This is a genomic window from Stenotrophomonas sp. GW821-FHT01H02A, from assembly GCF_059422145.1.
In genome coordinates this window covers 113,787-171,088 of record NZ_JBWKWI010000002.1, presented here as the reverse complement: position 1 = coordinate 171,088, position 57,302 = coordinate 113,787, and the positions used below count along the sequence as shown (strand labels likewise).

The 57,302-nt window shown below is 66.6% G+C and carries 49 protein-coding genes (1 of these 49 only partly in view); 33 read left to right on the top strand and 16 right to left on the bottom strand.

What is annotated here, in order from left to right:
* Positions 1-67: 67 nt before the first annotated feature.
* The 7 genes from AC07WC_RS04150 (at position 68) to AC07WC_RS04120 (ending at position 7,487) form a co-directional block, all read left to right on the top strand.
* Positions 68-1,396 carry a dicarboxylate/amino acid:cation symporter gene (locus AC07WC_RS04150; RefSeq protein WP_088433255.1) on the top strand — a complete coding sequence of 443 codons (1,329 nt, stop codon included), beginning with the start codon at positions 68-70 and terminating at the stop codon, positions 1,394-1,396.
* Positions 1,397-1,816: 420 nt separating this feature from the next.
* On the top strand, positions 1,817-2,347 hold the full coding sequence (locus tag AC07WC_RS04145; protein ID WP_495208882.1) for a FapA family amyloid fibril periplasmic chaperone: 531 nt from the start codon (positions 1,817-1,819) through the stop codon (positions 2,345-2,347).
* Complete coding sequence (locus AC07WC_RS04140) at positions 2,344-2,982, top strand: FapB/FapC family functional amyloid domain-containing protein (RefSeq protein ID WP_495208881.1); 639 nt, start codon at positions 2,344-2,346, stop codon at positions 2,980-2,982. The genes AC07WC_RS04145 and AC07WC_RS04140 overlap by 4 nt, the downstream gene beginning before the upstream one ends.
* Positions 2,983-3,026: 44 nt before the next feature.
* Positions 3,027-4,505 carry a FapB/FapC family functional amyloid domain-containing protein gene (locus AC07WC_RS04135; RefSeq protein ID WP_495208880.1) on the top strand — a complete coding sequence of 493 codons (1,479 nt, stop codon included), beginning with the start codon at positions 3,027-3,029 and terminating at the stop codon, positions 4,503-4,505.
* Between the two features lie 156 nt (positions 4,506-4,661).
* Positions 4,662-5,348, top strand: a complete 687-nt coding sequence (locus AC07WC_RS04130; RefSeq protein ID WP_253247680.1) for a C39 family peptidase — start codon at positions 4,662-4,664, stop codon at positions 5,346-5,348.
* Between the two features lie 9 nt (positions 5,349-5,357).
* Positions 5,358-6,122: a hypothetical protein gene (locus AC07WC_RS04125; protein ID WP_495208879.1), complete on the top strand. Its 765-nt coding sequence runs from the start codon at positions 5,358-5,360 to the stop codon at positions 6,120-6,122.
* A 48-nt stretch (positions 6,123-6,170) separates the two neighbouring features.
* Positions 6,171-7,487: a hypothetical protein gene (locus AC07WC_RS04120; RefSeq protein WP_495208878.1), complete on the top strand. Its 1,317-nt coding sequence runs from the start codon at positions 6,171-6,173 to the stop codon at positions 7,485-7,487.
* A gap of 27 nt (positions 7,488-7,514) precedes the next feature.
* On the opposite strand, the gene AC07WC_RS04115 is transcribed toward AC07WC_RS04120, so the two are convergent.
* The 3 genes from AC07WC_RS04115 to AC07WC_RS04105 form a co-directional block, all read right to left on the bottom strand.
* Positions 7,515-8,852 carry a sigma-54 interaction domain-containing protein gene (locus AC07WC_RS04115; RefSeq protein ID WP_495208877.1) on the bottom strand — a complete coding sequence of 446 codons (1,338 nt, stop codon included), beginning with the start codon at positions 8,850-8,852 and terminating at the stop codon, positions 7,515-7,517.
* Positions 8,853-9,098: 246 nt separating this feature from the next.
* Entirely contained in the window at positions 9,099-9,878 is a 780-nt protein-coding gene (locus tag AC07WC_RS04110; RefSeq protein WP_495208876.1) for a C40 family peptidase, read from the bottom strand.
* A gap of 131 nt (positions 9,879-10,009) precedes the next feature.
* The gene (locus AC07WC_RS04105) at positions 10,010-10,549 is read right to left on the bottom strand and encodes a C40 family peptidase (RefSeq protein WP_495208875.1); all 540 of its coding nucleotides are present in this window, start codon (positions 10,547-10,549) and stop codon (positions 10,010-10,012) included.
* 111 nt (positions 10,550-10,660) lie between these two features.
* Here AC07WC_RS04105 and AC07WC_RS04100 point away from each other — a divergent pair, with 111 nt between their 5' ends.
* The 7 genes from AC07WC_RS04100 (at position 10,661) to AC07WC_RS04070 (ending at position 17,378) form a co-directional block, all read left to right on the top strand.
* Complete coding sequence (locus AC07WC_RS04100) at positions 10,661-11,140, top strand: FKBP-type peptidyl-prolyl cis-trans isomerase (RefSeq protein ID WP_495208874.1); 480 nt, start codon at positions 10,661-10,663, stop codon at positions 11,138-11,140.
* A gap of 83 nt (positions 11,141-11,223) precedes the next feature.
* Positions 11,224-12,471: a DUF418 domain-containing protein gene (locus AC07WC_RS04095; protein WP_495208873.1), complete on the top strand. Its 1,248-nt coding sequence runs from the start codon at positions 11,224-11,226 to the stop codon at positions 12,469-12,471.
* A gap of 4 nt (positions 12,472-12,475) precedes the next feature.
* Positions 12,476-13,723: an NAD(P)/FAD-dependent oxidoreductase gene (locus AC07WC_RS04090; RefSeq protein WP_495208872.1), complete on the top strand. Its 1,248-nt coding sequence runs from the start codon at positions 12,476-12,478 to the stop codon at positions 13,721-13,723.
* A complete protein-coding gene (gorA, locus tag AC07WC_RS04085) occupies positions 13,720-15,075 on the top strand; it encodes a glutathione-disulfide reductase (RefSeq protein WP_495208871.1) in 1,356 nt (451 codons plus the stop codon). Before AC07WC_RS04090 ends, gorA begins: the two co-directional genes overlap by 4 nt.
* 259 nt (positions 15,076-15,334) lie before the next feature.
* Complete coding sequence (locus tag AC07WC_RS04080) at positions 15,335-16,255, top strand: DMT family transporter (protein ID WP_495208870.1); 921 nt, start codon at positions 15,335-15,337, stop codon at positions 16,253-16,255.
* Between the two features lie 11 nt (positions 16,256-16,266).
* Positions 16,267-16,614, top strand: coding sequence for an MGMT family protein (locus AC07WC_RS04075; protein ID WP_495209106.1), 348 nt, complete (start codon positions 16,267-16,269; stop codon positions 16,612-16,614).
* 89 nt (positions 16,615-16,703) lie between these two features.
* Positions 16,704-17,378, top strand: a complete 675-nt coding sequence (locus tag AC07WC_RS04070) for a rhomboid family intramembrane serine protease (protein WP_088433267.1) — start codon at positions 16,704-16,706, stop codon at positions 17,376-17,378.
* A gap of 91 nt (positions 17,379-17,469) precedes the next feature.
* Here AC07WC_RS04070 and AC07WC_RS04065 read toward each other — a convergent pair whose 3' ends face one another.
* The 5 genes from AC07WC_RS04065 to AC07WC_RS04045 form a co-directional block, all read right to left on the bottom strand.
* Complete coding sequence (locus AC07WC_RS04065) at positions 17,470-19,482, bottom strand: M13 family metallopeptidase (protein ID WP_495208869.1); 2,013 nt, start codon at positions 19,480-19,482, stop codon at positions 17,470-17,472.
* Positions 19,483-19,626: 144 nt separating this feature from the next.
* On the bottom strand, positions 19,627-21,735 hold the full coding sequence (locus AC07WC_RS04060) for a M13 family metallopeptidase (protein WP_495209105.1): 2,109 nt from the start codon (positions 21,733-21,735) through the stop codon (positions 19,627-19,629).
* A gap of 218 nt (positions 21,736-21,953) precedes the next feature.
* On the bottom strand, positions 21,954-24,767 hold the full coding sequence (locus tag AC07WC_RS04055) for a TonB-dependent receptor plug domain-containing protein (RefSeq protein WP_495208868.1): 2,814 nt from the start codon (positions 24,765-24,767) through the stop codon (positions 21,954-21,956).
* Positions 24,768-25,179: 412 nt separating this feature from the next.
* Entirely contained in the window at positions 25,180-27,987 is a 2,808-nt protein-coding gene (locus AC07WC_RS04050; RefSeq protein WP_495208867.1) for a TonB-dependent receptor domain-containing protein, read from the bottom strand.
* 369 nt (positions 27,988-28,356) lie between these two features.
* On the bottom strand, positions 28,357-31,341 hold the full coding sequence (locus AC07WC_RS04045; RefSeq protein WP_495208866.1) for a TonB-dependent receptor plug domain-containing protein: 2,985 nt from the start codon (positions 31,339-31,341) through the stop codon (positions 28,357-28,359).
* Positions 31,342-31,684: 343 nt separating this feature from the next.
* On the opposite strand from AC07WC_RS04045, the gene apbC reads away from it, so the two are divergent.
* Positions 31,685-32,539, top strand: a complete 855-nt coding sequence (apbC, locus tag AC07WC_RS04040) for an iron-sulfur cluster carrier protein ApbC (protein ID WP_495208865.1) — start codon at positions 31,685-31,687, stop codon at positions 32,537-32,539.
* A gap of 187 nt (positions 32,540-32,726) precedes the next feature.
* Entirely contained in the window at positions 32,727-33,299 is a 573-nt protein-coding gene (gene dcd, locus AC07WC_RS04035) for a dCTP deaminase (RefSeq protein WP_019182646.1), read from the top strand.
* 212 nt (positions 33,300-33,511) lie between these two features.
* Here the strand turns inward: dcd and AC07WC_RS04030 are convergent, their stop codons facing one another.
* The 3 genes from AC07WC_RS04030 to AC07WC_RS04020 are packed head-to-tail and all read right to left on the bottom strand — an operon-like array spanning position 33,512 to position 34,791.
* A complete protein-coding gene (locus AC07WC_RS04030; protein WP_019182647.1) occupies positions 33,512-33,679 on the bottom strand; it encodes a LiaI-LiaF-like domain-containing protein in 168 nt (55 codons plus the stop codon).
* 15 nt (positions 33,680-33,694) lie between these two features.
* On the bottom strand, positions 33,695-34,117 hold the full coding sequence (locus AC07WC_RS04025; RefSeq protein WP_495208864.1) for an HIT domain-containing protein: 423 nt from the start codon (positions 34,115-34,117) through the stop codon (positions 33,695-33,697).
* Entirely contained in the window at positions 34,114-34,791 is a 678-nt protein-coding gene (locus tag AC07WC_RS04020) for a dienelactone hydrolase family protein (RefSeq protein WP_495208863.1), read from the bottom strand. The genes AC07WC_RS04025 and AC07WC_RS04020 overlap by 4 nt, the downstream gene beginning before the upstream one ends.
* Positions 34,792-34,995: 204 nt before the next feature.
* Between AC07WC_RS04020 and rimO the strand changes: the two genes are divergently transcribed.
* Both rimO and AC07WC_RS04010 read left to right on the top strand, forming a co-directional pair.
* Positions 34,996-36,360 carry a 30S ribosomal protein S12 methylthiotransferase RimO gene (gene rimO / locus AC07WC_RS04015; protein WP_495208862.1) on the top strand — a complete coding sequence of 455 codons (1,365 nt, stop codon included), beginning with the start codon at positions 34,996-34,998 and terminating at the stop codon, positions 36,358-36,360.
* Entirely contained in the window at positions 36,360-37,190 is an 831-nt protein-coding gene (locus AC07WC_RS04010; protein ID WP_495209104.1) for a DUF3025 domain-containing protein, read from the top strand. The genes rimO and AC07WC_RS04010 overlap by 1 nt, the downstream gene beginning before the upstream one ends.
* 29 nt (positions 37,191-37,219) lie before the next feature.
* Here the strand turns inward: AC07WC_RS04010 and greB are convergent, their stop codons facing one another.
* Positions 37,220-37,723, bottom strand: a complete 504-nt coding sequence (greB, locus tag AC07WC_RS04005; protein WP_019182651.1) for a transcription elongation factor GreB — start codon at positions 37,721-37,723, stop codon at positions 37,220-37,222.
* Positions 37,724-37,778: 55 nt separating this feature from the next.
* The gene (locus AC07WC_RS04000; RefSeq protein WP_495208861.1) at positions 37,779-39,284 is read right to left on the bottom strand and encodes a helicase HerA-like domain-containing protein; all 1,506 of its coding nucleotides are present in this window, start codon (positions 39,282-39,284) and stop codon (positions 37,779-37,781) included.
* A 121-nt stretch (positions 39,285-39,405) separates the two neighbouring features.
* Between AC07WC_RS04000 and AC07WC_RS03995 the strand changes: the two genes are divergently transcribed.
* A complete protein-coding gene (locus AC07WC_RS03995) occupies positions 39,406-41,010 on the top strand; it encodes a transglycosylase SLT domain-containing protein (RefSeq protein ID WP_495208860.1) in 1,605 nt (534 codons plus the stop codon).
* A 114-nt stretch (positions 41,011-41,124) separates the two neighbouring features.
* On the top strand, positions 41,125-41,466 hold the full coding sequence (locus AC07WC_RS03990; protein ID WP_495208859.1) for a ribonuclease E inhibitor RraB: 342 nt from the start codon (positions 41,125-41,127) through the stop codon (positions 41,464-41,466).
* 96 nt (positions 41,467-41,562) lie between these two features.
* On the opposite strand, the gene asd is transcribed toward AC07WC_RS03990, so the two are convergent.
* Positions 41,563-42,405 carry an archaetidylserine decarboxylase gene (gene asd, locus AC07WC_RS03985; RefSeq protein ID WP_495208858.1) on the bottom strand — a complete coding sequence of 281 codons (843 nt, stop codon included), beginning with the start codon at positions 42,403-42,405 and terminating at the stop codon, positions 41,563-41,565.
* Positions 42,402-43,052 carry an SCO family protein gene (locus AC07WC_RS03980; RefSeq protein ID WP_495208857.1) on the bottom strand — a complete coding sequence of 217 codons (651 nt, stop codon included), beginning with the start codon at positions 43,050-43,052 and terminating at the stop codon, positions 42,402-42,404. The genes asd and AC07WC_RS03980 overlap by 4 nt, the downstream gene beginning before the upstream one ends.
* 673 nt (positions 43,053-43,725) lie before the next feature.
* Here AC07WC_RS03980 and prmB point away from each other — a divergent pair.
* The 8 genes from prmB (at position 43,726) to AC07WC_RS03940 (ending at position 51,985) form a co-directional block, all read left to right on the top strand.
* A complete protein-coding gene (gene prmB, locus AC07WC_RS03975; RefSeq protein WP_495208856.1) occupies positions 43,726-44,655 on the top strand; it encodes a 50S ribosomal protein L3 N(5)-glutamine methyltransferase in 930 nt (309 codons plus the stop codon).
* Positions 44,652-45,755 carry a chorismate synthase gene (aroC, locus tag AC07WC_RS03970; RefSeq protein WP_495208855.1) on the top strand — a complete coding sequence of 368 codons (1,104 nt, stop codon included), beginning with the start codon at positions 44,652-44,654 and terminating at the stop codon, positions 45,753-45,755. Before prmB ends, aroC begins: the two co-directional genes overlap by 4 nt.
* Complete coding sequence (locus AC07WC_RS03965; protein ID WP_495208854.1) at positions 45,748-46,803, top strand: 2-hydroxyacid dehydrogenase; 1,056 nt, start codon at positions 45,748-45,750, stop codon at positions 46,801-46,803. Before aroC ends, AC07WC_RS03965 begins: the two co-directional genes overlap by 8 nt.
* 164 nt (positions 46,804-46,967) lie before the next feature.
* On the top strand, positions 46,968-47,993 hold the full coding sequence (locus AC07WC_RS03960) for an aspartate-semialdehyde dehydrogenase (protein WP_495208853.1): 1,026 nt from the start codon (positions 46,968-46,970) through the stop codon (positions 47,991-47,993).
* Positions 47,994-48,081: 88 nt separating this feature from the next.
* Complete coding sequence (locus AC07WC_RS03955; RefSeq protein WP_495209103.1) at positions 48,082-50,130, top strand: motility hub landmark protein FimV; 2,049 nt, start codon at positions 48,082-48,084, stop codon at positions 50,128-50,130.
* On the top strand, positions 50,127-50,510 hold the full coding sequence (locus tag AC07WC_RS03950) for a VOC family protein (protein WP_495208852.1): 384 nt from the start codon (positions 50,127-50,129) through the stop codon (positions 50,508-50,510). Before AC07WC_RS03955 ends, AC07WC_RS03950 begins: the two co-directional genes overlap by 4 nt.
* A 48-nt stretch (positions 50,511-50,558) precedes the next feature.
* Positions 50,559-51,332 (top strand): tRNA pseudouridine(38-40) synthase TruA, encoded by a 774-nt coding sequence (gene truA / locus AC07WC_RS03945; RefSeq protein WP_046273243.1) that lies wholly within the window; start codon positions 50,559-50,561, stop codon positions 51,330-51,332.
* Entirely contained in the window at positions 51,329-51,985 is a 657-nt protein-coding gene (locus AC07WC_RS03940) for a phosphoribosylanthranilate isomerase (RefSeq protein ID WP_495208851.1), read from the top strand. The genes truA and AC07WC_RS03940 overlap by 4 nt, the downstream gene beginning before the upstream one ends.
* A 73-nt stretch (positions 51,986-52,058) precedes the next feature.
* On the opposite strand, the gene AC07WC_RS03935 is transcribed toward AC07WC_RS03940, so the two are convergent.
* Positions 52,059-52,949 (bottom strand): LysR family transcriptional regulator, encoded by an 891-nt coding sequence (locus tag AC07WC_RS03935; protein WP_495208850.1) that lies wholly within the window; start codon positions 52,947-52,949, stop codon positions 52,059-52,061.
* A 95-nt stretch (positions 52,950-53,044) separates the two neighbouring features.
* Here AC07WC_RS03935 and trpB point away from each other — a divergent pair, with 95 nt between their 5' ends.
* The 5 genes from trpB to glmM all read left to right on the top strand — a co-directional run.
* Complete coding sequence (trpB, locus tag AC07WC_RS03930; protein ID WP_495208849.1) at positions 53,045-54,271, top strand: tryptophan synthase subunit beta; 1,227 nt, start codon at positions 53,045-53,047, stop codon at positions 54,269-54,271.
* The gene (locus tag AC07WC_RS03925; RefSeq protein WP_495208848.1) at positions 54,268-54,966 is read left to right on the top strand and encodes a hypothetical protein; all 699 of its coding nucleotides are present in this window, start codon (positions 54,268-54,270) and stop codon (positions 54,964-54,966) included. The genes trpB and AC07WC_RS03925 overlap by 4 nt, the downstream gene beginning before the upstream one ends.
* A 1-nt stretch (position 54,967) precedes the next feature.
* Entirely contained in the window at positions 54,968-55,780 is an 813-nt protein-coding gene (trpA, locus tag AC07WC_RS03920) for a tryptophan synthase subunit alpha (RefSeq protein WP_495208847.1), read from the top strand.
* A 138-nt stretch (positions 55,781-55,918) separates the two neighbouring features.
* Entirely contained in the window at positions 55,919-56,803 is an 885-nt protein-coding gene (accD, locus tag AC07WC_RS03915) for an acetyl-CoA carboxylase, carboxyltransferase subunit beta (RefSeq protein ID WP_019182669.1), read from the top strand.
* On the top strand, positions 56,803-57,302 hold the 5' end (the start) of the coding sequence (gene glmM / locus AC07WC_RS03910) for a phosphoglucosamine mutase (protein ID WP_495208846.1). The gene runs 853 nt beyond the window's last position; only the first 500 of its 1,353 coding nucleotides appear in the window; the start codon lies at positions 56,803-56,805; the stop codon falls past the right edge of the window. The genes accD and glmM overlap by 1 nt, the downstream gene beginning before the upstream one ends.

Here is a 57,302-nt window from a genome sequence, read left to right as displayed (position 1 = left end):
GCACGCCTCGTTCCCGGACGCGGCTTGGGCTAAGGTGCCTAGCTGTCACATTACCTCTGGAATGCTCATGAAGCTGGTCTCTGCCTGGCTGCGGATCCCCTTCTGGCAACGGGTCCTCGGCGGCTTCGTGCTGGGCGCGCTGGCCGGCTGGCTGCTCGGCCCGGCGGCCGAAACCTGGTTCGGCCCACTCGGCGATCTCTACGTCACCCTGATCAAGATGATCGCGGTGCCGCTGGTGTTCTTCGCCGTGATCAACGCCATCTCGTCGCTGCACGGGCAGAAGTCCGTCGCGGCCCTCGGCGGGCGCACCTTCCTGTGGTTCATCATCACCGCCGCGCTGGCGGTCTGCGTGGGCCTGGCCGTGGGCACGGTCATGCAGCCGGGCAGCGGCGCACTCAGCCTGAGCATGGACCACAGCTACACCCCGCGCGAAGTGCCCAGCGTGATCAAGGTGCTGATGGATGTCGTGCCCTCCAACGTGTTCTATGCGTTGACCGGCATCGGCACCCGCGTCAACGCCGCCGGTGAAACCGTGCTGGCCGCCGGTCGTGGCTCGATCCTGCCGGTGATCTTCTTCGCCGGCCTGCTCGGCTTTGCCATGGTCAAGCTCGGCGACAAGGTCAGCGAAGCGCGCAAGCTGACCGGGCAGATGAGCGACATCATGATCCAGGTGACCCGCTTCGTGCTGGAGATCACCCCGCTCGGCACCTTCGGCCTGATCGCCGGCCTGGTCGGCAGCTACGGCTTCGAAAAACTGCTGCCGCTCGGCAACTTCGTGCTGGCCCTGTACATCGCCTGTGCCCTGCACATCGTGGTGGTCTACGGCAGCCTCCTGCTCATGCACGGCCTGAACCCGCTCAAGTTCTTCCGCGGCGCCGCCCCCGGCATGCAGGTCGCCTTCGTCAGCTCCTCCAGTTTCGCCGCCATGCCCGCCGCGATGCGCTCGATCACCCACAACCTCGGCGTCAACAAGGACTACGCCTCCTTTGCCGTCCCGCTGGGCGCCAGCATCAAGATGGACGGCTGCGGCGCGATCTATCCCGCCCTGTGCGCCGTTTTCATCGCCCAATACACCGGCGTGCCGCTCACCCCCGAGCAGTACATCGTGGTCCTGATCGCCTCGGTCCTGGGCAGCTTCGGCACCGCCGGCGTCCCCGGCACCGCGGTGGTCATGGCCACCGTCGTCCTCAGCGCGGCCAACCTTCCGCTGGAAACCATCGGCTATCTCTACGCCATCGACCGCATCCTGGACATGATGCGCACCATGACCAACGTCACCGGACAGATGCTGGTCCCGGTCATCGTCGCCAAGGAAACCGGCCTGCTCGACCGCGCGGTCTACGACAACCCATCCACCAACCTGGGGGTGGATGAAGGCGAAGAACGAACGTCCTGATGCAGGCACCACTGCACCACCCAAAGACCGGCGAGAGCCGGTCTTTTTTGCTTGTGTGCAACTGCTTTCGCATCTTCGCTTCTTCCTGCCGCACAGGCAGGTGTCTGGCGGGCTTGGCACGCCAGCCCTCACGACAAAGCGACGGGCTGAAGCTGTACAAGCAAACCCGCGGCACGCCTGAACCCGCACCGTAAACCCCTGTATCACCCCGTGTAACACCCGTGATACACCCGCACCGCGCCTGCCTGTCAGCACCACGTGATCACCGCATCACCGTATTCATGGGCCCGCGCACCAACGTTCCTGTAACAGCAATGTTGCGCGCCATTAACCCGACCCGCACAAAACCCTCGGAAACACGGGCGTCGGGAACTTGGCACGAATGCTGCTCCAACCCTCCGCATGTCACCGGAGGTCGCCATGGACAGCGTTGCCGCACACCGCACTCGACACACCACACTCTGGCTGCTCGCCGCCGCACTGGTGGCGCCGGCGGCCGCCAACGCCTCCGGCGCCCGCCAGGGCGTCAAAGCCCAGCCGGGCGAAATCGTCCTTCTGCGTGACGTCTCCGCACGCCCGGCCTATCGTCCCGCACCCCCGGGCATGGCGCTCATCGCCGATCCGTCCCCCCGCCGCGAAGTCGGCCAGGCCCTCGGTACCTCCACTGGCATGGACGAACTCAGCGACGACGACTACGCCTCGCTGGGCTCCAACACCGGTGCCGGCATTCCGCGCAGCGCCACCACCATCGAACGCGTCACCGGCCACACCGTCAACGGCACGCTCGGCAAAGTCACCGACAGCGGCATGCTCTCCGGCGGCCAGTTCAGCAACACCATCGGTGGTCCCATGGGCGCGGTCGGCAACGCTACCCGCGGCATCGGCGACCAGGTCCGCGGCGCGCTCGCCCAGTTCCCGCTCGGCCAGCCTGCTGGTGGGCCGGGCAAATGAACACCGTCCTGCGCACTGCAGTGCTGGCCAGCGTGCTGCTCACCCCGTTGGCCGCGTACGCGCAGCAGGGCAACGACTACGCCGCGATGCTCTCGTATCTCAACCAGAGCCGCATCGACGGCCGCACGCTGGCCGGCGCCGACGGCGCCATCACTGTCAACATGGCGGCCGGTGATCTCAACCAGCAAGCCAACCTGATCGGTATCGCCAACGGCCGCAATGCCCACATCAACGTGGACGCACGCCAGCAGCAGTCCAAGAACCTCAGCATCAGCGATACCGCCATGGACGCCAGCGCCACGCTCGGCGGCCAGGCACTGAACGGCGCCAGTGGCGTCGCATCGATCAACCAGGCCAGCGGCAATGGCAACGCGACGCTCAATGTCGTCACCGCCACGCTGGCGCAACAGGGCATACGCGAAACGAACGACGAGGCCCTGGCCGCGTCGGGCGCGCTCGCGTCAGCAGGGGGGCAGGCGGCCGTCAACAGCGGTCGGTCGGCCGGAACTCGCAGGGTGGCGGTCGAAGCCTCCGCGCTGCAGGGATTCGACGGCGTCCTGCAACTCAATCAGATCGCGGGATCCGGCAACGCCACCGCTAACCAACTGAGCATTTCGTTGCAGTCCACCCCGTGAGTAGTCACATCCACCCGATTGTCTGTGATGAGAGAGAGGGCACCATGAACACCACCATGAAACGGACCGTACTGGCCATCGCCGTCGCCGCTGCATCCGCCTCCGCGGGCGCCAACGGCTGGGGCAACGACCGCGACAACCAGAACCAGAACGCGAACATCAACCACCTGCACAACGTGGTTGAAACGCGTACCAACACCAACACCGATACCAATACCGAAACCAACACGACCACCAACACCGATACCGATTCGCGCACCTGGAACCGGACCTGGAACAATACCCGCAACAACAACAGCACCAGCAACACCACCATCAACGACAACGTGACGAGCAACACCAACGTCACCAGCAACCGCAACGTGACCAGCAACCGCAACGTCACCGAGAACGTCAACAAGACCAGCAACATCCAGGCCGACGAACGCCAGGAAAAGAACAACCACGGCGTCGACGTCAACATCGAAAAGGACCTGCGCCTGAGCTCGGACATCCGCTTCTCGGGTGATCCGGAAATCACCGGCTCGATCGACATCGATTCGGCCGCCATCGCCGTCATCGACAACCGCCAGTCGGTCACCAACAACCTGGCCGGCAACAGCCTGGTGACCAACAGCGCTTCGATCGCCGACGACGTCGGTGCCGATGCCTCCGGCAACCTGGGCTTCAACGTCGCCGCCGGTGACAACAACGCGCAGGACAACGCCGCCTCGCTGTCCGCGGCCGATGCGTCCTTCAGCTTCGGCATGGCCGACGCGGAAGTCTTCGTCAACCAGTTCGGCGGCGGCAACACCACCATCAACTCCGGCGTGACCAACGCCGCGGGCCTGGGTGGCAATGCCTTCAGCGGTGCGTCCGGCAACATCGGCGCCAACGTCGCCTCGGGCAACAACAACGAGCAGAAGAACGCGCTCGCCGCGTCGGTGGCCACCAGTGCCTATGCGACCTCGAGCATCAGTTCCAACCAGGTGTCCTCCGGCAACACCGTCAGCAACGCCGGCTACCTGCAGTCGATGACCGACACGGTGGACGTGAACCTGAGTGGTCGCGTTGCCGGTGCAACGCTGGCGGTCGGTGCAGGTCGTTACAGCGGCACGGGTAGTGCCTATCAGAAAGACAACTACTACCTGGACAGCTGGAGCGGCGCGCTGGATCACCCGAGCGGCAACGCGAACGGTCATCTTGATCTGGACAGCCAGATCCAGAATGCCACCGCCAACCCGAATCGTCCGGGCGTGGGCGGCATTGCGTTCGATACCGATGAGCACGGCACCAGCCAGTTCGTCGAACTGGGCGTGGCCGATCTCTACGCGAGCCTGAGCGGCACCGTGTCCACCACCCGCTGGGTGAACGTGGATGCGACCAACACCGCGGCATTGTCCGGCAGTGCGTTCTCCGGCGCCTCCGGCAACATCGGGGTGAACGTGGCCTCCGGTACCGGCAACCTGCAGGCCAACAGTCTGGCCCTGGCGGTTGCGCAGCCCTCCACCGGCGGCGGCGGTGGCGGCGGCCCGGAACAGTAAGTCTGTCCGTTTTCGCAAGCAGTACGCGTTGAGCGCAACAAACCCGGTCATCCGCCAATGACCGGGCTCCCCGGGAGCCCCTGTCCCTTCTCCCCCTTGGGGCAGGGGCTCCTTCCTGAGCCGGAGTCACGCATGTCCAGTCGTATGCGCACGTGGATGCTGGTGTGGGCCTTGTCGGTGCTGATGATGCCGATGGGTATCGTGCGCGCCGGCGATGTCGGCTTCAGTGGCGTGCTGCCCAACGGGGCGGTGCTCACCCAGCGCGTGGAAAGCATGCAGGAACGGCGCTTCCGCAATGTCGTGCGGCAACACACCGATTACAGCTGTGGCGCCGCTGCGCTGGCGACGATCCTGCGCTACGCCTACCACCTCGAGGCCGATGAGGGCACGGTGATCGAAGGGATGATGGGGGTCTCGGATCCACAACTGGTCCACCAGCGTGGTTTCTCGCTGCTGGACATCAAGCGTTACGTCGAATCGATGGGCATGCGTGGACGCGGCTACCGCGTCAATGAAGAGCGCCTGCGCTCACTGCGCGTGCCCGGGCTGGTGCTGATGGATGTGCGGGGCTTCCGCCACTTCGTGGTCCTCAAACAGGTCCGCGGCGATCTGGTGGATGTGGCCGACCCGATCCTGGGCAACCGCAGCATTCCCGTCAGCGAATTTCTCCAGGCGTGGCCGTCGCGCGCCGTGTTTGTCGTGATCGGCAGTGACTTCGATCGCAACACGGTGCTGCTGCAGCCCGGCGAACGGCCGAGTGCCCGTTCGCTGTACGCCAGGCAGGGACCGATCACCGACGCGGAACTGGTCGACTTCGGATTCACCCATGCCGATCTGTTTTAAGGAGGCAACATGAACATCGCAACCTGGACGCCCGGCATCGTGCTGCTTGCCCTGCTGGGCATCGCGCCGGCGCATGCCGACGACAGCCGGCCCGGCAAGGGGCTGAGCGAAATCCCTGATCCGGAATTGAACCTCATGCGTGGTCGCTACACCGTCGGTGGCAATACGGTGGCGTGGTTCGGCGTCACCATGGTCTCGCAGTGGCAGACCGCCGGTGGGCAGTCCGCGCAGAGCGCGCTGAAGCTGGGCATGGATTTCAGCCATGGCGGCAACACCCCCAGGATCAGCTTCGCGCCCAGCGTGAGCGTGACCGCAGCCGATGCACCGCTGCCGGTGACACCGGGGCGCAGCATCGAGTCCAGCGGCCTGCAGAACGTGGCCGGGTTGAGCCAGAGCATCCAGGTCGCCGGCGATGGCAACCTGGCCAGCAACGCCACCCAGTTGACCGTGCGCGATGGCGCCGCGCCCACGCCCACCGGCGAAGGCGTGAACCTGGCCAGCCTGCAGCAGGGCGGGGTCAGTGCGCTGGCCCAGCTGGAAGGCAACACGGCCAAGGTGCAGCTGCAGATCGACGGTGTCGGTGCGGTCCAGCAGTGGATCCGCAACGGCAGCGTCGGGCAGAGCATCGCGCTGGGCAGTGACGGGCAGTCGGTCAGCAACCGGCTGCAGATCGATCTTGTCCGGCAGTCGCTGGCCAACAACGTGCCGCTCAACCAGAACGTGGCACAGGCGATGACGCTGGTACGCGGGGTAGGCATGGGGCCGGGCCAGTGATCCATCGGCACGGCAGGGGGAGCGTCAACACAACAGTGGGCCAGGGCAATGCACACGATGATCCGCGCAACACCGCTGGCGCTGGCGGCGCTGGCACTCATGGCGGCTGCGTCCGCCCGTGCGCAGGCACAACAGCCTGCGCCGAATGACGAGGCCGACGTCAGGGCGCTGATGGCGCAGCTGGAAAGCCTCAAAGCGAATTACGCGCAGGAAGTGCGACGCCTGCGCGAACTGGACATGCAGGTGCAGGCCATGCAGGCGCGGCTGACCGGCAAGACCGCACCGGTCGCATCCACCGCGCCGCCCCCGCAGCAGGCGCTGCCGGCGGGCACCCCAGCGGCACCGGCCAGTGCCGATGGCTACGCCAGTTCGGCGGCCGAAGCGCAGCAGGCCAAACAGGAATCGCGGCGCAGCGTGGATGACGTCAAACAGCAGCAGGCCGCGCTCTTCAGTCGCCGCTTCACCATCGAAAACAGCCTCTCCTACGCCCGCTACGACCGCAAGCAGCTCAGCCTCAACGGCTTCCTGGCGCTGGATGCGATCTTTCTGGGCAACATCGCCATTGAAAACGTGGAGTCGGACACGCTGACCTATAACCTGGCCGCACGCTGGGGCGTCAGCCCGCGCCTGACCTTGAACCTAGACGTGCCCAATCTGGCGCGCAAGACGGTGTTCCAGAAGGGCGGTGCCGGCGGCTCGGCGGCGGCGATCGCGCAGGAGGAAACCACCGGCAACGGTATCGGCGACGTCGGGCTGAGTGCCAACTATCGGCTGTTCGCCGAACGCGGGCGGCTGCCGGAGACCGTGCTCACCGTGGGCGCGACCGCGCCGACCGGGCGGGCGCCCTATGGGCTGGACTGGAAGGTGCTCGAGCGCGATGACGATGACTTCATCCGCTTCGCCGTGCCCGAGCAACAGCCCACCGGCAATGGCGTGTGGCAGGCCAACGTCGGCCTGTCGGCCGTGAAGACCGCCGACCCGGCGATCCTGTTCGCCAACATCGGCTACATCCATTCCTTCCCGCGCAGCTTCGATGACATCGACGCCAACCCGGACACCACCAACCCGGGCGATGTGAAGCTGGGAGGCTCCTATTACTTCGGTGCCGGCGTGGCGTTCGCGTTCAACGAGCGCACCAGCCTCAGCATCTCCTTCAGCGACAAGCTGAGCGCGCGGGCCTCCACGCGCTACAGGAACGGCCAGTGGCTCAAGGTGATCGGCAGCGACGCCAATGCGGGCACGCTCAACCTGGGCATCACCTATGCGCTCAACCAGAAGACCACCCTGGTCAGCCTGCTCGGCATCGGCCTGACGCCGGATGCCCCCGACTTCACCCTGGCGTTCAAAGTGCCGTACAGCCTGTGAGCGGTCGCGCCCACACGGCGGTCCCGGTCAGCGCAGTTCGGGCAGCGCGAGCTGGTGCTTGCGGCACAACCGGTAGACCGTCACCCGCGAGACCTGCATGTGGCGGGCACAGGCCGTGATGTTGAAATCGTTCTGGCGCAGCGCATGCAGCAAGGTCTCGCGTTCGGCGAGCTGCTTTGCGCCGTGCAGGCCGCGCTCGGTGCTGGCCAGCAACGGCTGGCTCAACTCCAGGTCCGCCGCGGTGATCAGCTCGGCATCGCTGACGATCGCCGCACGCTGCACCCGATTGAGCAGCTCGCGCACGTTGCCCGGCCACGCAAAACGCTCCAGCGCCTGGACTGCCTCGGCGGTGAATCCGCGCGCACGGGTGACATGGCGATGCCGGAAGCTGGTGAGGAAATGGTGGGCGAGCAGGGCGATGTCGCTGCCGCGCTCGCGCAGGGGCGGCAACGGCAGGCGCAGTACATTGAGGCGGTAGAACAGGTCGCGACGGAAGTGGCCCTGGTCGACCGCCTTCTCCAGATCCACGTGCGTGGCCGCGAGCACGCGCACATCGACTGCCAGCGGCCGGTTGCTGCCGACGCGTTCGACCGTGCCTTCCTGCAGGACGCGCAGCAGGTTGGTCTGCGCATCCAGCGGCAGGTCGCCGATCTCGTCCAGGAACACGGTGCCGCCACTGGCCGATTCGAACAGGCCCAGGCGCCGCGTTGCCGCCCCGGTGAAGGCGCCGCGTTCATGGCCGAACAGCTCGGACTGGACCAGCGCGGCCGGAATGGCGCCGCAGTTCACCGCCAGGAACGGGCGCGCGTGCCGTGCTGACAGGGCATGCAGTGCCTGCGCGGCGAGTTCCTTGCCGGTGCCGGTCTCGCCGGTGATCAGTACCGGCAGGTCCACCGGCGCGTACTTGCGGATGGCAGCACGGGTCACCTGCAGCACCGCGCTGTCGCCGATCAGGGATTGCGGGCCATGATCGGCGTGCAGGGGGGCGGCGCCGGCCAGTTGCTGCAGCCGCTGCACCACGCGGGGCAGGTCGATCGGGGCAGAGTAGGTGTCCACACAGGCCGCGAGCAGCGCATCCAGTACCGGCGAGGCGCGCAGGGGCGCTGCCGGCAACAGCGCCAGCAGGTTCATGTGGCGGTGATCGATCAGCAACTGCTGCAGATGGGCCAGGTTGGCCGGCACCACCGTGCGCAGGTCCAGCAGGCCGACCACCTGGTCGCTGCCGCGCATGCCGATGCCGGCGCATTGCTCGGGGGCCACGCTGCGGACCTGCCACCCGGCCGCAGCCAGTGTCGCCCGTTCCAGCGCGAGGGGTTGCCCAAACCAGATCACACACCGGGCAGGAAAATCGGGGACAGCCGCCATGCGTCACCTTGTCGACGAGGATCGCGGGCGGTGTCTGCTGCCTGATCGGTTGCCACGGACGTGCCGCCCCACGTCCGGGTCCGTCCCCCGCCTCGGCGCGTATGCACCGGGCGCGTCGCCGGTCGGAAAAACGGCCGTGACAGAGAAAGGAACGCGGGTTGGGGTGGCCAGCGGCCATGGCCGCACCGCAACGAAAAAGGCCGCTGCGGGGCAGCGGCCTTCGATCGGGGGGTCCAGCAGGACGGGTCAGAGGTCGACGCGGCGGGCCTGCATGAACTTGCCACCCCAGTAGCCGCTGACCAGACTGTCGACGCGGACGTCCTTGCCGGTGCTCGGGGCGTGCAGGAAACGGCCTTCACCCACATAGATGCCGACGTGGTCGACCCGGCCCTTGCGGCCGAAGAAGACCAGATCGCCGGCGGCCAGGGCATTGCGGTCATTGATCAGCTCGGCGGCGCCGTCATGCGCCATCTCGCGCGAGACGCGCGGCAGCTCGATGCCCAGCGCGGTACGGAACACATACCCGACCAGGCCGCTGCAGTCGAAACCGCTGTCCGGCGAGGTGCCGCCCCAGCGGTACGGGGTGCCCAGCAGGGTCATCGCACGACGGAGCAGGGACTGGACCTTGCCGTTGTCGGCGGCATCACCGACCACCGCGCCATTGGCACCGGCGCTGGCATCGTAGTTGGCGAGCAGGCGGCTCAGGTCGCCGGCGAACATCGCCGAGCGGTCCATGAGGGGGATGGTGTCGTTGGCCGCCAGGTGCGGGAGCAGGGCGGCGAGGGTGGCGCTGGCAGCGGCATCGGCCTTGCTGCGGGCCGGCGCATCAGCCTTGGGCTTGGCCGGCGCGGAAGAATCGGGGGCAACAGTGACGGGGGTTGCAGAAGCCTCGGGAGCGGTCGTCGGTGCGGACTGTGCCCAGGCCGGAAGGCTGGCCAGGCAGAGCGCTGCAGCGAAGAAAGCGGGTCGGGCGCGTCGCCGGGTTGCGGCGGTCTGGCCTTTGCAAGTCAGGTCGTCTGTCGTCACGCGGCGGTCACTGAATAAAAACGATGGGTGATGATGCCGTGTAAGCGCAGTGATTAGGTACAAATTCCGTTAATTTTTCGTTTACAACTGTGTGATTCGCATCACAAATTTGGACCTTACCCCTGTTCAGTTTAGTCAAGTACGCGTTTCGCCCCCGTGTAATGGTCCTTCCAGTAGGGGCCCCCGAGCGAGTCCAGCCGGACCGTGCCACCGGTGCTGGGGGCATGCACGAAGCGCCCTTCACCCACGTAGATGCCGACATGGAAGACGTTGCCCTTGTTGCCGAAGAACACCAGGTCGCCGGGCGCCAGGCGCTTGGGATCGATCTTCGGCCCCTGCACGGCGGCCAGGTCGCGCGAGGTCCGCGGCAGGCGCAGGTCGAGCATTTCCCGATACACATACGCGACCAGGCCGCTGCAGTCGAAACCGGATTCGGGGGTGTTGCCACCGTAACGGTAGGGCGTGCCGACCAGGCCGATGGCGCGCATCAGCACCGCGTTGGCGGCCTGCGGATCGTTCGGGGTGACGCTGGGCCAGACCTGGGTGGAGGCAGGCGGCGGCGTCGGGCGGGTGGTCTTGCCGCCGCCACAGGCGCTCAGCAGGGCGATGATCGCCAGCAGGGCCAGTTGGCTGGGCAGGCGGGTCAGGCGCGAAACTGGCGTCATGTGCATGTTGTCCGGATAATGCGCGACCTTAGAAGGCCGTCATGATGGCGGCGTATCCGGCAGGCCACAACCCGCCTCACCCGTCTGCCCTCGGCAGTCTCCAGACCAGAGTTGCGCATGAAGATCGAAAAAGACCGCGTCGTCCGTTTCCATTACACCGTCGCCGAGCAGGGCCAGGAGCCGATCGAGAGCTCCAGGGACCGTGATCCGCTGGCGATCCTGATCGGCCACGGCAACATCATTCCGGGCCTGGAAAACGCCATGATCGACAAGGAAGCCGGCGCCACCTTCGAGGTGGACGTCAAGGCGACCGATGCCTACGGCGAGCGCCGCGAAGGCCTGACCCAGCGCGTGCCGAAGAAGCATTTCGGCACCAGCAAGCTGGTCCCGGGCCAGCAGGTCGTGCTGCAGACCAACTTCGGCCCGCGCGCCGTGACCGTCGAGAAGGTCGGCATGAGCGTGGTCGACGTCGACCTGAACCATCCGATGGCCGGCAAGGACCTGCATTTCAGCGTCGAGATCGTCGACGTGCGCGAAGCCAGCAAGGAAGAAATCGAGCACGGCCACGTGCACGGCGACGGCGGCCACCAGCACTGAGTGCGGCGTCCCCTCGTTGATCCAACGGCCCGCTTCGGCGGGCCGTTTTCGTTTCCGCGGCAGGCGTGCGCGCGCACGGCATAATGGCGGACCTGGTCAGCGGATTGCCTGTGAACGCAGCTTCTTCTCCTTTGCAGCCGGTGGCTGCGCACGAGCGCATCGCCGTCATCGACATCCTGCGTGGGTTCGCGCTGCTGGGCATCCTGCTGATGAACATGGAGGCGTTCAGCGGTCCGCTGGACCTGTCCTTCACCGGCATCGATCCGCACTGGCACGGGGCCGACTACTGGGCCGACGCGGCGATCTACGTGCTGGTCCAGGGCAAGTTCTTCACCCTGTTCTCGCTGCTGTTCGGCGCTGGCTTTTCGGTCATGGCGCAGCGTGCCGAACAGTCGGGCCGCGCGTTCGCACCGTTCTATCTGCGCCGCAGCGCCGCCCTGCTGCTGATCGGCCTGTGCCACGCACTGCTGGTGTGGTCCGGCGACATCCTGGTGGTCTACGCGCTGATCTCGCTGTTGTTGCTTGCCTGTCGCGAGGCGCCGCGCAGCTGGCTGCCCGCGATGGGCGTGATCTGCTATCTCGGCGCGGCCGCGCTGGTGCTGGTGCTCGGTGCATTGATGAGCTGGATGGCCAGCATGGAGCATACGCAGCAACCGCTGCGCGAAGCGATCACCCAGGCCCAGCAGACGATCGAGCTGCAGCGCCAGGCCTATGCCCATGGCAGCTGGGGCGAGGCCGTCGGCCAACGCCTGCGCGATCTCGGCGCGATGCTGTCGGGCATCTTCGTGATCGGTCCGGAAGTGCTGGGCATGTTCCTGATCGGCAGCTGGTTCGCGCGCAGCGGCGCGCTGGCCCAGCCGGACCGTTTCGCGCGGCTGTATGCGCGGCTGCGCTGGATTGCCCTGCCGGTCGGCCTGCTGCTGATGCTGGCCAGTGCGATGTGGCACCCCTACCAGGCCCCCGGCACGCTGGACCTGGCCGGTGGCCTGGCGTATGCCATCAGTGCACTGGCCGGTCTGCTGATGTGCCTGGGCTATCTGGCCTGGATCGTGCACTGGCGCGCGCACCTGCAACTGCTGGCGCCGATGGGGCGGATGGCGTTGACCCACTACATCGGGCAGTCGCTGGTCTGCACCTGGGTGTTCTATGGGTATGGACTCGGCGCATTCGAGACGATGCCGCGGCTGTGGCAGGTTCCGTTCGCGTTCGGGCTGTTCGCGCTGCAGGTGGGAATCAGTCATCTGTGGCTCCGCTGCTTCCGCTTCGGGCCATTGGAATGGATCTGGCGCGCGATGACCTACCTGCAGTGGCCACCGCTGCGCCGGCCCTGAGTCGATGGCCGTGCGCGATGAGGTGATCATCGTCGGGGCCGGCGCGATCGGGCTGGCGACCGCGCTGGCGCTCAGCGAACAGGGCCGTGCAGTACGCGTGCTGGACGCCGGACGCATTGGCGGCGGCACCTCCCACGGCAACTGCGGCACCATCACGCCCAGCCATGCGCCGCCCCTGGCCGCCCCGGGCGTGCCGTGGCGTGCGCTGCAATGGATGTTGTCGCCGCGGGCGCCGCTGTACATTCCGCCACGGCTGGATCCGGCGCTGTGGCGCTGGCTGTGGCAGTTCGCCCGGCGCTGCAACCGCGCCGACTGGCTGCACAGCACCCGGGCCCGCGCGGCACTGCTCAATGATTCACGCACGCGTCTGGCGGACTGGGTGCAGCGGCATGGGCTGGCGTGCGAGTTCGATACCCGTGGCCTGGATTACGTGTTCCGCAGCCCGCGCAACTTCGACCAGCATGCGGCCGAGTGCGAGGCGCTCAATGCGCTGGGCATCGCCACGCAGATCCTCGACGGCGGCCGCTACGCGCGGCAGGAGCCGGCCTTCTGCGATGGCCTGGCCGGCGCGATCCACTTCCCCGGCGACGCGCAGCTGCGACCGGACCGTTTCACCGCCGAGCTCGCCCGCGTACTTCGCGCACGCGGCGTGGTGATCGAGGAACACACCCGCGTGCTGACGCTTCGCCCGGACGCGACAGGGGTATCGATCATGACCACCGATGGGCCGCGCATGGGGGCCGAGGTGGTGTTGGGGACGGGGCCGTGGTCGCCGCAGTGGGCCCGCCAGCTCGGCCTGCGCATCCCGATCCAGCCCGGCAAGGGGTATTCGTTGACCTACGCACGCCCCGCGCTGGTGCCGCAGCGGCCGGTGGTGTTGAAAGATCATTCGGTGTTCGTGATCGCCTGGGCGCAGTCATTGCGGTTGGGGGGGACGATGGAATTCGCCGGCGCCGATACCCGGCTCACTGCGGCTCGCCTGCACGCGCTGGACGATGCCGCCGCGCTGTACCTGAGGCAGCCGCGCGGCCCGGCACTGCAGGAACGGTGGTATGGCTGGCGCCCGATGAGCGTCGATGACCTGCCGATGCTGGGCCGCGTGCCGGCGCACCCTCACGTCTGGATCGCGGCCGGTCATGGCATGCTGGGGATGAGCATGAGCGTCGGCACCGGCCAGTTGATGGCAGACCTGATCAACGGCCGCGCGCCGGCGATCGATCCTGCCCCTTACCGAGTTGAGCGATGCCAATGACGACGCAATACGACTATGACCTGATCGTGCTGGGCGGTGGTTCCGGCGGCCTGGCCGCGGCCTTCCGCGCGGCGCAGCATGGGCAGCGGGTGGCGATGCTGGAGCCGGGCGAACTCGGCGGCACCTGCGTCAATGTCGGCTGCGTGCCGAAGAAGGCGATGTGGCTGGCCGCCGATCTGTCCGGGCGGATCGGCCTGGCCGCGGCGATGGGCTTCGATGTGCCGGTACGCCCGACGCTGGACTGGAAGGAACTGGTGGTGCATCGCCAGGCCTACATCGCCAATATCCACGCGAGTTATCTCAAGCGTCTCGATGACAACCAGGTGGTGCGCGTGCCGCGCCGCGGCCGGCTGGTCGATGCGCACACGGTGGAATGCAGCGATGGCGTGCGCATCAGCGCCGCACACATCCTGATCGCGACCGGCGCGCATCCGCAGCGCCCGGAGATTCCTGGTGCCGAGCTGGGCCTGGTCTCCGATGATTTCTTCAATCTGTGCAGCGCGCCCGAGCGGGTCGCGATCGTGGGCGGCGGGTACATCGCGGTCGAACTGGCCGGACTGCTGCAGGCGCTCGGCAGCCGCGTGACCCTGCTGGTCCGTGGCGAACGGCTGCTGGAGCGCTTCGATGCGGAACTGACCGGACAGCTTGCCGAGAACCTGCGCCATCAAGGCGTGCAGCTCCATTTCGGGTATCGCCTGCGTGAACTGCAGCGCGATGGCGAAGCGGTGGTGGCGTTCGGCCACGATGGCCCCGCCGAGGCTCACTTCGACGCCGTGTTCTTCGCCACGGGGCGACGCGGCAACAGTGCCGATCTCGGGCTCGAAGCGGTGGGCGTGGTGGTCGGTGAGAAGGGCGAGGTGGAGGTCGACGAGTGGCAGACCACCGCCGTGCCCAGCGTGCATGCGGTGGGCGACATCGCCGGCAAGGTCGGCCTCACCCCGGTGGCGATCGCCGCGGCGCGCAAGCTGATGGATCGCCTGTTCGGTGGCCAGCCGCAGGCGAAGATGGACTACGAGAACGTGGCCAGCGTGGTGTTCTCGCACCCGGCGCTGGGCGCAGTGGGCTTGAGCGAAGAAGAGGCCTGCGCGAAACATGGCGACGTGCGCGTGTACCGCAGCAATTTCCGCCCGATGCTGCAGGCGCTGGCCGACGGCACGCAGCGCAGTCTGTTCAAGCTGGTCTGCGTCGGTGAAGAGGAGCGCGTGGTCGGCGTGCACCTGCTGGGGGAGGCCGCCGATGAAATCCTGCAGGGCTTTGCGCTCGCGGTGAAGATGGGCGTGACCAAGGCCCAGTTCGACGACACCGTGGCGATCCATCCGACCTCCGCAGAAGAAGTAGTACTGATGCGCTGAAAGCGCATCCGGGGCGTGCAGCCGCCGAAGTCGCGCCGGGAATCCAGTAGTGCCACGCCATGCGTGGCAACTGCGCACCGCGCGGCCCAACCACCCGCAGGCGCGGGGCCTGGCGGTCGACCTGGTTCTTTCCGCCATTGAAACCGGATCGGAGCGGCGTTCCTTCACGGTCTGCCTGCGGAAAGCACCCACTACCCCGCATGCGACAATGGACGTTCCGTACCTGTCCCGCCGCCCCGTGCGGCTGTCCGCCGTCCTGATGTCTTCACCCGCTTCCTCGCTGCCCACGTCCTCCAGCCGTATCGCTGCCGGCGGCCTCGCCTTGGCCGCGATCGGGGCGATTGCCGCCTCGGGCAAGGCGGTCATCGTCAAACTCGCGTATCGGCACGGCGTGGACGCCACCACGCTGCTGGCGCTGCGGATGCTGATGGCCTTTCCGTTGTTCGCGTTGCTGGCGGCATGGTCGGCGCGGCGCGCGCCGGCGCTGTCCTGGGGCGATCGGGGCCGCGTGGTGTGGCTGGGCTTCACCGGCTACTACCTGTCCAGCCTGCTGGACTTCCAGGGCCTGCAGTACATCAGCGTCACCCTGGAACGGCTGATCCTGTACTTGAACCCGACGCTGGTGCTGCTGATCAGCCTGGTCCTGCTGAAGAAGCGACCGGGTCGCTGGCAGCTGGCGGCGCTGGTGCTCAGCTATCTCGGCGTGCTGCTGGCCTTCGGCCATGACCTGCAGCTGGAAGGCGGGCGCATCGTGCTGGGCAGCGCGCTGGTGTTCGCCAGCGCGCTGAGCTATGCGCTGTACCTGTTCGGCAGCGGACAGGTGGTGGCGCGGATCGGCGCGATCCGGCTCACCGCCTATGCCAGCTGCGTGGCCTGCGTGCTGTGCGTGCTGCACTTCGCGGTGCTGCATCCGATGTCGGCCCTGGGCCAGGCGCCCACGCCGGTGTACTGGCTGTCGCTGATCAATGCGACGGTATGCACGGTGCTGCCGGTGATGGCGATCATGCTGGCGGTGAAGCGGATCGGCTCGTCGCTGGCTGCGCAGGTGGGTATGCTGGGTCCGGTCTCCACCATCGTGATGAGTCTATGGCTGCTCGACGAACCCATGGGGCCGTGGCAGATCCTCGGCACGGCACTGGTCCTGCTCGGCGTGCTGCTGGTCAGCCGGGTGCGCGCGTGAACGCCGCTGCGGTGGGCGACGACCCGGCCGCGCAGGCACGCGCCCGCATCCTGGCGGTGATCCATGCGATCCCGCCCGGCCAGGTGATGGGCTACGGCCAGGTTGCCGCCAAGGCGGGCCTGCCGGGCAGGGCTCGGCTGACGGCACGCGTGCTTGGCATGAATGACGATCCGGATCTGCCGTGGCACCGCGTGCTGCGCTCGGATGGCCGCATCGCGATGCCGGAAGGCTCGGCTGGCTGGAAGGAGCAGAGCCAGCGGCTGCGCGCCGAGGGCGTGGTGATCGAGCGGGGGCGGGTGAAGGGCATGCCGGCGGCCGGTGCCCACGATCTGGATGCCGCCCTGTGGGGTCCGGGCTGACGCTGCCTGCGGGTTGAACGCACGCGCTGGCGCGCAGGTCGCGGCCGGGCGCTGCGGCTATGATGGGCACAGTTCCAAAGGATGCCCCCATGTTTCCGCGCCTGCCTACCGTCACCAAAGCGTTGCTGATCGCCAACGCCGTACTGTTCCTGCTGCAGCAGCCGTTCCTGCTCGGCAATGCGACGTTCGAGCCCTTCATGCTGCAGCCCTTGGGCGGCGGCTTCGATCCGTTCTCGCCCGGCGGCAATTTCCAGCCCTGGCAATTGCTGACCTATGGTTTCCTGCATGGCAGCTTCGGCCATCTGTTCTTCAACATGCTCGCGCTCTTCATGTTCGGCGCGCCGCTGGAACAGACCTGGGGCGAAAAGCGTTTCCTGACCTACTACCTGGTGTGCGTCGCCGGCGCCGGCCTGTGCCAGCTGCTGGTCGGCATGATGCTGGCCGATCCGGCCACGGTGCTGGGTGCTTCCGGTGGCGTGTTCGGCCTGCTGCTGGCCTACGGCATGCTGTTCCCCAACCAGCGGGTGATGCTGCTGTTCCCGCCGATCCCGATGAAGGCACGCACCTTCGTGATCGTGTTCGGTGCGATGGAGCTGATGCTGGGCGCCACCGGCTGGCAGCCCGGCGTGGCCCACTTCGCCCACCTGGGCGGGATGCTGTTCGGCTGGCTGCTGATCCGTTACTGGCGCGGCCAACCCCCGTTCAACAACCGGCGTCCGCCGGGCCCGCCCAAGCGCCCCAACCACCTGCGCAGCATCAAATAACAGGGACGGAGGGGATTAATAACCACCTCCGTCCCCGTTAAATGAAAAGGGCGCCCAGTGGGCGCCCTTTTCGTTTGCGATGCCGCAGGACTCAGCGCCAGACCTTGATCTGGTCGTTCTCCACGCGCTGCATCGGCTGGCCCGGCTTGCAGGTGAAGGTGGCGCCGAAGGCCGGCAGATTGGACAGCGGGCCGTTGGTGCGCCAGCGGCCCGGAGCAAGGATGTCCGAGCTCACCCGCTGGGCAGCCACGTTGGGCGACAGCTGCTGCGGCCACAGGCTCGCCCAGGCACGGAAGAAGCCCTGCTGTGCAGCCGGCTTGGCGGCCGGTTCCACGGCCTTGTAAGCCTCCCAGGCCAGTTCCATGCCGGCCAGGTCGGCCAGGTTCTCCTCGCGGGTGAGTTCGCCGTTGACCTTGGCACCCTTCACGCCCGGGAAGTCATAGCCGCTGTACTGCGCCGCGACGCGATTGCCGAACAGGGTCCAGGCGGTCTTGTCGGCCGGGGTCCACCAACTGCGCAGTTCGCCCTTGGCATCGACCAATGCGCCCTTGGCATCGATTGCACGGGTCAGCTCGTGCGCGACCAGCGCGCCGTAGCTGCCGAACAGGTCGGCGCTATCGCCCTTGGCATTGAACACCGGGCCCTGCAGCACGGCGGCGGTGACGATCAGGCGGTTCTGTGCGATGTCGTAGGCCAGGGCCGGCTGCTGCGGCAGCACGTCCCAGCGACGGTCGGCGTTGCCCTTGCCGATGCGCTTCATCTCTTCGCGATGACGCCAGGTCGAGGCGATCAGCATGTTGCCGCCGAAGCTGCCACGGCCCATCGGCTGTACGGTGTAGTCCAGATCGCGCAGCGGGGTGCCGATCTCGATCTTCAGCGCAGCCAGCTTGGCCTGCGCTTCGGTCTTGGCCTCATCGCTCATCCAGGTGCTGCGCTTGACCGCATCGATCTGCACTTCGCGGATCTTGTCCACGACCAGCGCCGCCTTGCGACGGTCATCGGCCGACAGATGCTTGGCGGCGTATTCGCGGCCGACCATCGGACCAGCAGCGACGTTGATCGCATCCAGCACCTGCTCCCAGCGTGCCGGCGGCAGGGTCTGGCCACGGATCACGCGACCGCGGAACTCGAACTCGGCATCGCGGTAGGCCTTGGACAGGTACGGGGCCATCGCGTCGCCCACGCGCCAGCGCAGGTAGACCTTCCACTGCTCCGGCTTGAGCCGGGTGACCATGCCGTCGAGCTGCTTGAACAGCGCCGGATCGGACAGCGACACCAGGTCGTCATTGACACCCTGTGCCTTCAGGAAGGCCTCCAGCTGCAGGTTGCGGTAGCGGCTGTTGAGCTCCTTGGTGGAGATCGGTGCGTAATTGTTGAACGGGTTGTTGATGCCCGCCAGCGACTGTGCGTTGCGCGCCAGTTCGGTTTCCAGTGCGATCACGGATTGCGATTCGGCATCGAGCTTGTCGGCCGGCGTGCCGGTCAGCGCCAGCACCTGCTTGACGTAGGTGCGGTAGCGCGCCATCAGCGCGACGGTGTCGGCATCGGTACGGGTATAGAACGCCGGGTCCGGCAGGCCCATGCCGCCCTGCATGAAGTACCCGATGTGGCGGTCCAGCGCCTTCAGGTCCACGTCCGGGGCGAAGTTGAACGCCACCGGGATGCCGACCTGGTGCAGCGCGGCGATCGAGGCCGGGACATCCTTGGCCTTCTTGATCGCGTTGATGCGGGTCAGCAGCGGGGCGATCGGGTTGGAGCCATCGGCTTCCACGGCCGCTTCGTCCAGGCCGCTGGCCCAGAAGTCGCCGAGCAGCTTCTGCACGTTGCCCTGCGGGGCGGTCATCGACGCATCCAGCAGTTCACGCTGCTGCTGGCGTGCGCGGTCGGCCAGCTGGCCCAGCGCGGTGGTGGCACCGGTCTGCGGCACCGGATTGGCTTTCAGCCAGGTCGCATTGGTGGCCTCGTAGAAGTCGCTGCACTGGGCGCTGACGGCCGGCGCACGGGCGGCGGCCTTCTTCTTCGGCGCAGCGTGCGCATCGTGTGCGATGACCAGGGAGGCCAGGCTCAGGCCCAGGGCAATGGCGAGCGGACGGAGGTTGGACATGTAAAGCGAATCCAGCAGGATTGGGATCGCGCGAGTGTACCAAGCAAAGCGAAAAGAGCGTGATGGGTACCGCGCGCCGCAAAAGCAAAGGCCCGGGAAATCCCGGGCCTTTGCATGCACCACATCACGCATGGGCGTGATGGCTTACCAGATCACGACCTGCTGGTCGCCGGCACGCACCATCGGCGAACCGGCCTTGCACTGGAACGCAGCGGCGAAGGTCGGCAGGTTCGACGGGGCACCCATCGCGCGGAACTGCGCCGGGGCATGCGGGTCGGTCGCCAGACGGACCTTCATGTTCTCCGGGGTGTACTTGGTGCGCCACACGGTGGCCCAGTTGAAGAAGAAGCGCTGGTCGCGGGTGAAGCCGTCGACCTTCGGGTCTTCCTTGCCGGCCGAGGCCTTCTGCAGGGCATCGTAGGCAGTGGCCAGGCCACCCAGGTCGGCGATGTTCTCGCCCAGGGTCAGCTTGCCGTTGACCGGCTGTCCGTCGACCCGGTAGCCGTCGAACTGCTTGATCAGCTTGCCGGTCAGGCCGCTGAAGTTCTTGGTATCGGCCTCGGTCCACCAGTTCTCGAAGTTGCCGGTCGGCCCGAAGCGGCTGCCCTGGTCGTCGTAACCGTGGGTCATTTCATGGCCGATCACCGCACCGATGCCGCCGTAGTTCAGCGCGTCGTCGGCCTTCGGATCGAAGAACGGCGGCTGCAGGATGGCGGCCGGGAACACGATCTCGTTCTGCAGCGGGTTGTAGTAGGCGTTGACGGTCTGCGGGGTCATGCCCCACTCGGTCTTGTCCACCGGCTGGCCGATCTTGGACAGCGCGAACTTGTAGTTGAACGCGTTGGCGGCACGGACGTTGCCCAGGTAGCTGTCGCGACCGGTGGTCAGGCCACTCCAGTCACGCCACTTGTCCGGGTAGCCGATCTTCGGGGTGAAGGTTTCCCACTTGGCGATCGCCTTGGCCTTGGTCTCATCGCTCATCCAGGTCAGGCCCTGGATACGCTCCTTGAGCGCAGCGGCGAGGTTCTTGACCAGCTCTTCCATCTTGGCCTTGGCTTCCGGCGAGAAGGCGACCTTGACGTACAGCTGGCCGAACGCATCGCCGGCATCGTTTTCGATGGTGCCCAGCACGCGCTTCCAACGTGGCTTCTGCTCCTTCTGACCGTTGAGGGTCTTGCCGTAGAAGTTGTAGTTCTCGTTGACGAAGGCGTCGGCCAGGTACGGCGAGGCGCTGTCCACGGTGTGGAAGCGCAGGTAGGCGCGCCACACCGACGCATCGGTGTCACCCAGTGCCTTGCTCACTTCCTGGTGGAAGCCCGGCATGGCCAGCGAGAACTTCTCCGGCGCGGCGATGCCCTGGGCCTTGAAGAACTCGGTCCAGCTGAAGTTCGGGGTCAGCTTGTCCGCATCGGCCACGCTGACCGGGTTGTAGAACAGCGAAACATCGCGCGAGAGCTCGACGCTGGACTTGGAGGCCTTGGCCAGGCGGGTTTCGAACTTGACCACGTCGGCAGCCTGCTTTTCAGCATCGGCGGTCGCCACACCGGCCAGTTCCAGCACCTTGGCCACATGGGCCTGGTAGGCCTTGAGCTTGTCGGCGTTCTTGGCGTCGGTGTAATACGTGGTGTCCGGCAGGCCCAGGCCGCCCTGGCTGGCGTAGGCCAGGTTCATGCTCGAATTCTTGAAGTCCGCTTCCGGACCGAAGCCGAACAGCACGTTCTCGCCCTTGGCCGCGCTGGTGCGCAGGTAGTTGGCGATCGCGTCCTTGTCCTGCAGGCCGTCGATGGCGGCCAGGTCGGCCTTGATCGGCTCGATGCCCTGGGCATTGATCTTGGCCTCGTCCATGCCGGTGGCCCAGAAATCGCCGACGATCTTCTCGATGCCGGCCGGATTCTTGACCGCCGCGACCTGCTCGGCGAGCTGGTGCTGCACGGCGACCGAGCGCTCGTCGAGGATGGTGAAGGCGCCCCAGCTGGTGCGGTCGGCCGGGATCTCATTGGCGGCCAGCCACTTGCTGTTGACGTAGTCGCCGAATGCACCGCAGGCGTCCATGCTGGTGTCCAGGTCGGACGGGTGGAAGGCGTTGTAGGCCGGCAGCTTGCTCTCGTCGAGCTTGTATTCGGTGGTGGCCGGGGCAGCCGGCGCGGCGGTGGAGGCTGCGCTGTCCGTCGCCGGGGTTTCGTTCTTGCCGCAGCCGACCAGTGCGGCCGAAACGGCCAGGGTCAGCAGTACCAGTTTGGGTGTACGAGCGATCACGTGATTGGCCTCCAGGCCGGAAAGTCATGCAGGAATGGCCCTTGCAGGCCTGTGGGCCAGACGATACGCCGCCGGCCCGGCCTGCAAGGGTGTCGAAGGTCATGGCCGATGGCAAGAGGCCTGATCCGGTCAATCGCGGGCAGGGTCCCGGCCCGGCGACGGCCAAGCAAAAGCCCCGCCTTGCGGCGGGGCTGGGGGCTCATCCCGGAGACGGCTTAGTTGGACTTGGTGCCGAAATCGTACTTGGCCTGCACGTACACCGCCCGACCGTACGGGTTGTAGATGCTGCTGTTGTACGGCGAGGCGACGTTGCCGGCGTAGCTGTGGGCGTGGCCGTCGGGCATCTTGTTGAACACGTTGTTGACCATCAGCGAGAGGGTCAGGTTGTCCAGCGCCCGGTAGTTCACGCTCAGGTTGTAGGTGGTGTACGAGCCCCACTTGCCGGCCTTGTAACCGGACGAGTGGACGTAATCGAAACTCTCGCCCAGGTAGGACATGTAGTTGGGCGTCTTGCCGATGTAGTTGAAGTACATCGTGGTGGTCCAACGATCCTTGGCCCAGCCCACCGAGCCATCGGTACGGACCTTGGCGTAGGCGTCGTAGTACCACATCGCATACGGGTCACGCAGCAGGTCCAGGTAACCATCCCCGGGCTGCGGCTGCAGCTCACGCTTGAGGATGTTGGTGTAGTTGCTGGCGAACTGCAGCGAACCGAAGCGGCCGATGTCCTGCACGTACTTGAAGCTGGCCGTGACGGCCTGCAGGTTCTGGCGGGCGACGTTGAGCTTGGGCGTGAAGATCTGCTCGATGTTGCCGGCCGCATCGCGGGTGATCCACTCGTTGACGTTGTCGCAGCTGGCCGAGGTCGGGTTGTCCTGGCCATTGCGGCAGTAGTATTCCGCGCGCAGCAGCTGGTCCGAGCTCAGGGTGTCGACTTCGTTGTCGATCTTCCAGTTGTAGTAGTCCACCGAGACCGACAGATTGTTCATCGGTGCCCAGACCACGCCGGCATTCCAGACATCGGCGGTGATCGGCTCCAGTTCGGTGTTGCCGGCCTGCACGCCGAACACCGACTCGTTGCCGTACGGGCAGCGCAGGGTGTCGGCCGGTGCGAAGCCGAGCTGGCCGCAACGGTAGTAATCGACCGCGCCATTGGCGTAGTAGCCGCTCTCGCCCTGGAAGGCATCGGGCAGGGTGGGCGCACGGAACGCGGTGCCGTACTTGCCGCGGAACAGCAGGCTCTCGATCGGACGGAACTCCACGCCGACACTATAAGTAGCCTTGTCGACGGTGTTGTCGGCGATCTTGTAGGCGTCATAGCGGCCCGAACCGGTGACGGTCAGCGACTCGAGCAACGGCAGGCGCAGTTCTGAGGTCACCGCGTAGTTGCTGCGGTGGCCATTGCCGGCCACCGAGGTGGTGCCCCACACGCTGCCGTCCATCAGACGCTCGTCCGGGCGGTAGTCCCAGCCTTCGCTGCCGGCTTCGGCGACCACGGCGAAACCGGCATCGCCACCGGGCAGGGTGAACAGCGAGCCGTTGGTGATCTGGAAACGGCCCAGGTTCTGCCAGGTCTTGCTCTGGTTGTAGGTGTAACCGGTGAAGCTCTGGAAATCACCGGCCGGCAGCTGCGAATAGAACGCGCCCCAGTTCGGGCTGTAGATGTTGTAGCCGTCGTCGGTGGTGCCCAGTACCGGGCCGAGCACGCGGTTTTCGAAGTAGCTGTCGATGTCATCGGCCCAGCGCACGAAGCCACGCTCGGTCAGCTTGTACTCGCCGCGGCTGAAGCTGGCGCTGTAGTCCCAGTTGCCGAACGTGCCACGTCCGCCCAGGGTGACCTGGTAGGCCTTGTTGCGATCGGTGTTGAGGATGTCCTTGTAGCCGTTCGGTCCGATGTCCTCCGGCGCGAACGCGCGCTGCAGGTTCATGTACTGATCGGTGTCCTGGTCATAGAACGCGCCGAAGCTCAGGTCACTGCCCCAGAACGTATAGCCCGAACCCGGCGTGTACTTGACCTCTTCCAGGCTGTACAGCGCATCGGCGAACAGGGTGAAGTTGTCGTTCACATCGAACGTCAGCGAGCTGTAGAACTGGCTGCTTTCCTTGTCGTTCTTCAGCGTGCGGTAGCCGGCGCCGTAGGCCGAACCGCAGGACTCGCCGGCGGCGCGGGTGCCGAGCACGGTGGTGCCGCCGAACTGGCCGGCCACGCTGGCGCAGCGGGTCGGATCCATCATCACGAACGCATTGTTGTCGGCCGGCAGGTAGACCAGGAAATCGTTGGCCGGGACCTGCGCGCTGTAACCGACGCGGTTGTTGGTGCGGGTCAGGTCGCGCTGGTAGCCCCAGATCGGGTTGCTCTTTTCATACTGCACGTTGACCAGCGCATTGAAGCGGTCATCGGCGCTGTTGAAGCCCTTGGCACCGCTGACCCGGATGTTGTTGCCGCCGCCTTCGGTGGTGGCGCCGCCGCGCACGTTGAGCACGCCGCCATCCATGCGCTCCTTGAGGATGATGTTGACCACGCCGGCGATCGCGTCCGAGCCGTACAGCGAAGACTGGCCGCCGGGCAGGATCTCGATGCGCTCGACGATGTCGATCGGAATGCCGCTGAGGTTGTTGAACGCGTCGCTGCCGTTGTACAGCGCCGGGTACTGCAGCATCGGCCGACCATTGATCAGGTACTTGGTGTAGCCCGGATCCAGGCCGAACATGCCGGCTGCTTCGGCACCCTGGGTGAACGATGCGGCCGTCTGGCCGCCCTGCAGGCCGCCGGTGGTCAGCGATGACTGCTGCAGGACCTCGGAAATGCTGGTGAAGCCGCGGGTCTGGATGTCTTCCGCGGTGACGGTCAGGACCGGCGTGTGGTTCTCGATCTGGGTCTGCGGGATCAGCGATCCGGTGACGGTGACGCGGTCGAGATTGGTGGCGGCGTTGTCCTGCGCGAAGACGGAGGCGCTGGTGAGCAGCAGGCCGGTGAGGACGGCGGCGGCAAGCGGGTGACGCGAGATCGGATTACCTTGGCGAGACATGTGCAACCCCGTGTAGTGGTGATGTCGTGGCTTTCCCTTCCGTGGGACGTCTTGACTGCGTTCAACAACGTTCCGGTATCAGGCCTGCGTGGCCGTCCTTGGTAGTTTCATTCTGCGTTCAGTCGGTACCGGCGTGCGGCGAACGTAACACAGGCTTAACGTGAATTACGCTGAATGGTCACGAGCGATCAGCACCAGTAACAAGGCCCCGTGGAAAGATGTTGAAAAACAATGGGCTGGGCGAACATGAATTTTTATTTATATTCCGCCACGGGTGATTGCTGAATATGTCATTTATTAACAAGTGAGATTAAAAGGGCGATCGCATTCCGAAATCCGTCGCCGCTGCATGCAAAAAAAAGCCCCGCCTTGCGGCGGGGCTTTCTGATGTCAACGTTCGACGGTGACGGTGTTACTTTCCGCCAAACTCATACTTGGCCTGCACATACACGGCACGGCCGTAGATGTTGTAGAAGTAATTGTTGTACGGCGTGCCCGAGGTGCCCGGGTAGTTGCTCGCCTGGTTGTCGGGCATCTTGTTGAACACGTTGTTGACCATGACCGAGAAGGTCATGTTCTCCGCCGCCCGGTAGTTCACGCTCAGGTTGTAGGTGGTGTACGAACCCCACTTGCCAGCCTTGGCGCCCGAGGGATGCACGTAGTCATAGCCGTTGCCGGCGTAGGCCAGGTAGTTCGGGGTCTTGCCGACGTAGTTGAAGTACAGCGTGGTGGTCCACTTGTCCAGTGCCCAGGCCAGCGAGCCATCGGCGCGCACCTTGGCGTAGGAGTCGTAGATCCACATGTTGTACGGGTCGCGCAGCAGGTCCAGGTACTCATCGCCCGGCTGCGGCTGCAGCTCGCGCTTGATCATGTTGGTGTAGTTGGTGGAGAACTGCAGCGCACCGAAACGACCCAGTTCCTGCACGTACTTGGCACTGGCGGTGATGGCCTGCAGGTTCTGGCTGGCCACGTTCATCTTCGGGGTGTAGATCTCGTCCAGCACACCGGACGCATCACGGGTGATCCACTCGTTGACGTTGTCGCAGCTGGCCGAGGTGTTGTTGACCAGGCCGTTGCGGCAGTAGTACTCGGCCAGCAGCAGCTGGTCCGAACTCAGCGTGTCGACTTCGTTCTTGATCTTCCAGTTGTAGTAATCGACCGAGAAGGACAGGTTGTTCAACGGTGCCCAGACCACGCCGGCATTCCACACATCGGCGGTGATCGGCTCCAGGTCCGGGTTGCCGGCACGCTGGCCGAACACCGAGACGCTGTCATAGGCGCAACCGGTGGTATCGGTCGGAGCGTAGCCTGCCAGGCCGCAACGGTAGTAGTCGGTGGCGCCGTTGGCGTAATAGCCGCTCAGGCCCTGGAAAGCATCGGACAGGCTGGGCGCGCGGAACGCGGTGCCGTACTTGCCGCGGAACAGCAGGCTCTCGATCGGGCGGAATTCGACGCCGACGCTGTAGGTCGCCTTGTCGACGGTGCTGTCACCGATCTTGAAGGCGTCATAGCGGCCCGAGCCGGTGACCGTCAGCGAGTCGAGCAGCGGCAGGCGCAGCTCGGAGGTCAGCGAGTAATTGCTGCGATGGCCGGCACCGGCGACCGCGGTGGTGCCCCACACGCTGCCATCCATCAGGCGCTCGTCCGGGGTGTAATCCCAGCCTTCGCTGCCGGCCTCGGCAACCACGGCGAAACCGGCATCACCGCCCGGCAGCGAGAACAGCGTGCCGTTGGTGAGCTGGAAGCGGCCCAGGTTCTGCCAGGTGCGGCTCTGGCTCTCCGTGTAACCGGTGAAGGTGGCGAAGTCGCCGGCCGGGATCGGCGCGTAGAAGGCTTCCCAGTTCGGCGCGAACACCGCGTAGCCGCTGCGGGTGCCCAGCTGCGGGCCCAGCACGTGTTCTTCGAAGTAGTTGTTGATCGGATCGGCCCAGCGCACGAAGTTGCGCTCGGTCAGCTTGTACTCGCCGCGGGTGAAGCTGGCGCTGTAATCCCAGTTGCCCAGCGTGCCGCGGCCACCCAGGGTGACCTGGTAAGCCTTGTTGCGGTCGGTATTGAGGATGTCCTTGTAACCGTTGGCGCCGATGTCTTCGGGGGCGAACGCGCGCTGCAGGTTCATCCACTGGCCGCTGGTCTGGTCCCAGAAGCGACCGTAGCCGGAGGCGGTGCCCCACCAGGTGTAGTTGGAGCCGGTGGCGTACTTCACGTCCTCGTAGCTGTAGAGCACGTCACCGAACAGCTGCAGGCTGTCATTCGCGTCGAAGGTGAACGAACTGTAGAGCTGCGCGCTGTCCTTGCCGTTCTTGACGGTCTTGTAGCCCGGGCTGTAGATCGAGCCGCAGGACTGGCCGGCCGCACGCGTGCCGAGCACCGTGGTGCCGCCGAACTGGCCGGCGACGTTGGCGCACAGGTTCGGGTCCATCATCAGGTAGGCGTTGCCCGCGGCCGGGTTGACGACCAGGAAGTCATTGGTCGGCACCTGGGCGGTATAGCCCTTGCCATTGGTGGTCTTGGTGACGTCGCGCTGGTAGCCCCAGATCGGATTGCTCGACTCGAACTGGGCATTGACCAGCACGTTGAGGCGGTCATCGGCGCTGTTGAAGCCGGTCGCGCCGCTGACGCGGAAGGTGCTGCCGCCGCCTTCGGTGTAGGTGCCGCCGCGTACATTGAGCACGCTGCCGTCCATCCGCTCTTTGAGGATGATGTTGACCACGCCGGCGATCGCGTCCGAGCCGTACAGGGAGGACTGGCCACCCGGCAGGATTTCGATGCGCTCGACGATGTCGATCGGGATGCCGCTGATGTTGTTGAAGGTGTCGCCGCCGTTGTACAGGGCGGGGTAGGACAGCATCGGGCGCCCGTTGATCAGGTACTTGGTGTAACTCGGGCTCAGGCCGAACATGCCGGCCGCTTCAGCGCCCTGGGTGAACGAGGCGGAGGTCTGGCCGCCCTGCAGGCCGCCGGTGGTCAGCGAGGACTGCTGCAGCACATCGGCCACGCTGGTGAAGCCGCGGGTCTGGATGTCTTCGGCGGTGATGGTCACCACCGGGGTATGGGTTTCGATCTCGGTCTGCGGGATCAGCGAACCGGTGACGGTGACCTTGTCCAGGTTGGTGGTGCCGGTGTCCTGGGCGAAGGCGGTGACGGCGCTGGTCAGCAGCATGCCGGTCAGTACGGCGGCGGTCAGCGGGTGGCGAGACAGAGTGGAGCGGTAGCGAGACATGGGCATCCCCGAGTGCGGTGTCGACGTGGTTGAGGCCATCCATGGGAGCGCTTGCACGAGGTGCAGAAGCCTTCCTTGCTTCGTCATCGAACGTAACACGGGCTTAACAAGGCTTACACGTTCTGGTCACATGACGATCCGACATGAGCGTTGGTTTTTCTTATAAAACGCTTTTAAATCAATCATGTATTGAAATGTATCAAAATGTAACTTCGCGGCGAATGACTCCCGCCTGAATATTTGCGACTGAAAACGATTCCCGTTTGGACCCGCTCGACGCCTTGCCGGTAGTCCCGCCCGGGTCCGCTGCGCCAGAACGGAACAAGCCCGGCGGGTGCCGGGCTTGTTGGGGGTGACGCTGTGGATGGATCAGAACTTGTAGTTCACGCCCATGTACATGAAGCGACCGATGTTGTCGTAGTACGCGCTGCCGACGTCGGAACCGAAGTAGTTGACCGGCGGGTTCTTGTCGAACACGTTGTCCACGCCCAGGTACACCTCCACGCCCGAGTCGGCCATGGTGTAGCCCACCTGCAGGTTGTGGTAGGTCATCGAGGGGTTCCAGATCGGACTCTGCGAGCCCGGGTTGCTGTTGTAGCTCTCCGGGAAGACGCGCAGGTTCTTGTGGATGTACACCATGTCCCAGCTGGCGCGGAAGTTGTTGAGCGTGTACTTGGCCGTGAACTGACCGCGCCAGCGCGGGTCGGTCACGTAGTTGGAGCGCTCTTTGTACTCGTTCGGGAAGTCCTGGAACTCCCACTCACGCGACTCCAGCAGGCGGGTGCCGACCAGGCGCAGGTTGGTGTGGCCACCCGCCATGCCGAAGTCGTAGTTCAACTCCACGTCCACGCCGGTACGACGGCTCTTGGCCAGGTTCTCGGTGATCGCGGTCCAGTCGTAGATGCTGTGTTCCGGGAACTCGGCGCCGTTGGAGCCGATGGTGCCGCCTGCCGGTGCACGCTTGATCATCGCGCAGAACACGTTGTTCACGCCTGCCGGCGAATCGACGCAGCGGGTGGCCAGGTTCTGTGCGCTGACCGAGCCGATCGCATCCTTCAGGGTGATGCGCCAGTAATCGACCGACATGCCGAAGCCTTCGAAGAACTCCGGCTGCCAGACGAAGCCGATCGAGGACGAGTCGGCCTGCTCCGGCTTCAGGTTCGGATTGCCGCCGCTGAGGCCAGGGCGGTTGGCGCTGTACGAGTCGACCCAGTCAGCCGGCACGCCCATGGCCGCGCAGTTGGCCGCACGCAGTGCCGGGTCGCCCGCCGTGGCCGGACGGTTGGGGTTGGTCGCATTGGTGTTGCAGGGGTCGTTGATGACCGCGAAGTTCTGCGACTGCTCGTCGTACAGTTCGGCGATGTTCGGGGCGCGGATCGCCTTGGCGACCGTGCCGCGGACGCGCAGCGAGGGCATCACTTCCCAGTCCAGGCCCACGTTCCAGGTCTTGGTCGAGCCGATCGTGTTGTAGTCCGAGTAGCGACCGGCCAGATCCAGCGACAGGCGGTTGATGCCCGGGATGTCGGCCAGCAGCGGGACGTTGGTTTCGACGAACACTTCCTTGACGTCGTAGGAACCGCCGCCGCCGGCAATGGCGTTGAGGAAGGTCAGGCCCTGCGCGGCCAGTGGATCGGTGCGCTCGGTGCTCTTCTCCTTGCGGTACTCGACACCGGCCGCGACGCCGACATCGCCGGCCGGCAATGCGAACAGTGCGTTATTGGCCACCGAGGCGGCGAACACGCTCTGCTGCAGCTTGCCGTGGTACTGCGAGCGCACGTTGAACCAGTCTGCCGCTTCCTGCGAGACGGCACCGTTGCCCATGATGCTGAAGGGGATGCAGCCATCACCCATCAGGTCGCGGCGGTACGGAGCGCCGGTCTGCGGGTTGAGCGCGCCCGGATCCAGGTCCATGCGGCAGACAATGCGGCCGTCAGGCGCGCGTACGGCGTCCAGGCCGGCGAACCAGCGCTCGTTGTAGCGGTTGTTGACGTTGACGCGGTTGATCTCGGTCTCGCCGTAGTTGCCGGAAACCTCGTAGCTCCAGTTGTCGCCGAACATGCCTTCGGCGCCGAACACGGCACGACGCGTCTCACGCTTGACCTCTTCGCCACGACGGCCGGCATCGACGTTGAAGCGGTTCACGATCAGGGTGCTGGCACCCGCCGCGTCCATCGCTGCACCGAGCTCCGGAGTCATATAGGCGTTGTCGCGACGCAGGCGCAGCGACGAATCGAAGGTCGGCTGGCCGAAGAAGGTCGACTCGGTCTTGGTGTACTTGCCTTCGAAGAACAGGCGGTGGCGATCGTTCAGATCGAAGTGCGCCGCGGTGTTGAAGCTGATGCGGTCGAACTTCGGCTGCAGATCGGCCACGGCGTTGAGATCGGTGAAATCGCAGTTGACGCAGCTGGTCGGGCTGACCACCGGACCATCAAAACGGTTCTGGCTGAAGCTGCCATCCGGATTGAAGTGGTAGCGGTAACCGTAGGTCTCCGGGCGCTGGTAGTTGAAGACGCCGCCCATCTGGAAGGAGCCGCCGTAGGACGTCGAGTAGTTGCCACCCGGGCGGGCCAGCACGGTCTGCGGGTTGCTCTGGCTGGGCGGACGGCTGGTGTCGTAATTCGGGTTCGGGACACTGACGTCGTACTGCCGGCCGATCGAGCGGTCGCCACGGCCGAAGCGGTCCTGTTCGCTGTATTCCAGCGCCACGGCAACGTTGCCACGGCCATCGGCGAACGACGTGCCGCCGGTCAAGGCGACGAAGGAGCGGTTGAAGCCGCCTTCGCCCGCGATGCCCTTCTGCGCGCGCGCCTCGAAGCCTTCGAAGTCCTTTTTCATGATGAAGTTGACGACGCCGGCCACGGCATCGGCACCGTAGATCGCCGAGGCGCCACCGGTGATCACTTCAACGCGTTCGATCCATTCCACCGGGATGGTATTGACGTCCACGGCGGTGCTGCCGGGGTTGGCGCCGACATGGCGGCGGCCGTTGACCAGCACCAGGGTGCGGTCATAGCCCATGCCACGCAGGTCCATCAGGCCGAGACCTGCGGTACCGATGTAGCGCGTGGAGTTGCCCAGGGTGAACGAGGGCGTGAGCTGCGGCATCTTGTTCATCAGGTCGCTGATGGTCAATGCGCCGGTCTGGCGGATTTCTTCAGCGGTGATGGCGGTGACCGGGGAGGAGGTCACGAAGCCGGTGCGGGCAATGCGGGAGCCGGTGACGCTGACCTTGTCCAGCTCGGTGGTCGCCGGGGCGTCCTGGGCGAGCGCCGGGGAGGCGGCCAGCACCAGGCTGGCGATCAGTGCGGAGGTCAGGGTGTTGCGCGCCGGAGCGCCGTGGTGCGAGATCTTCAAATCGTTTCGTCCCTCGGAACGGCCGAAAGACGACAACGTTCCGTGTTGAGTGTGTGTTCAGGCAAGCCTTGCCTGCCATCGAAATTAACATGTGGTTAACGGAATTTGTCTCATTTGTTACATTAAAATGAATGGGCGATGAAAACTTCAGGTTCGCGCCCTTTTTCGAGTGTGCGCAGTGACTTACGTTGCTTTTGCCAAGTCGGTCAGTATGACCACTGGCTGAATGTGGGCGTTGGGCATCCGGGGGCGCGGCGTGTGCGTGCGGGGGCTTCCGTCGGCGTCGCCGGGAGCGTGCTTGTATGATGTGCGGTTCCCCTTCCTGATCCAGCTGGTGTCCGCAGTGAACAGCTCCGCCCGTCGTCCCCACGCCAGCCAGGTGCAGAAGGGCCTGTCGCCCCATCCGCGCGTCCGCAACGTGATCGCCGTGGGCTCTGGCAAAGGCGGCGTCGGCAAGTCCACCACGGCGGTCAACCTGGCGGTCGCACTGGCCAGCCTCGGCGCTCGCGTGGGCCTGCTGGATGCGGACATCTATGGCCCCAGCGTGCCGGCCATGCTCGGCCTCAGCGGCCGCCCGGAGAGTCCGGACAACAAGTCGATCGAGCCGATGCGCGCGTTCGGGGTGGAGACCATGTCGATCGGCTACCTGATCGAAGACGAGACGCCGATGATCTGGCGCGGTCCGATGGCCACCTCGGCGATGACGCAGTTCTTCAATGACACGCTGTGGGACGACCTGGATTACCTGCTGATCGACCTGCCGCCGGGCACCGGTGACATCCAGCTGACCCTGACCCAGAAGATCCCGCTGGCCGGCGCGGTGATCGTCACCACGCCGCAGGACATCGCGACGCTGGATGCGAAGAAGGCGCTGAAGATGTTCGAGAAGGTCGAGGTGCCGGTGCTGGGCATCGTCGAGAACATGGCCGTGCATACCTGCAGCAACTGTGGCCAGGTCGAGCACCTGTTCGGTGAGGGCGGTGGCGAGCGCATGGCCGCCCAGTACGGGGTGCCGCTGCTGGGATCGCTGCCGCTGGAGATCGGCATCCGCGAGCAGGGTGACGCCGGCACGCCGATCACCGCCGCTGCCCCGGCGTCCCCGGCGGCGCAGGCGTATCTGCGTGCGGCAGAGCGCCTGATCGAAGAAGTGGCCAAGCGGCCGCGGGCGGCCATCCCGATCCTGTCCTCGCTGATCTGAGTGCAGGCGCGCAGCGCAGGCGCATCCACAGGCCCGGCACCCGCCGGGCCTGTTCGTTTCCGGCGCCGGGCGGCGGGGCTCGATTCCGCGGGCATCGCCGCTGGTCGCGACCGGGGTGGCTGTTTAGAATCGACATCCGGGCGCCCGTTGGCGGTGCCGTTGTTCCTTTTCGCACCCAGGACCCCCCATGAGCATCAAGAGTGACCGCTGGATCCGTCAGATGGCCGAGCAGCACGGCATGATCGAGCCGTTCGAAGCCGGCCAGGTCAAGCAGGCCAACGGCCAGCGCATCGTCAGCTACGGCACCTCCAGCTACGGCTACGACGTACGTTGCTCGCGCGAGTTCAAGGTGTTCACCAACATCAACTCCACGATCGTGGACCCGAAGCACTTCGATCCGGGCAGCTTCGTGGACATCGTCGGTGATGAGTGCATCATTCCGCCCAACAGCTTCGCGCTGGCCCGCACCGTGGAATATTTCCGCATCCCGCGCGACACCCTGGTGGTGTGCCTGGGCAAGAGTACCTACGCGCGCTGCGGCATCATCGTCAACGTGACCCCGCTGGAGCCGGAGTGGGAAGGCCACGTGACCCTGGAGTTCAGCAACACCACGCCGCTGCCGGCGCGCATCTACGCCAATGAAGGCGTGGCGCAGATGCTGTTCTTCCAGGCCGACAAGGACGACATCTGCGAGACCTCGTACAAGGACCGCGGCGGCAAGTACCAGGGCCAGACCGGCGTCACCCTGCCGCGCACCTGATGATCACGCGGGTGGCGCGGCGCACCTGATCGATCCCCGGGCGTGCTGCCGCGTCCGCGCCCGGCAGAGCCGACCGTTGGTCGGCTGCTTCTGCGGTTACCGTTACCCATCAAGGGGCGACCAAAAAAAAAGCGCGGAGTACTCCGCGCTTTTTTTGTGGCTTGGTCCGACGTGCGGCGCGGTGACCAAAAGCAGCGGACCAACGGTCCGCTCTACTTGCCGCGGCCGAACAGCAGGCCGATGCCAACGGCCACCAGCACCACCGGCCACCAGGTAAGGATCAGCTTTCCCATGTTCATGTTGGTCCAGCCCAGGTTGCTGGCCAGCAGGAACAGGCCGACGAGGATCAGGACGATGGCGGCGACAAGGTTGGAACGCATCAGGGGCAGGGTCCGCTAGGGCTGGGGCGAATATCCTAGCCGTTCCTTCCAGTGCGCGACACGCTCGGCCAGCACGTCCGGATCGAAACGGTGCGCCTGTCCCTGGCCCCAGACCGGACCGGGCCACGCCGGGTCGCCGACATGGCGGCCGATCACATGGAAATGCAGCTGGCGCACGATGTTGCCCAGCGAACCGATGTTGATCTTTTCGACCCCATCAGTGCCTTTGAGCGCCTTGCACGCCCGGTTCAACTCGGTCCGCAGTTTGTCCTGCTGCTCGCCATCCAGGTCGATCCACTCGGTCACGCCGCTCAGGCGCGGGACCAGGATCAACCAGGGATACCTTTCATCGTTCATCAATCGCACTTGCGATAACGGCCCTTCTGCTACCAGTACGCTGTCGGTGGCCAGGCGTGAATCCAGTTCGAACTCGCTCATCCAAGATGCTCCGCAAAGAAGTCCAGGGTGCGTTCCAGCGCCAGGTGGGCGCTGTCTGGATCATACGCATGTCCGACGCTGCGGTTGAAGGCGTGATCGGCCGGGTAGACGAAGGTGGGCATCTGCGGCAGCTTTTCGCGATGGGCCTTGATCGCCTCCGGCGGGATGCTCTTGTCCTGGGCGCCAAAGTGGAACATCACCGGCGCCTTGGGCGCTTCATCGAGGTATTTCACGTTGCGGGCGCCGTAGTAGCTGACCGAAGGCAGGCCCAGGCGCAGCGCCGAGAGCAGGGCGATGCTGCCGCCCCAGCAGTAGCCGACCGTGCCCACCTTGCCGGCCGGAGCCAGCCGGGAGGCGGCCGCGCGGACGATCTCCAGCGCCTTCTCGACCCCGAGCTCGTCGACCATCTGCAGGCCAGCGGCAACGCCGTCGCTGTCGTAGGGCAGTTCGGGTGGTTCCGCCTGGCCGGCGCCTGATTCGGCCAGGTCGAAGAACGAGGGCGCCAGCACCGCGTAGCCCTTGGCCGCGTAATCGTCGGCCACCGCGCGGATGTGCGGGTTGGCACCGAAGATTTCCTGGATCACCACCAGGCCCCCGCGTGGCTTGCCTGCCGGGCTCGCCTGCCAGGCGCGGACCGGTCCGTAATGCGTATCGAGCGTGATCCACTCACCCATGGTGCGAGACTCCCGTTGGTTCAGGCATTCATTATCGGCCCCGCGCGGGTTAGCGGGATGTCAGCGGGCGTGCCGGATCTGGCGGGATCGGCCCGATCCGGTTCAGGGGCGCGGGCTGAACGCCGGTATACTTGCCGCCGTTTCCGGCCCCAGGTCCCCACGCCATTCCGGCATGGGCCCAGGCCCCCAGAGTCCTTGCGATCCATGTCCCAGCTGAACCCCAAAGTCGGCTTCGTCAGCCTTGGCTGCCCGAAGGCCCTTGTCGATTCCGAGCGCATCCTCACCCAGCTGCGGTCCGAGGGCTACGACATCGTTCCCTCCTACGATTCGGCCGACGTGGTGGTGGTCAACACGTGCGGCTTCATCGATTCGGCCGTGACCGAGTCGCTGGATGCGATCGGCGAGGCGATGAACGCCAACGGCAAGGTGATCGTCACCGGCTGCCTGGGCAAGCGCCCGGAGCAGATCCGCGAGGCCTACCCCAACGTGCTGGCGGTGTCGGGCCCGCAGGACTACATGAGCGTGATGGAGGCCGTGCACGCCGCGCTGCCACCCAAGCACGATCCCTTCGTGGACCTGGTGCCCGACTACGGCATCAAGCTGACCCCGCGCCATTACGCGTACCTGAAGATTTCCGAAGGCTGCAACCATAAGTGCAGCTTCTGCATCATCCCCTCGATGCGCGGCAAGCTGGTCTCGCGCCCGGTCGATGAGGTGCTGCGCGAAGCCGAGCGGCTGGTGCGCGGGGGCGTCAAGGAACTGCTGGTGGTCTCGCAGGACACCTCGGCCTATGGCGTGGATGTGAAGTATGCCGAGCGCATGTGGCGCGACAAGGCCTACCAGACCCGTTTGAAGGCGCTGTGCGAAGGCCTCTCCGAGCTGGATGCGTGGACCCGCATGCATTACGTCTACCCGTACCCGCACGTGGACGAGATCGTGCCGCTGATGGCCGAGAACCGGATCCTGCCGTATCTGGACATCCCGTTCCAGCACGCCAGCCCGCGCATCCTCAAGCTGATGAAGCGCCCGGGCGCGGTCGACAAGACGCTCGAGCGCGTACAGCGCTGGCGCCAGCTCTGCCCGGATATCACCGTGCGTTCGACCTTCATCGTCGGCTTCCCGGGCGAGACCGATGCCGAGTTCGACGAGCTGCTGAGCTTCCTGGACGAGGCGCAGCTGGATCGCGTCGGTGCATTCGCTTACTCGCCGGTCACCGGCGCGACCGCCAACGATCTGCCCGGTGCGGTGCCCGAAGAAGTGAAGCAGGAGCGCCTGGCCCGCTTCATGGAACGCCAGGCGGAGATTTCCGCCGCGCGCCTGGAGGCCAAGATCGGCACCGTGCAGCAGTGCCTGGTCGATGCCATCGAAGACGGCATCGCGTTGGCCCGTTCGAAGGCCGATGCGCCGGAGATCGACGGTCTGGTGCATATCCAGAACGCGGAAGAAGCCAAGCTGCGCGTGGGCCAGTTCGTCGATGTCGAGATCACCGAAAGCGACGATCACGATCTGTTCGGCGACGCGATCCTCGCCGCCGAAGCGCGCAAGCCGTTCGATCTGCAGGTGCTGTGATCGTATCGGCGTCGACTGCCGATACTGGCGGTCGACGCCGCTTCATCGCACCGCCGCGCAACGCGGTGGATGCGACCTGCTTCGCGCAGCCGATCTACGCCGGGCTGCGCGACTCCCAGGATCTGATGGGGGCACCCGACTGGCCCTCCATCGCAGCGCTCGACGCACGCCTGGCGTTGCCAGACAAGCATCTGGCCGAGCAGGACGAGGCGTTGCTGGCCGACGGCCTGCACTATGAAACGCGCATCGCCGAGCATGGCCTTATCGCCACGCGTGCGGACAACTGGCATGACCTGTTCAATGCGCTGATCTGGGCGCACTACCCATCGATCAAGCACGCGCTCAACCGGCAGCAGTGCGGCCACGTCGCGGCAATGGCGCCGGGGCAGCGCAACCGCGCGCAGGCCGCACTGACCCAGTTCGACGAAACCGGCGTGATCGTGCGCGTACGCGATCCGGCATTGCTGCGTGCGTGGGACCAGCACGACTGGACAGCGCTGTTCGAGGGCGGGGCAGGGCAGTGGTGCCGTGGTGCAATCGCCGTCGCCGCGGTGATCGGGCATGCCTTGCTGGAGCAGGCGCTGCTGCCGGACCGCCTGCTGGTCGGCAAGTGCGTGGTGGTGGCGGGCGATGACGATGCCACCGTGGTTGCGGCGGTGGCGCAGGCCATCGCGGACGGTGCGCTGCTCAACGATCCCCTGGAGCTGCGGCCGTTGCCGCTGGCGGGGATACCGGGCTGGCGCGCGCAGCAGGATGCGGCGTTCTACCGCCAGGCCGCGTACTTCCGGCCGTTGCGCGAAGGACGGGTCTATCCCGCGCTGCTGCGGTAGATCCAGGCCATGCGGGGATGCACGTGCCGTCAGCCGGGATACGCCACCGACAGGATCGCGAACCCATGGCGGCCACTGGGCAGTTCCACCTCGAACTCATCGTCCACGCGCTTCTTCAGCAGCGCGCGGGCCAAGGGCGAATCGATGCTGATCCAGCCGGCACCGGCATCGGTCTCGTCCGGGCCGACGATGCGGTACACGTGGATGTCGCCTGAGTCGACGTTCTCCAGTTCGACCGTCGCCCCGAAGAACACCGCGTTCGGATCGGTCGGGGCCGTGTCGACGATGCGCAGCGCTTCCAGCCGCTTGGTCAGATAGCGCACGCGCCGGTCGATCTCACCCAGCTGCTTCTTGCGGTAGGTGTACTCGGCGTTCTCGGAGCGGTCGCCTTCCGCGGCGGCGGCGGCCAGTGCCTTCACCACCTCCGGGCGCTTGTGCCGCCACAGTTCATCCAGTTCGGTCTTCAGCCGCTGGTGGCCCTGTGCGGTGATCAGGGCCGTGCTTTTTTCCGCGGGGGGACGCCAACGCGACATCAGGTCTGCTTGTGCTCTTCAAAAGGTGCCGCGCCATCCGGCGCGACACGGAGTATCAACGCTTTCCGCCGAAAATGCCGCCGAGCAGGCCGCGCACGATCTGGTTGCCCAGCTTGGTGCCGACGGTGCGCGTGGTCTGCTTGGCCATGGTTTCGATCATGCCCTGGCGGCGCTTGGTGCCGAAGATCGCATCCTTGATCGACTGGCCGAAGCCGCCTTCCTGCGCCTCATCCTGCTGGCGCGTACGGGCCTTCGGCGCATCCGCCTGTTCGACGGTCTTCTGCGCGCGCTGCGCCAGCCGTTCCGCAGCCGATTCGCGGTTGATCGCGGTGTCGTAGCGGGTGCCGACCGGACTGCCGGCACGCACCTGCGCACGTTCGGCCTCGCTGATCGCACCCATCCGGCAGCGCGGCGGCGCGATCTGGGTCTGCTGCACGGGCGAGGGGATGCCCTTGTCCTGCAGGGTGGAGACCAGCGCTTCGCCGGTACCCAGCTTGGCCAGCGTTGCAGCCACATCCAGTTTCGGATTGGGCACGAAGGTTTCGGCGGCGACCTTCACGGCCTTCTGGTCGCGCGGGGTGAACGCGCGGAGCGCGTGCTGCACGCGGTTGCCGAGCTGGCCGAGGATGTTGGCCGGCACGTCATCCGGGAACTGCGAGCAGAAGTACACGCCCACGCCCTTGGAACGGATCAGCCGGACCACCTGCTCGATGCGCTGGACCAGTGCCGGGGGGGCGTCATCGAACAGCAGGTGCGCCTCGTCGAAGATGAAGACCAGCTTGGGCTTCTCCAGATCACCCACTTCCGGCAGTGTTTCGAACAGCTCCGAGAGCAGCCACAGCAGGAAGGTCGAATACAGGCGCGGCTTCAGCACCAGCTGGTCGGCGGCGAGGATGCCGATCACGCCGCGGCCATCGTGGTTGACGCGCATGATGTCGGCCAGCTCCAGCGCTGGCTCGCCGAAGAAGGCTTCGCCGCCGTCCTGCGACAGGCGCAGCAACGAGCGTTGGATCGCAGCCACCGTCTGCGCGCTGACCAGGCCGTACTCCGTGGAAATGTCCTTGCGCTCTTCGGCGACCAGGCCGAGCAGGGCACGCAGATCATCCAGATCGAGCAGCAGCAGGCCACGGTCGTCGGCCAGCTTGAACACGATGTCGAGCACGCCGGCCTGGGTGTCGTTGAGTTCCAGGATGCGGGCCAGCAGGGTCGGGCCCATCTCGCTCACCGTGGTACGCACCGGGTGGCCCAGCTTGCCGTACAGGTCCCAGAAGATGGTCGGGCTGGCAGCGGGGGCGTAATTGGCCACGCCGATCTGCATCGCACGCTGCAGCAGCGCTTCGGTGCCGGTGCCGGGCACGGCCAGGCCGGACACGTCGCCCTTCACGTCTGCCAGGAACACCGGCACGCCGATCCGCGAGAAGCCCTCGGCCAGCGTCATCAGGGTAACGGTCTTGCCGGTGCCGGTCGCGCCGGCGACCAGACCGTGGCGGTTGCCCAGCCTCGGCAGCAGGGTCACGGGGATATCGTCGGTGATGCCTTTGCCGAGCAGAATCGGATCCATGGTCAACTCGCTGTGTGAATAGGCGGGATTCTAAACGTCGGCATCGGCCGGCCGGCAGACGGGTTGCCCCGATGCAAGCGGCACGGCTACTCTGCCCCATCGTTCGCACACAGTGCCAAAAATGCCCGTTCCTGTCTTGCTTGTCCGTGGTTGGCCGTTGCTGGCGGTCGCCGCGATGCTGTCGTTCGTCCCCGAGGCCCATGCCCAGCGCGTCTCCGCCCGCGACAAGGCCAAGGTGGAGGCGCTCGATCAGCGCATGACGGCGGCCGAGAAGCGCTACAACGCCGCGCTGGTACTGGTGAACAACGCCGACCCAAAGGGCACCAACGAGGCCGACGCCGCGCTGGAGGACATGGAGGACGTGATCAGCGCCTGCGTGGCCCAGAAGGGCTGCCAGGTCAGCAACCTGCTGCCGACCTACAAGCGCCTGCTCAAGAGCAACGCCGACAGCCAGCAGGACAGCGAGGACGGCATGGCCGTCGCCGATGGCACCCTGCTGGAGGCCGACCCGGACCATGTCGGCCCGCTGGCTGCCGACGTGCCCGAAGCCGCCCGCGCCGCAGCGCTGCTCAATGACAAGCGGCACGCCTTCGACAGCATGGTCGAGTACAACCCGGCCGTGCAGGCGGGCATCCGCCGCTGGCTGACCGACATGCGCCCGGCGCTGCTCACCAGCTACGAGAACTACCAGAACCTGCGTGCGGTGATGTGGCCGGAATGGGAGAAGCGTGGCCTGCCCGAAGCGTTGCTGTTCGGTATCATGGCAAAGGAATCCAACGGACGCGTGCATGCGTCCTCGCGTGCGGGCGCGGCGGGGCTGATGCAGTTCATGCCGGCCACCGGCCGCCGTTTCGGGCTGGGCCCGGATGGCACCGGCTTCGATACCCGCTTTGATGCGCGCAGCGCGGCCGAGGCCAGCGCGACCTACCTCAACGAACGCATGCGCGAGCTCAACAACAGCGTCGAGCTGTCGCTGGCCGGTTACAACGGCGGTGAGGGCCGTGCGATCCGCGTGTTCCGCCAGTATCCGGGCCAGAGCTTCTGGACCGACAGCGTCTACAACCAGTTCCCGGGCGAGACCAAGGACTACGTGCCGATGGTGATCGCCGCGGCCTGGATCTATCTGCACCCGCAACAGTACGGCGTGGAGTTCCCGAAGATCAGCGCACAGCCGGCCACCATCCGCCTGGCCAAATCGACCACGATCTATGAACTGACCATCTGCCTGGGCAGCACCGGCACCCGTGACGGCTACATGCGCGCACTGCGCAACCTCAATCCGCGCTACGAGGCCGATGGCTGGATTCCGGCCGGTACCACCATCAACGCGACCACCCGCATCGCCGGGCTGTACAACCGCTTCTGTGTCAGCGGTCCGCGCGCCGATCTGGCCCGCACCCTGATCACTGCCGACCTCAATGCGGCGATCGTGCGCCCCACTGCGGTCAGCTACACCGGCAACGTGGCGGTGGGCAGCGTGGTCCCGGTCGCCCAGGCCCAGGCCATGCCGGCGGTGACCCCGGCCGCGCCCGTCGCCGTCCCGGCCGCCAAGCCCAAGGCGAAGCCGGCCCGCAGTTACAAGGTGGGCAAGGGCGAAACCCTCGGCAAGATCGCCGCCAGGTTCCAGTGCGACGTGCCGACCCTGGCCCGGGCCAACGGCCTCAAGGCACCGGCCTATTCGCTCAAGCAGGGCCAGAGCATCAAGCTGCAGGGCTGCGACAAGTAAGCGATAACCGGGTAGGCTCGCCGGCATCACGCCTGCGGCCGCCCGGCCCAGCACATCCATCGCAGGGTCGGCCACGTGCCGGCGCTCACCGCAACACGCATACAGGACAGCAAGATGGATATCACCGCGATCAACGAGATGTTCGCCAACATCCGTGAAAACACCGATTGGGACCTCAACGGCCCGATGCTGTGGGGGTACTTCTTCGTCAACACCACGCCGGAGCCGCTGCACGGCCTGGGCGGGAAGCTGGTCGAGCTCGGCTACACCCTGGTGGAAGTATTCGAGCCGGACCTGGAAGAAGGCGAGGCCCCGTACCACGTGCTGCACGTGGAGCGCGCCGAGGTCCACACCGAAGCCTCGCTCGATGCCCGCAACCATGAGCTGCAGGCCCTGGCCGAAGCGAACGGCGTGGAAGACTACGACGGCATGGACGTCGGCCCGGTCGAGATCTGATCGGCGCGATCCGATCGAACCGGACAGAACGAAAAACGCCCCGGGACACCGGGGCGTTTTTGTTGGAGCGGATCGCAGGTTCTACCGGCACTCCCGTTACGTCAGGGTCGCCAGCGCCTGCCCCAGCTGCACCGCATGCTCGGCATCCAGATGCGGCGCGAACTCGGCCACGCCCGGCGGCAGCAGCACGATCACGGTCGAACCGTAATTGAAGCGCGCCATCTCCGCGAAGCGCTCCAGGGTGATGCCCTTGCCGCGGTAATCCTTGCGCGTGATGGTATCGCCGTAGGCCGGAATCTCCTCGCCGCCCCACACCGTCTCCACGCCGGAGACCAGCAGCGCGCCGACCATCACCGAGACCATCGGGCCAAAGTCCGTATCGAAGTGGCAGACCAGGCGCTCGTTGCGGGCGAACAGCCCCGGCACCTTGTTCACCGCGGCCGGGCCGACACTGAACAACCGCCCCGGCACATGCACGGTCTCGCGCAGCGTGCCGGTCCACGGCATGTGCACGCGGTGGTAATCCTTCGGCGAGAGATACACGGTGGCGAACAGGCCGTGGTGGAACACCTCCGCATCCTTGGCATCGCCCAGCAGCTCGGCAGCGGTGAAGGACTGCCCCTTGGCCTGGAAGATGCGCCCGTCCTCGATCTTGCCCAGCTGGCTGATCCGGCCATCGGCCGGCATCACCAGCGTGCGCGGATCGGCATCGGCCACGCGCGCGCCCGGCTTCAGCGCGCGGGTGAAGAACTGATTGAAGGTCGGGTAGCTGCGCGGGTCCGGATTGGCGGCTTCGGCCAGGTTCACGCCGAACTTGGCGGTCACGGTATCGATCAGCCAGCGCGAGACCCGCGGGTTGCTGGAATACGCCAGTCTGCGCGCCATCGACGACAGCAGGCGGTGGGGCAGGGCGTAGCTCAGCGTGGTCATCAAACTCATGGGGCGGATTTCTCGGTCAGCAGGTGCAGGTCGCGGGCGATCGCCTGCGCTTGGAAAGGAGGGCGGATCAGGCCGGCCAGGCGGCCTTCCGGGTCCAGCACGGCCAGGCTGGCCGAGTGTTCGAGGGTGTAATCCTCGGGGTTTTCATCGAAATGCTTGCCCGGCACCTTCTGGAACACGAAGCCCAGCGAGGTGGCGAAGCGTTCCAGCGAGGGGACATCGGCCGTGGCTGCCAGGGTGTCCTTGTGGAACGCATGCACGTACTCGCCCAGTCGTGCCGGCGTGTCGCGCTCGGGATCGACCGAAATGAAGACCAGCCGCGGGCGCAGCGTCTCGGGCAGGGCTTCCCACTGCTTCTGGGCCTGGGCCAGATCGGCCAGCGTGGTCGGGCAGACGTCCGGGCAGAAGGTGAAGCCGAGGAACACCAGGGTCCAGTGGCCCTTCAACTCGCCGGGAATCAGGCGGGTGCCGTCGGATTGGCTGAGGTTGAAATCGGGCAGCGGACGCGGCTGCGGATAGAACGTGATCGACTCCGTGGCAGGGCGGTCACCGCCCGGTGTGGGCGCGAAGACCTTCTGCGCCACGACCAGGCCCAACCCGGCGGCCAGGGCGATCAGCAGGATGATGCCGACATTGCGATTGAACATAAGGGCCCCGTCCCGGAAGTAGCCACCATGATAGAGGGATGCGGGCGGCGGCGTCCCGTGGGGGCGTTTCCCGTTACCGCCACCTGGAGCGACGCTACCGACTTTCGGCTCAGGGCGTCGGCACGGGTGGGGTTCCGGGACCCGCCGTGAATCCATCCCTGGCGTCTCGTGAGCAGCATCCATGCTGCTCAACGGTCCCGGAACCCCACCCGTGCCGCCACCTCGACAGTTGGCCGACGCGGATGGGTAAGCAGAGCCAATTGCACAGCCGAGCGTCGAAACCTCCGCATCTGGGTGGCAGGACACTCGCTGCTGTTTGCGAAATGCAAGCATGGCTCGGCGCTGCAAAAACAGTCTTCGGCGTGTGAGCCGCGCCAGCTGCCTTGGCCTTGGCTGTTTCCGAAAGAACCAGCCCACTGTCAAAGGCGTGGCGGGGGTGGGAGGGCGGGACCGTCAAGCGGCATGGATGCCGCTTGTCGAGCCCCCAGGGATGGGTTTACGGCGTGTCCCGCCCTCCCACCCCTGCCACGCCAGCCGACGGACTGGCAACCGCCGCATTGGCTTCTGTCTTGATCCTGGCCTTGGCTTCGGCTTCGGCTCGTTTCGACTGCAACGGATGCCCCGGCCCGCCCCAGCGCCTATAATCGGGGGCCACATTGCCTGTTGCCCCGCCATGACCGCCGAAACGGCCGCCGAACTCCACACGATCATCGACCTGATCCGCTACGGCACCAGCCGTTTCAACGCCGCCGGGCTGACCTTCGGGCACAGCTACGACAACGCCCTGGACGAAGCCACCCAGCTGGTCCTGCACAGCCTGCACCTCCCGCACGACCTTGGCCCCGCCTACGGCCAGGCGCGCCTGCTGCAGGACGAAAAGGTCCGCGTGCTGGAGCTGTTCCAGCGCCGCATCGACGAGCGCATCCCGGCCGCTTACCTCACCGGTGAGGCCTGGTTCGCCGGCCTGAGCTTCAAGAGCGACGCGCGCGCCCTGGTGCCGCGCTCGCCGATCGCCGAACTGATCGAGTGCGGCTTCGAGCCGTGGCTGGCCGGCCGCGATGTCCATCGCGCCCTCGACCTGTGCACCGGCTCGGGCTGCATCGCCATCGCCATGGGCCACTACTACCCGAACTGGGAAGTGGACGGCGTCGACCTCAGCGACGAGGCCTTGTCGCTGGCCGAAGAGAACAAGGAGCGGCTGCAGACGCAGAACGTCACCCTGCTCAAGTCGGATCTGTTCAACGGCCTGACCGGCCGTCATTACGACCTGATCGTCACCAATCCCCCGTACGTCACCAACGACGAGACCGATGCCCTGCCGCAGGAGTATTCCTACGAGCCGGAAATGGGCCTGCGTGCCGGCGACGATGGCCTGGACCTGGTGCTGAAGATCCTGCGTGATGCCCCGCTGCACCTGAGCGAGGACGGCCTGCTGATCTGTGAAGTGGGTGAATCCGAGCAGCACCTGTACAAGCTGCTGCCGGAAGTGGATTTCCGCTGGGTCGAGTTCAAGGTCGGCCAGATGGGCATCTTCGCCGTCGAGTGCCGCGAACTGATCGCGCACAGTGCCCGCATCACCGAACTGGCAGCGCAGCGGCCGTGAGTTCCAACAGCTTCGGCAAACTGCTGACCGTCACCACCTTCGGCGAATCGCACGGTCCGGCGATCGGCTGCGTGGTGGACGGCTGTCCGCCGGGGCTGGAAATCAGCGCCGACGAATTCGCCCACGACCTGCAGCGGCGGGCGACCGGCAAGAGCCGGCACACCTCCGCGCGGCGCGAAGCCGATGAGATCGAGATCCTGTCCGGGGTGTACGAAGGCCGTACCACCGGCACCCCGATCGGGCTGCTGATCCGCAATACCGACCAGCGCAGCAAGGATTACACCAACATCGCCCAGCAGTTCCGTCCGGGCCATGCCGACTACAGCTACTGGCAGAAGTACGGCATCCGCGACCCGCGTGGTGGCGGTCGCTCGTCCGCGCGCGAAACCACCATGCGTGTCGCCGCCGGTGTCATCGCCAAGAAGTGGCTGCTGCAGCGTCATGGCGTCACGGTGCGTGGCTATCTCTCGCAGCTGGGCGAGATCACCCCGGCCGGCTTCGACTGGGCGGCGGTGGAAGACAACCCGTTCTTCTGGCCGGTCGCCGATCAGGTGCCGGCGCTGGAGAGCTACATGGATGCGCTGCGCAAGTCCGGTGATTCGGTCGGTGCGCGCGTCAACGTGGTGGCTGACGGCGTACCGCCGGGCTGGGGCGAGCCGATCTACGGCAAGCTCGATGGCGATCTGGCGGCCGCGCTGATGAGCATCAACGCGGTCAAGGGCGTGGAGATCGGCGACGGCTTTGCCAGCGCCGCGCAGAAGGGCACCGAGCACCGTGACCTGCTCACCCCGCAGGGCTTTGCCAGCAACCATGCCGGCGGCATCCTCGGTGGCATCTCCACCGGCCAGCAGGTCACCGCCTCGATCGTGCTCAAGCCGACCTCGAGCCTGCGCCTGCCCGGTGCCACGGTGGATGCCAGCGGTGCCTCGGTCGAGGTGATCACCACCGGTCGTCACGATCCCTGCGTCGGCATCCGTGCCACGCCGATCGCCGAGGCGATGATGGCCCTGGTGCTGATGGACCAGGCGCTGCGCCACCGCGCCCAGTGTGGTGATGTCGGCGAGATCACCCCGCGCATCCCCGGCACGATCGATGGCTGATCCGCGCCCCAAGGTCTGGGTCAGCCAGCCCCTGTTCGACGATGTCGTCGAGCAGCTCGGGCAGCATTTCGACCTGACCATGACCGGCGACGTCACCCGCTATACGCCGCAGATGCTGGCCGGGCAGTTGGCCGGCGTCGATGGCGCGCTGATCACCCTGAACGAACGCATCGGCGCGGCGGAGATCGCCAACGCGCCCCAGCTGCGTGCGATTGCCAACGTCGGTGTGGGCTACAACAACCTGGATATCGACGCGCTCAGTGCCGCCGGCATCCTGGCCAGCAACACCCCGGATGTCCTGACCGACACCACGGCCGATCTTGGCTTCGCGCTGCTGATGGCCACCGCGCGTCGCATCACCGAATCCGAGCGCTGGCTGCGGGATGGCCACTGGGGCCAGTGGTCGTTCCAGACCATGCTCGGTGCGGACATCCACGGCAGCACGCTGGGCATCCTCGGCATGGGCCGCATCGGCCAGGGCATCGCCCGCCGCGGTGCGCACGGCTTCGGCATGCGCGTGCTGTACCACAACCGCTCGCGGCTGCCCGAGGCCACCGAGGCCGAGGTCGGCGCGCAGTACGTGGACCTGGATACCCTGCTGGCACAGGTTGATCACCTTGTCCTGGTGCTGCCGTACAACGCCGCCTCGCATCACATCATCGATGCTGCCGCGCTGGCGAAGATGAAGCCGACCGCCACCCTGATCAACATCGCCCGTGGCGGCATCGTGGATGAGCTGGCGCTCGCCGATGCGCTGGCCAACGGTCGCCTGGCCGCGGCCGGGCTGGACGTGTTCGAAGGCGAGCCGACGGTGCGCCCGGAACTGCTCGCCCTGCACAACATCGTGCTGACGCCGCACATCGGCAGTGCCAGCCAGGCCACGCGCCGGGCGATGGTGCAGCTGGCCGTGGACAACCTGACCGCTGCACTGGGGCAGGGTCCGGATGCCGGCCATCCGCCGAGCGCCATCAACGCCGAGGCTGTCGCTGCGGTGAAAACCGGCGACGCGACCGTGGGCGGCAAAAAAATCGACGACGCAAAACGATAGGGAACCGCGCTGGCCAACAGGCGAGGTTCCCGAACCGGCAGGTACCGACCGATGGTCGGCACCTATCTCCAAGGCACGGCAGGTACCGATCGTTGGTCGGTACATATCCCCAACGCACGTTACGTATCGGCCACAGGTCGGTACACCCAACACGAGGTTCCCCCATGAGCAATCCAGATCGTCGTTTCCACGTCGCCGTCGTCGGTGCCACCGGTGCTGTCGGCGAAACCATGCTGGCCATCCTGGCCGAGCGCAACTTCCCGATCGCCACGCTGAGCCTGCTCGCGTCCTCGCGTTCGGCCGGTGGCGAGATCGAATACCAGGGCGAGAAGATCAAGGTCCAGGACCTGGGCACCTTCGATCCGAACGGCGTGGATATCGCGTTGTTCTCCGCCGGTGGCAGCGTCTCCCTGGAGTTCGGTCCGAAGTTCGCCGCGGCCGGTGCGGTGGTGATCGACAATTCTTCGGCCTTCCGTTACGACGATGACGTCCCGCTGGTCGTCTCCGAAGTAAACCCGGAGGCGCTGAAGCACCGCCCGCGCGGCATCATCGCCAACCCGAACTGCTCGACCATGCAGATGCTGGTCGCCCTGGCCCCGCTGCACCGCCAGTACGGCATCGAGCGCATCAACGTGGCGACCTACCAGTCCGTTTCCGGCGGTGGTCGTTCGGCACTGGAAGAGCTCGGCAAGCAGACCGGCCAGCTGCTCAGCTTCCAGGACATCGACCCGCAGCGCTTCCCGGTGCAGATCGCGTTCAATCTGATCCCGCACATCGATGACTTCCAGGACAACGGTTTCACCAAGGAAGAAATGAAGCTGGTCTGGGAAACCCGCAAGATCCTCGGCGATGACAGCATCCTGGTGAACCCGACCGCGGTGCGCGTGCCGGTGTTCTATGGCCACTCCGAAGCGGTCACCATCGAAACCCGCGACAAGGTCACCCCGGACGCGGCGCGCGAGCTGCTGGCGCGTTCGCCGGGCGTGGAAGTGGTCGACAAGCATGAAGCCGGCGGCTACCCGACCCCGGTCACCCATGCCTCGGGCACCGATGCGGTGTACGTCGGCCGCATCCGCGAGGATCTGTCGCATCCGCGTGGCCTGAACCTGTGGATCGTGTCGGACAACATCCGCAAGGGTGCCGCCCTCAATGCGGTGCAGCTGGCCGAGCTGGTCGCTGCCGAAGGCTGATCGCGCGGTGGTCGGCGGCATGGGGATGCCGCCGACCACCCGCATCGAAACATCGCCGATCACGGGGGGAGCCGTTATATTGGCCGCCATGAAGAACCGGGCTCCGGGCGCACTGCGTCCGCTCAAGTATGTGTCGACGCTGCTGCTGGCCTTGGCCAGCAGTTCCGCCATGGCCCTGGGCCTGGGCGATATCCGGGTGCTGTCCAAGCCGGGCCAGCCGCTGCTGGCCGAAATCCCCGTCATTTCCGCCGATCCGTCCGAGCTGGAAAACCTCCGCGTCGCGCTGGCCTCGCCGGCGACGTTTGCCCGGGTCGGGCTGGAGCCGCCGTCCGGGCTGGTCAGCGAGCTGCAGTTCGAGTTGACCCGCAATGCGCAGGGCCGCGCCGTGGTGCGCGTAAGCAGCCATGCGCCGGTGGCGACGCCTTCGTTGAATTTCCTGATTGAAGCCGATTGGGGGCAGGGCCGCCTGGTCCGTGAGTACTCCGCGCTGGTGGACGCGCCCAACAGCGCGGCCGCCGTGGCCGAGCCGGAGATCGTCGCCCCGGCTGGCGCGATGTCCAATGCCATCATTCGTGAGCCGGCACCGCAGGCGGCACCTGTCGCGGCCACGCCGCCGCGCCGCGCCGAACCGGCGGCCCCGTCGCGCCCGGCCGGGCCACGCGCTGCACCCGCCGCGCCGGTTGCGGCGGCCGATGGCAGCGTCACCGTGCAGCGCGGACAGACGCTGTCGCAGATCGCGGGCTCGCTGGCCCGGGAGCAGGGCATCAACCGCGACCAGGCGATGATCGCGCTGCTGCGGGCCAACCCCGACGCCTTCATCCGTGGCAACGTGAACCTGCTCAAACAGGGCGCGGTGCTGCGCACGCCAGGCGCCGATGCGCTGGCGCAGATCGATGCGCAGCAGGCCGCGGCGATCGTGCGCGAACACACCGCGCAGTGGCGGCAATCGCGGGCGGCGATCCCGCAACCGGCCGACAGTGGCGTCGCCGCTGCACCGGCACCGGCAACCGCGGCCCCGGCCGCCAACCAGGGCGCTCGCCTTGAAATCGCGCCGGCCGTTGCCGCCGCGGGCACCACCGCAGGTACAACCACCGGCACCGCTGCCGGCACCGAGGGCGACATGCTGGCGAACGAACAACTGCGACAGGCCAAAGAAGACGTTGCCACGCGCGATGCCGAGATCCAGGAACTGCGTGAGCGCGTGGCCGAGCTGGAAAAGCTCAAGGCGCAGCAGCAGTCGCTGATCGCGATGAAGGACACCGACCTGGCCGCCGCGCAGCAGCGTCTGGAGCAGGCACCCGGCAGCCGCGACAGCGCCAGCAGTGGCTGGTACTGGCTGGGCCTGGTCGTGCTGCTGCTGGTGGTCGGCGGGTGGGCGCTGGTGCGGCGTCGCAAGCCGTCGCCACTGCCGCCGCTGGCGAACGATGGGCACGGCGGCGCCTCGCTGGCCGCCGCCGTGCCGACGGCCGATCATGTGGACGAACCGGCCGCGCAACGCGACGACGCGCATCGCGTGCCCGACGAAGAAGCCGTTGCAGAGGCCGATGTGTACGCCGGCCTCCGCCGCGAGCCGGTGTTCTCGCTGGCTCCCTCCACGCACGATGCGCAGCCGCAGGATCGCCTGGATGCGCCGCACTGGAGTGCCAACGTGACGGACGAAGCGCCGGTGTTGCCGGAGGTCGAGGCCACCGCTGCGTCGGCCTACGGTATCGACGCCGACGCGCAGCATGTGACGGTGGACGATGCGCTGTTCCGTGAACCGGCGCCGCTGATCGAGCCGCCGGCCCACGCATTGGAAGCCGCGGCGCAGCCTTCGTTCCGCGGCGTGTTCGAGTTCCCGGACGAGCCGGTGACCGCTGAGGAACACCGCTCGGATGCGGCCGATGATCGCGTTGGCGACGACGCTGCGCCGGTCACCGCCAGCGCGGACGACACCGTCGAGATGGCCGTCCCGGTCGCCCATGAGGCCACCGTCGCCCCCATCGGCAGCCCCGGCCGCGACCGCCTGGAGCTGGCGATCGCCTACCTGGACCTCGGTGACGCCGAGACCGCACGCACCCTGCTGCATGAAGTCGCCGTCGGCGCCGATCCGCACAGCCAGGCCGAGGCGCGCGAACTGCTGGCGCGGCTGGGATGAGCGACGCCCGCCCGGTAGCAGTGCGCGAGCGCCGCCTGGACTACGTCGAGTTCGCCTCGCGCGATCCCGCCGCCAGCCGCCGCTTCTTCGAACAGGCGTTCGGCTGGTCGTTCGTGGATTACGGTCCGGACTACACCGCCTTCGACGACGGTCGCTTCCAGGGCGGTTTCTTCCGTGCCGCGCCGCAGACCGCCTCCGCAGGTGGCGCTCCGTTGCTGGTGATCTACGCCGACGATCTGCAGCCGATGCTCGAGGCCGTGCTGGCCCAGGGCGGGCAGGTGACCAAGCCGGTGTTCGCCTTCCCGGGCGGGAGCCGGTTCCAGTTCCTGGAGCCCGGCGGCAACGAGCTGGCCGTGTGGTCCGAGCGCGACGCTGCCTGACGCACTACCCGGCGCCTGCGCCGGTCCCCCAAAACACAGAGGTTCACCATGCGCTACGCACTGGGCGTGGAATACGACGGCAGCGAATTCAAAGGCTGGCAGCAGCTCGGTGAGAGTGGCTGCCCAAGCGTGCAGGCCAGCCTGCAGGAGGCGCTGTCCTCGGTGGCCAATGCACCGATCCAGGTCGTGTGTGCCGGGCGTACCGATGCCGGCGTGCATGGCGAATGCCAGGTCGTGCATTTCGATACCGACGTCGTGCGCGATCCGCGCAGCTGGATGCTGGGTACCACCACCCGCCTGCCGCGATCGATCGCGGTGCGCTGGTGCGTACCGGTGGCCGATGAGTTCCATGCACGCTTCGCCGCGCGCGCGCGCCGCTATCGCTACCGGCTGCTGAACCGCCAGGTCCGCCCGGCGCTGTACCGGCAGACCCTGAGCTGGGAGCGCAGGCCGCTGGATGCCGGGCTGATGCATGCGGCCGGCCAGGCCCTGCTGGGCGAGAACGACTTCAGCGCCTTCCGCAGCGTGCAGTGCGAGGCCCTGCACGCGCGTCGGAACATGCAGTCACTCTCGGTGACCCGCCAGGGCGAGGTGGTGGAGGTTGCCGTTCAGGCCAATGCATTCCTTCATCACATGGTGCGCAATATCGTCGGTTCACTGATTCTGGTCGGTTGTGGTGAGCAGCCGGTCTCGTGGATGGAGCAACTGCTGGCCGGGCGCGACCGTACCGTGGCCGGCCCGACCGCTCCGCCGCAGGGATTGGTCTTCGTTGGTCCCCTGTACCCCGACAACTGGCAGCTGCCTGCCGAGGTCACCTTATGAGCCGCTCCTTCTACCGCACCCGTATCAAGTTCTGCGGCATGACCCGTGCCGGCGATGTGCGCCTGGCCGGCGAACTCGGCGTGGACGCGGTCGGCTTCATCTTCGCCCGCGAGAGCAAGCGCCGGGTCGCCCCGGCCGAAGCGCGCGCCATGCGCCAGGCGATCGCGCCGATGGTGGATGTGGTGGCCTTGTTCCGCGACAACACCAAGGAAGAGGTGCGCGAGGTGCTGCGCACGGTGCGGCCGACCCTGCTGCAGTTCCATGGCGAGGAAGACGAGTCGTTCTGCCGCAGCTTCAACATGCCCTACCTGAAGGCCGTGGCGATGGGCGGCAAGGACGAGGTCAACGCCCGCCAACTGCAGCTGCGCTATCCGAGCGCCGCCGGCTTCCTGTTCGACAGCCACGCCCCCGGTGGCGGTGGCGGAACCGGTGTGGCCTTCGACTGGACCCGCCTGCCGACCGGCCTGCACCGGCCGTTCCTGCTGGCCGGTGGGATCACTCCGGACAATGTGTTCGACGCCATCGTCGCCACTCTCCCGTGGGGCGTGGATGTGTCCAGCGGCATCGAGTCCGAGCCGGGCATCAAGGACGGCTACAAGATGCGCAAGTTCGTGGAAGAAGTCCGCCGCGCGGACTGCCACGAAGCGGATTGATCCGCCTTCCCTGGCCAGGCGCCAGCACCCGGTAGTGCCGGCCGTTGGCCGGCAGCCTGATGCACCCGTGCACTCATCCGTCCAACTGCTCCTGCAGCCACCCGGCCAAGGCATCCACCCGCGGATCCGCGGCGTCCTCGGGCGTCGCCAGGACCCAGAATCCGCCGGTCGCGCCGAATCCCCACGGCGCCAGCAGCCGACCCGCGGCGAGTTCATCGGTCACCAAGGGCTCGGGCGCGATCGCCACGCCCAGCCCGGCCACCGCCGCTTCCAGCAGGTAGTACAGATGCTCGAAGCCGCTGCCCAGCTGCAGCTGCGCCGGATCCAGCCCATGCGACAGGGCCCATGCCGGCCACGCCTGCGGGCGTGAGGTGGTGTGCAGCAGCGGTTCGCCCAGCAGCGCGGAAGGCGGTTGATGCCGCAGCCGTGCCGCGGCCGGGTGGTGTGGACTGACCACCACGCCCACGCGCTCCGGGGCCAGTTCCCGCACCTGCCAGCCGCGCGGCCACGGTGGCTGGGCCAGCAGCAGCACCGCATCCAGATCCTGTTGCCCGGCGGTGAAGCTGCCGTCCTGGGCAGACCAGTGCAATGGCAGCTGGGGCAGGGCGCTCTGCAGCGCCTGCAGGCGCGGAATCATCCAGCGCGCCAGGATGCTGCCGCTGCAGCCGAGCACCAGCGCTTCGGGCCGCTGCTGGCGCTTGAGCGCCACCACCGCCTCGCGGATCTGTTCGAAGGCGCCCTCGCAGGCGGCCTGCAGGTCCTCGCCGGCGCGAGTCAGGCGCAGGCCACGGCCTTCCCGCCGGAACAACGCAACGCCCAGATGTTCTTCGAGCAGGCGCAACTGGCGGCTGATCGCGCCATGGGTGACATGCAGGGCCTCGGCGGCCCGGCCGACCCCGCCCAGGCGGGCGGCCGCTTCGAAGCTGCGCAGGGCATTGAGCGGGGGCAACGGTCCGTCGGTCATGTGAGTTTTCCTGACAGGTCGTGGCAGATATTATCGATATTCCTGTCATGACAGGTGCGTTAAATTGTCAGCCTGTCTCCACCGGCTGTCGCGCTATGTCCGCATCCCCCACCTCCCCCATCGTCGATTTCCACGCCTATCCCGATGCCAATGGCCATTTCGGCCGCTATGGCGGGAGTTTCGTCGCCGAGACCCTGATCGGGCCGCTGCAGGAGCTGGCGGCCGCCTATGACGCGGCGCGTCGCGATCCGGCCTTCATCGCCGCCTATGACAAGGACCTGACCCACTACGTGGGCCGTCCCAGCCCGATCTATCATGCCGAGCGCCTGAGCCAGCAGGTCGGTGGCGCGCAGATCCTGCTCAAGCGCGAAGACCTGAACCACACCGGCGCGCACAAGATCAACAACACCATCGGCCAGGCACTGCTCGCCGCGCGGATGGGCAAGAAGCGCATCATCGCCGAGACCGGCGCCGGCCAGCACGGCGTGGCCAGTGCCACCGTGGCCGCGCGCCTGGGCCTGGAGTGCGTGGTGTACATGGGCGCCACCGACATCGAGCGGCAGAAGATCAATGTCTATCGCATGAAGCTGCTCGGCGCGACGGTGGTGCCGGTGACCTCCGGCTCGGCCACGCTCAAGGACGCGCTCAACGAAGCGATGCGCGACTGGGTCACCAACGTGCGCGATACCTTCTACATCATCGGCACCGTGGCCGGTCCAGACCCGTATCCGCGCATGGTGCGCGATTTCAACGCGATCGTCGGCCGCGAGGCCCGCGCGCAGATGCTCACCGATTACGGCCGCCTGCCCGATGCGATCACCGCCTGCGTCGGCGGCGGCAGCAACGCGATCGGCCTGTTCCATGCGTTCCTCAACGATCGCGACGTGCGCATCGTCGGCGCCGAGGCGGCCGGCGATGGCATCGAGACCGGCCGCCATGCCGCCTCCATCGCGGCCGGGCGTCCGGGCGTGCTGCACGGCAACCGCACCTATGTGATCTGCGACGACGATGGCCAGATCACCGAAACCCATTCGGTCTCGGCGGGCCTGGACTATCCGGGGGTCGGCCCGGAGCATGCATTCCTGGCCGATGCCGGGCGCGCCGAATATGTCGGCGTCACCGATGACGAGGCGCTGGCCGCGTTCCACCAGCTGGCGCACAGCGAAGGCATCCTGGCCGCGCTGGAATCCAGCCATGCGGTGGCGCAGGCGATCAAGATCGCGCGCGATCTTCCGCGCGACAAGCTGGTGCTGTGCAACCTGTCCGGCCGGGGCGACAAAGACGTGCACACCATCGCGGCGCGTGAGGGTCTGGTCCTGTGAATCCGCTGCTGCGCCAGGGAAGTGCGCTGCTGATGGTGGTCAGCCTGACCGGATGTACGCCGCCCGATCCGCCGGTGTTGCCGGCGCCCGCCGCTGCGGTGGGCGCGGTCGCGCCAGCACGGGAGGTGGCCAGCAATGACGATGACATCGCCAACCGCCCGATCGAGGACGACCCGGCGCCGGCTGCCGCGGTGGACGCCGCCGCCGCTGACGAGGCTGCGCCCTCGGTGGTCTCGGTCGCGCTGGATCACGCCGGCGATGTGCTGATCGGGCAGCGCTTCACCGAACTCGCCGCCGATGGCCCCTGGCATTCGGCCGGGCTGAGCGAGGGCGAGCCCAGCGGCGCCTGCGAGTACTACGAGCGGGGCAACCTGCCCGAAGGCGTGTCGATGATGGTCGAGGACGATCACGTGCAGCGCTTCGAGCTGGCCCCGATCGAGGAGTCCTACGAGGCCATCACCCAGCCGGGGCCGTTCGGGCTGCGTCTGGGCATGACCCGTGAAGAAGCGCTCAAGCGGCTGCCACCCGGCAGTACCCGAGCGCCGCATGCCTATGACCCGGAAACGGGTGAATACCTGACCTGGCAGGACCCCGGCTCGGATCTGGCGATCCGGCTGGAGATCTTCGACGGGGTGATATCGAAGCTGTACTGGGGCGCCAGTGGCGCCGTTGAACTGATTGAAGGATGTGCCTGAGATGTCCGTGGACCGTATCGATGCCTGTTTTGCCCGCCTGCGCGATGAACGTCGCAAGGCGCTGATTCCCTTCATCACCGCCGGCGACCCGGGTTTGGATGCCACCGTCCCGGTGATGCACGCGTTGGCCGCCGCAGGCGCGGACGTGATCGAGCTCGGGGTGCCGTTCTCCGACCCGATGGCCGACGGCCCCACCATCCAGCGCAGCTCCGAGCGCGCGCTGGCGCGCGGGGCAGGGCTGCGTTACGTGCTGGAAACGGTGGCGGCGTTCCGCCGTGACGATGCCACCACCCCGGTGGTGCTGATGGGCTACCTCAATCCGATCGAGATCCATGGCACGGCGCGTTTCGCGCAGTCGGCGATCGCCGCGGGAGTGGACGGCATCCTGCTGGTCGACCTGCCGCCGGAAGAAGCCGCCGAGACCCGGGAGATCTTCACCGCGGCCGGCCTGGCGCTGATCCTGCTGGCGTCGCCGACCACGGCGGACGCACGCCTGGATACCTTGTCCGCGATGGCCCGGGGCTACCTGTACTACGTCAGCTTCGCTGGTGTGACCGGCGCGTCCGAGCGTCTGGACAGCAGCGCCGCCAGTGCCCGCCTGCACGACCTGCGCCACCGGTCGGACGTGCCGGTGGTGGCTGGCTTCGGCATCAAGGATGCGGCCAGCGCCGCCGCGATGGCGGTGGAAGCCGATGGCGTGGTGGTAGGCAGTGCGCTGGTTGCCGTGCTGGGCGTGGCGCCCGATGCCGCGAGCGCAGCAGCGGCGGCGCAGGCATTCCTCACGCCGTTGCGACGCGCTCTCGACGCCGCCTGAAGCACGCAAACGTACGTACCAGAATGGTTTAGGTCAGCCCCCCGGGAACCGCCGGGGGGTGCCCGAGCATGGAAACGGTGAGCTAGACTGTCCGCCTTTGCGGCCCCCGGGCCGCCCTGAACGGAAGTAGCATCCCGCATGAGTTGGCTCAGCAAGTTGATGCCGTCTGGCATCCGCACCGACAACGTCCCCAGCAAGAAGCGCAGCGTCCCCGAGGGCCTGTGGGAGAAGTGCAGCAGCTGCGGCAGCGCGCTCTACCGTCCTGAGCTGGAAGAGAACCTGGAAGTCTGCCCCAAGTGTGGCCATCACATGGCCATCCGCGCGCGCGCGCGCCTGGCCGCGCTGTTCGATGCGGACAGCACCACCGAGATCGGTGCGCGCCTGGGACCGACGGACCTGCTCAAGTTCAAGGACCAGAAGAAGTACAGTGAGCGCATCAAGGCCTCGCAGAAGAACACCGGCGAGTACGACGCCCTGATCGCCATGCAGGGCCTGATGAAGGGGCGCCCGCTGGTCGCTTCGGCCTTCGATTTCGCCTTCATGGGCGGCTCGATGGGCTCGGTGGTCGGTGAGCGTTTCTCGCTGGCCGCTGAAAAGGCGCTGGAGATCGGTGCGCCCTACGTATGCTTCTCCGCCAGCGGCGGCGCACGCATGCAGGAAGGCCTGTTCTCGCTGATGCAGATGGCCAAGACCTCGGCCGCGCTGGGGCGCCTGCGCGATGCCGGGCTGCCGTACATCTCCGTGCTGACCCATCCGACCACCGGTGGCGTGTCGGCCTCGTTCGCGATGCTGGGCGACATCAACATCGCCGAGCCGCAGGCGCTGATCGGTTTCGCCGGCCCGCGCGTGATCGAGCAGACCGTGCGTGAAAAACTGCCGGAGGGCTTCCAGCGCTCGGAGTTCCTGCTCGAGCACGGCGCCATCGATCAGATCTGCGACCGCCGCGAAATGCGCGATCGCCTGTCGGAGATCCTGGCCATGCTGGCGCGCCAGCCGGCGCCCGCCCCGGATGCGGCCGCCTGATGTCGGCGCGCAAGTACTTCGGCACCGACGGTATTCGCGGCAAGGTCGGTGAGGGCGTCATCTCCGCCGATTTCGTGCTGCGCCTGGGCAACGCGCTGGGGCGCGCGCTGACCGAGCGCAACGGGCGCCGCCCGGTGGTGGTGATCGGCAAGGACACGCGCATCTCCGGCTATATGTTCGAAGCCGCGCTGGAGGCCGGGCTGGTCGCGGCCGGCGCGGACGTGCAGCTGCTCGGCCCGATGCCGACGCCGGCCGTGGCCTTCCTCACCCGCACCCTGGGTGCGGATGCGGGCATCGTGATCAGTGCGTCGCACAATCCGCACTATGACAACGGCATCAAATTCTTCTCCGCCGATGGCGAGAAGCTCGATGACGCCACCGAGCTGGCCCTGGAAGCAGCGCTCGATGCGCCGTTCACCACGGTCGAGTCCGAGCGGTTGGGCAAGGCGATGCGCGCACGCGATGCGGTCGGTCGCTACATCGAGTTCTGCAAGGCCAG

Excerpts from the sequence above, each read along its gene's own strand:
- AC07WC_RS04150 (WP_088433255.1), top strand. The coding sequence starts at position 68 with ATGAAGCTGGTCTCTGCCTGGCTGCGGATCCCCTTCTGGCAACGGGTC.
- AC07WC_RS04145 (WP_495208882.1), top strand. The coding sequence starts at position 1,817 with ATGGACAGCGTTGCCGCACACCGCACTCGACACACCACACTCTGGCTG.
- AC07WC_RS04140 (WP_495208881.1), top strand. The coding sequence starts at position 2,344 with ATGAACACCGTCCTGCGCACTGCAGTGCTGGCCAGCGTGCTGCTCACC.
- AC07WC_RS04135 (WP_495208880.1), top strand. The coding sequence starts at position 3,027 with ATGAACACCACCATGAAACGGACCGTACTGGCCATCGCCGTCGCCGCT.
- AC07WC_RS04130 (WP_253247680.1), top strand. The coding sequence starts at position 4,662 with ATGCTGGTGTGGGCCTTGTCGGTGCTGATGATGCCGATGGGTATCGTG.
- AC07WC_RS04125 (WP_495208879.1), top strand. The coding sequence starts at position 5,358 with ATGAACATCGCAACCTGGACGCCCGGCATCGTGCTGCTTGCCCTGCTG.
- AC07WC_RS04120 (WP_495208878.1), top strand. The coding sequence starts at position 6,171 with ATGCACACGATGATCCGCGCAACACCGCTGGCGCTGGCGGCGCTGGCA.
- AC07WC_RS04115 (WP_495208877.1), bottom strand. The coding sequence starts at position 8,852 with ATGGCGGCTGTCCCCGATTTTCCTGCCCGGTGTGTGATCTGGTTTGGG.
- AC07WC_RS04105 (WP_495208875.1), bottom strand. The coding sequence starts at position 10,549 with ATGCACATGACGCCAGTTTCGCGCCTGACCCGCCTGCCCAGCCAACTG.
- AC07WC_RS04100 (WP_495208874.1), top strand. The coding sequence starts at position 10,661 with ATGAAGATCGAAAAAGACCGCGTCGTCCGTTTCCATTACACCGTCGCC.
- AC07WC_RS04095 (WP_495208873.1), top strand. The coding sequence starts at position 11,224 with ATGGCGGACCTGGTCAGCGGATTGCCTGTGAACGCAGCTTCTTCTCCT.
- AC07WC_RS04090 (WP_495208872.1), top strand. The coding sequence starts at position 12,476 with ATGGCCGTGCGCGATGAGGTGATCATCGTCGGGGCCGGCGCGATCGGG.
- gorA (WP_495208871.1), top strand. The coding sequence starts at position 13,720 with ATGACGACGCAATACGACTATGACCTGATCGTGCTGGGCGGTGGTTCC.
- AC07WC_RS04080 (WP_495208870.1), top strand. The coding sequence starts at position 15,335 with ATGTCTTCACCCGCTTCCTCGCTGCCCACGTCCTCCAGCCGTATCGCT.
- AC07WC_RS04070 (WP_088433267.1), top strand. The coding sequence starts at position 16,704 with ATGTTTCCGCGCCTGCCTACCGTCACCAAAGCGTTGCTGATCGCCAAC.
- AC07WC_RS04065 (WP_495208869.1), bottom strand. The coding sequence starts at position 19,482 with ATGTCCAACCTCCGTCCGCTCGCCATTGCCCTGGGCCTGAGCCTGGCC.
- AC07WC_RS04055 (WP_495208868.1), bottom strand. The coding sequence starts at position 24,767 with ATGTCTCGCCAAGGTAATCCGATCTCGCGTCACCCGCTTGCCGCCGCC.
- AC07WC_RS04050 (WP_495208867.1), bottom strand. The coding sequence starts at position 27,987 with ATGTCTCGCTACCGCTCCACTCTGTCTCGCCACCCGCTGACCGCCGCC.
- dcd (WP_019182646.1), top strand. The coding sequence starts at position 32,727 with ATGAGCATCAAGAGTGACCGCTGGATCCGTCAGATGGCCGAGCAGCAC.
- AC07WC_RS04030 (WP_019182647.1), bottom strand. The coding sequence starts at position 33,679 with ATGCGTTCCAACCTTGTCGCCGCCATCGTCCTGATCCTCGTCGGCCTG.
- AC07WC_RS04025 (WP_495208864.1), bottom strand. The coding sequence starts at position 34,117 with ATGAGCGAGTTCGAACTGGATTCACGCCTGGCCACCGACAGCGTACTG.
- AC07WC_RS04020 (WP_495208863.1), bottom strand. The coding sequence starts at position 34,791 with ATGGGTGAGTGGATCACGCTCGATACGCATTACGGACCGGTCCGCGCC.
- rimO (WP_495208862.1), top strand. The coding sequence starts at position 34,996 with ATGTCCCAGCTGAACCCCAAAGTCGGCTTCGTCAGCCTTGGCTGCCCG.
- greB (WP_019182651.1), bottom strand. The coding sequence starts at position 37,723 with ATGTCGCGTTGGCGTCCCCCCGCGGAAAAAAGCACGGCCCTGATCACC.
- AC07WC_RS04000 (WP_495208861.1), bottom strand. The coding sequence starts at position 39,284 with ATGGATCCGATTCTGCTCGGCAAAGGCATCACCGACGATATCCCCGTG.
- AC07WC_RS03995 (WP_495208860.1), top strand. The coding sequence starts at position 39,406 with ATGCCCGTTCCTGTCTTGCTTGTCCGTGGTTGGCCGTTGCTGGCGGTC.
- AC07WC_RS03990 (WP_495208859.1), top strand. The coding sequence starts at position 41,125 with ATGGATATCACCGCGATCAACGAGATGTTCGCCAACATCCGTGAAAAC.
- asd (WP_495208858.1), bottom strand. The coding sequence starts at position 42,405 with ATGAGTTTGATGACCACGCTGAGCTACGCCCTGCCCCACCGCCTGCTG.
- AC07WC_RS03980 (WP_495208857.1), bottom strand. The coding sequence starts at position 43,052 with ATGTTCAATCGCAATGTCGGCATCATCCTGCTGATCGCCCTGGCCGCC.
- prmB (WP_495208856.1), top strand. The coding sequence starts at position 43,726 with ATGACCGCCGAAACGGCCGCCGAACTCCACACGATCATCGACCTGATC.
- AC07WC_RS03965 (WP_495208854.1), top strand. The coding sequence starts at position 45,748 with ATGGCTGATCCGCGCCCCAAGGTCTGGGTCAGCCAGCCCCTGTTCGAC.
- AC07WC_RS03960 (WP_495208853.1), top strand. The coding sequence starts at position 46,968 with ATGAGCAATCCAGATCGTCGTTTCCACGTCGCCGTCGTCGGTGCCACC.
- AC07WC_RS03955 (WP_495209103.1), top strand. The coding sequence starts at position 48,082 with ATGAAGAACCGGGCTCCGGGCGCACTGCGTCCGCTCAAGTATGTGTCG.
- AC07WC_RS03950 (WP_495208852.1), top strand. The coding sequence starts at position 50,127 with ATGAGCGACGCCCGCCCGGTAGCAGTGCGCGAGCGCCGCCTGGACTAC.
- truA (WP_046273243.1), top strand. The coding sequence starts at position 50,559 with ATGCGCTACGCACTGGGCGTGGAATACGACGGCAGCGAATTCAAAGGC.
- AC07WC_RS03940 (WP_495208851.1), top strand. The coding sequence starts at position 51,329 with ATGAGCCGCTCCTTCTACCGCACCCGTATCAAGTTCTGCGGCATGACC.
- AC07WC_RS03935 (WP_495208850.1), bottom strand. The coding sequence starts at position 52,949 with ATGACCGACGGACCGTTGCCCCCGCTCAATGCCCTGCGCAGCTTCGAA.
- trpB (WP_495208849.1), top strand. The coding sequence starts at position 53,045 with ATGTCCGCATCCCCCACCTCCCCCATCGTCGATTTCCACGCCTATCCC.
- trpA (WP_495208847.1), top strand. The coding sequence starts at position 54,968 with ATGTCCGTGGACCGTATCGATGCCTGTTTTGCCCGCCTGCGCGATGAA.
- accD (WP_019182669.1), top strand. The coding sequence starts at position 55,919 with ATGAGTTGGCTCAGCAAGTTGATGCCGTCTGGCATCCGCACCGACAAC.